Raw genomic sequence first — 44,395 nt, 5'->3', positions numbered from 1 at the left:
AAATGTGCGCGACCTCGCGGCGTCAATGAGGCATTCTTATGGCTGTTCATCCGAGGGTTCCCCGTGTGGCGATGGGTTGGTGTGAGAACCCTCATCTTCCACGGCCTCGGGTGAACAACCTCTTGGGAAACGACAGCTAGTGAACGAGTTCCTCATCAGCGGTCTCTCGTGTGCAGAGACATGCGGCCCGTCTGTGAGAATCCGCGCCTCGCCTACTCCCGTTCCCCTCCATGTGCGGCATCACCGGACTCTTCGACACCCGCGGCCAGCGCCTGCCTGAGCGCGAGCGCCTGCAGCGGATGAACGAGTCCCAGCACCACCGCGGCCCGGACGAGGGCGACCTGCACATCGAGCCCGGCGTGGGTTTTGGCCACCGGCGCCTGTCGGTCATCGACATCGCCACCGGCCAGCAGCCCATCTTCAACGACGACAAGTCGGTGGCCCTGGTCTTCAACGGCGAGGTCTACAACTACCTGGAGTTGATGGACGAGCTGCGCGGCCACGGCTATGTGTTCCGCACCAAGAGCGACTCGGAAGCCATCGTGCGTGCCTGGGAGCACTGGGGCGAGGACTGCGTGCACCACCTGCGCGGCATGTTCGCTTTCATGATCCACGACCGCCGCCGCGACTGCCTCTTCATGGCCCGCGACCGCCTGGGCGTCAAGCCGCTGCACTATGCGCTGACCGAGGACGGCTGGCTGCTGTTCGGGTCAGAGCTGAAGAGCCTGATGGCTCACGGCGGCCTGCGGCAGGAGATCGACCCGCGGGCGGTCGAGGCCTATTTCTCGCTCGGCTATGTGCCCGACCCGGCCACCATCTACAAGCACGCCAAGAAGCTGGCGCCCGGCCACCGCCTGCTCGTCAAGCGTGGCCAGGCGGTCGGCACGCCGCAGCGCTATTGGGACGTCAAGTTCACGCTGGACGCCAAGATCGGCGAGCAGGAGGCTGCCGAGGAGCTGCGCCGCCAGCTTTCCGAATCGGTCAAGCTGCGCCTGAAGGCCGAGGTGCCCCTGGGCGCCTTCCTGTCCGGCGGCGTCGATTCCAGCGCCGTGGTCGCCGCCATGGCACAGCTCGACGACCAGCCGGTCAATACCTGCTCCATCGGCTTCGACGATCCCAAGTTCAACGAGACCGAGTTCGCCCAGATGGTGGCGGACCGCTACCGCACCAACCATCGCGTGGAGTCCGTCAGCAGCGACGACTTCGGCCTGGTCGACCTGCTGGCCCATCTCTACGACGAGCCCTATGCCGACTCGTCGGCCATTCCCACCTACCGCGTCTGCGAACTGGCCCGCAAGCATGTGACGGTGGCGCTGTCCGGCGACGGTGGCGACGAAAGCCTGGGTGGCTACCGCCGCTACAAGATGCACATGATGGAAGAGCGCATGCGCAGCGCCTTCCCGCCGGCGCTGCGGCGCGGCATCTTCGGGCCGCTGGCCAAGCTCTATCCCAAGGCCGACTGGGCGCCGCGGGTGTTCCGTGCCAAGACCACCTTCCAGGCCATCGCCCGCAACTCGGTCGACGCCTACTTCAACACCATGGGCCTGGTGCGCGATCCGCTGCGCCAGGAGCTGTTCAGCGACGGCTTCAAGCGCGAACTGCAAGGCTGGCATGCGAGCGAGATCTTCCACGAGCACGCCCAGCGCGCCGGCACCGACGACCCGCTGGCGCTGGTGCAGTACCTCGACATCCATACCTACCTGCCTGGCGACATCAACACCAAGGTCGACCGCGCCAGCATGGCGCACAGCCTGGAAGTGCGCGAGCCGCTGATGGACCACAAGCTGGTCGAATGGGTGGCCACGCTGCCCTCGGCGCTGAAGCTGCGCGGCCAGGAAGGCAAGTACATCTTCAAGAAGGCGCTGGAGCCCATGCTGCCGCATGACGTGCTCTACCGGCCCAAGATGGGTTTTGCCGTGCCGCTGGCGCGCTGGCTGCGCGGCCCGCTGCGCGAGCAGACGCGCTCGGCCCTGCAGCAGGGCGCGCTGGCCCAGACCGGCTGGTTCAATGCCGGCGTCATTTCACGCCTGCTGGACCAGCATGAGCGCGGCGCCATGGACCATGCTCAGCCGCTGTGGGCGCTGCTGATGTTCGATGCCTTCCTGCGCAATGCAGGCCTGGGTAGCGCCGCCGCGCCCGCTCGCGCGGCCGCCTGACGAGTTTCACAAGGACAAAGATGAAGGTTTCCGTTTTCGGTCTCGGTTATGTCGGCGCGGTCTCCTGTGCCTGTCTGCCGGAGTTGGGCCACGAGGTCGTCGGTGTCGACATCAATCCGCTCAAGGTCGAGCTGATCGCTTCCGGTCAGTCGCCGGTCGTCGAAGAGGGCATCGAGGAGCTGATCGGTGCGGCCGTGAAGGCCGGCAAGCTGACGGCCACGCGCGACGTTGCCGCCGCGGTGCGCGATACCGAGATCTCGCTGATCTCGGTGGCCACGCCGTCCCTGCCCAACTACATGCCTGACCTGACGGCGCTGGATGCCGTCGTGGGCCAGATCGGCGCGGAGATCGCGCGCAAGGACAGTCAGCACACGCTGGTCATCCGCAGCACCGTGGCACCCGGCACCACGCGCGCGCGCATCGCGCCGCTGCTGGAGAAGGCCGCGGGCCGCAAGATCGGCGATCGCCTCAGCCTGGTGTTCAACCCCGAGTTCCTGCGTGAGGGCTCGTCGGTGTCGGACTTCCACAACCCGCCGCAGACCATCGTCGGCAGCCTCGACGAGGCCGGCGTCGAGGTCATGAAGCGCCTCTACAGCGGCGTGCCGGGCAACTTCGTCGCCGCGGATGTGGGCGTGGCGGAGTCGGTCAAATACCTCTGCAATGTCTTCCACGCACTCAAAATCGTGTTCGCCAACGAGGCCGGCGCGGTGCTCAAGGAGACCGGCCTGGACTCGCGCGATGTGCTCGAACTGTTTTGCCGCGACACCCAGCTGAATATCTCCAAGGCTTACCTCAGGCCCGGCTTCGCCTTCGGCGGCTCCTGCCTGCCCAAGGAGGTCAAGGGCTTCCTGACCATCGCCCGCGAACGCGGCGTCGACATTCCCGTGCTGGGCGCGCTGCTGGACAGCAATGACGCCCATATCGGCCGCGCCTACGAGCTCATTGCTTCGGCCGGCCGCAAGCCCGTCGCACTGTTTGGCCTGGCCTTCAAGCCCGGCACCGACGACCTGCGCGACTCGCCGCTGGTGGTGCTGGCCGAGAAGCTGCTTGGCAAGGGCTTTGAGCTGGCCATCTACGACAAGTTCGTCAAGATCGCGCGGCTGCTGGGCAAGAACAAGGAATACATCGACCGCGAGATTCCCCACCTCGACAAGCTGCTGCACGACACGCCCGAGGCGGTGCTGGCCAAGGCCGAGATCGTCGTCGTCGGCCATGCCGATGCCGAGACGCGTCAGCGCATCATTGCGTTCGCCAGGAACGCACGTGTTGTGGACCTGAACGGCTACGCCGACCTGCGCGATGCCGGTTTCGCGCAGTACGAGGGCATCTGCTGGTGATGAGCCTGGCCCCGACGCCTGAGGCAGTGACGGTGGATGCAGTGGCTCAGCGCCGCTCGCTGAAGGTTGCCTTCGTCTCCCCGGTCTTCCTGTTCCCGGCCGACGCCGGGGGCAAGATCCGCACGGGCAACATCCTGCGCGGGCTCAAGGAGAGCGGCCGGTTCGACATTACGTTGCTGTCGCCTGCCACGCCCGAGCAGCAGCGCGAATGGCAGGGCGAGATCGACCGGCTGTGCGAGCGCTTCATCGGCTGGCAGCCGAGCCCGCCGCAGCCACGCTGGAAGCGCGCGCCGGACCTGCTGTCTTCTCTGCCAATCAACGTGGTGAATGACCGTACGCCTGCAGCCGTTGCAGCAGTCGAGAAGGTGCTGGCTGCCGAGCGGTTCGACGTTGTCGTCTTTGATTTCGTCCATGCCGCCGTGCTGCGGCCGGATCAACTCCAGGGCGCGACGGTCTGCTTCACGCACAACGTCGAGACCGAGATCTTCGAGCGCCACGCCAAGACGGCTGCGAACGCGCCGCTGCGCTGGCTGTGGACCTCGCAGGCGGCCAAGATGCGTCGCTTCGAGCGCGAGGCGCTGGCGCGCTTCACCCGCGTGGTCGCGGTGTCGGAGCGCGACGCGAAGATGTTCGAGAAGAACGACGGGCTCAAGACAGCGCGCGCCATCCCGACCGGCGTGGATCTGGACTTCTTCTCATGGCAGCCGCCGGCCGACGGCAGCCCGATGGTGGTCTTCACCGGATCGATGGACTGGGAGGCCAATGTCGACGGCATCCGTTTCTACGTCGATGAGGTCTGGCCGCGCGTGCGCACCCAGCTGCCCAATGCGCAGCTGCGCGTCGTCGGCCGCCACCCGCCCGCGTCGCTGACGCAGCGCAATGTGCCCGGCGTCACCTTCACCGGCTTTGTCGACGATGTACGCGACCATGTGCGCGACGCCCAGGCCTTCGTCATCCCGCTGCGCGTCGGCGGCGGCACCCGCATCAAGGCCTTCGAGGCCATGGCCATGGGCCTGCCCGTGGTGTCGACGACCATTGGCATCGAGGGGCTGGATGTCGACCATGGCACGCATTTTCTGCGTGCCGATGGCGCCGAGGCGCTGGCCGACGCGACGCTCAGGCTGATCGCCGATGGCGCGCTGCGGCTGAAGCTGTCGCGCGCGGCGCGTGAGCTGGTCGAAGGGCGCTTCGGTCACCGCGTCGCCGCGGAGGTGTTCGGCCGCATCCTGGTGGAAGCCGTCGAGGCCTCCGCATGACGAGGCTGAAGGTGCTGACCTTCTCGACGCTGTTCCCGAGCAGCGTTCGCCCGGGCCATGGCATCTTTGTCGAGACACGGCTGCGTGAGCTGATGAAGAGCGGCGAGGTCGAATCCCGCGTCGTCGCACCGGTGCCATGGTTCCCTTCAATGGACCCGCGCTGGGGCGAATACGCCAGGTTTGCGGCCACGCCGTCGAGGGAGCAGCGCAACGGCCTGGATGTGCGTCATCCGCGCTATCTGCTGCTGCCCAAGGTCGGCATGAGTTCGGCGCCGCTGACCCTGGCGCTCGGCGCACGGGCGGCCGTGCAGCAGCTGATCGACGAGGGCTTTGACTTCGATGTCATCGACGCCCACTACTACTACCCCGATGGCGTCGCCGCCGCCCTGCTGGCCAGGTGGTTCGGCAAGCCGCTGGCCGTGACGGCGCGTGGCAGCGACCTCAACCTGATCGGCCGCCATGGCCTGCCGCGGCGCTGGATGCGCTGGGCGTCCCGGGTGGCCGGCGCCTCCATCGGTGTCAGCCAGGCCCTCGTCGACCGCATGCATGAACTAGGCTTCGCCAGCCCGCGACAGCTGATGCTGCGCAATGGTGTCGATGTGGAGCGCTTTCGCGCCGATGCAGATCGCGCCGCCCTGCGCGCTCGTCTGGGCGCCGAAGGCAGCCCGTTGTTGGTGTCGGTCGGCAACCTGGTCCCATTGAAGGGCCATGACCTCGTCATCGAGGCGCTGGCGCTCTTGCGCGGGCAAGGCCTTCAGGCCCGGCTTTGCATCATCGGCGCCGGGCCGTTGCGCCCCATGCTGGAAGCCCAGGCGGACCGCCTGGGTCTACGCTCGGAAGTACGTTTCCTCGGTGCGCTGCCCCAGCAGGATCTGGCCGACTGGTACGCCGCGGCCGACATGCTGCTGCTTGCCTCGGAACGGGAGGGTTGGCCCAATGTGTTGCTGGAAAGCATGGCCTGCGGAACGCCCGTCATTGCAACCGCGGTGGGCGGCATTCCGGAGATTGTCAAAGTGCCGTTGACCGGTCGCGTCGTCGAGGAGCGTTCCGCGCGCAGCCTGGCGGATGCCGCCAAAGCACTCTGGCAGTCGCCACCGTCGCGCGAGGCGTTGCGCAACTATGCGCAGGGTTTCGGCTGGCAGGCGACCACCGACGGGCAGCTTGCGTTGTTTGGGGACATGACCCGTACCTGGCGGACCCGCCATGCGTGACCTTGCCTTGCTGGTCATCATCGGTTGGATCTTTATCCACGCCCTTCGCCGGCCGTGGATCGGCATCCTGGGCTGGACGTGGATCAGCATCATGAATCCGCACCAGCTGAGCTGGTCGCTGAACACGATGCCGATCGCGGCCGCCATCGGCGGCGCGACGCTGCTCGGCCTCTTCATCACCAAGGACAGGCGCGACTACTCTCAAAGCCGCGAGGGGCTCGTTCTGATCCTGTTCATGGTGTGGATGTGCATCACGCTACCGTTCTCGATGCTCTTTGAGCCGTCGTTCGAACTGTGGAAGCGGGTCATGAAAATCGACCTGATGATCCTGGTGGCCATGGTGCTGCTGCACAGCAAGCGCCACATGATGCTGCTGGTCTGGGTGCTGGTCTTTTCCATCGGCTTTTTTGGCGTCAAGGGTGGGGCGTTCACACTGGCGACGGGTGGCAGCTACCGGGTGTGGGGACCGGTGAACACCTACATCGAGGGCAACAACGAGGTGGCGCTGGCTATCGTCATGGTCATCCCGCTGATGCGCTTCCTGCAGATGCAGATGCAGGCCAAATGGGCCAAGACGACGATGACCGTGTGCATGGTGTTGATGGCGATGTCAGCACTGGGAAGCCACTCACGCGGCGCGCTGCTGGCGGTCGCGGCGATGGGCTTGGTGCTGTGGTGGCGCGGCAGAAACAAGATGGTCGGGGCGGTCGTCATGGTCGTCGTTAGCATGGCCCTGCTGTCGGTCATGCCGGAGGAATGGTGGGATCGCATGAACACCATCAAGACCTACGACCAGGATGACTCCGCGCTTGGCCGGCTCAACGCCTGGGGCATGGCCTGGAACCTGGCCAAGGACCGCATTTTCGGTGGCGGTTTCATGGTCTGGACCGGCTCGATCTTCGCCATCTATGGCCCCGAGGCGGATCGCGTACACGCGGCGCACAGCATCTATTTCATGGTGCTCGGAGAACAGGGCTTCATCGGCCTATCGCTGTTCCTGACGCTGTTCATCATGGGATGGTTTACGGCGGGCAAGTTGCGCATTCAGGGGAGGGCGCAGCCGCAGACGCAGTGGCTGTCCGACCTGGGCGGCATGCTGCAGGTGAGCCTGGCAGGCTACGCGGTAGGCGGCGCCTTCCTGAGCTTGAGCTACTGGGACCTTCCGTACAACCTGATCATCCTCGCCGTCGTCGGCAAGCGTTGGCTGGATCGCAAGGAGTGGCTGCGCGAGATGGAGGAGCCGGTCATCCACTGGCCCGAATTCCTGAAGAAGCGCTTCCAGAAGAAGAAACCCGTGCCCATGCTGCCATGAAGCCCTTGTTCAGCCTGTTGTCTCCGGCGGGCGCGCGCGCGCGTCTGTCCGTGTTGATCTTCCACCGCGTGCTGCCCGCGCCGGACCCGCTGTTCCCCGATGAAGTCGATGCCGCGCGCTTCGATGCGTTGCTGGGCTGGGTCAAGTCCTGGTTCAACGTGCTGCCGTTGGACGCCGCGATCCGGCAACTCCATGAAGGCAGGCTTCCGGCGCGAGCGGCCGCGTTGAGCTTCGACGACGGCTATGCCGACAACCACGATGTCGCACTGCCGGTGCTGCAAAAGCATGGCCTGCCGTGCAGCTTTTTTGTGGCCACCGGCTTCCTCGATGGCGGTCGCATGTGGAACGACACGCTGATCGAGGCCGTGCGCCTGAGCACGCTGCCTTTGCTGGATCTGCGCGGCCTCAGTGACGGTCAAGGCGAGGATCTGGGCCAGCATGTGCTTGGTGGCGACGCCCATCGTCGCGCGTGCCTCGGACGCCTGATCCAGCGCGTCAAATACCTGGCTCCCGAGGCGCGCGTCGTCCTTGTCGACGCCATCGCCCGTCGGGCCGAGGTCAGCCCTCCCGATGACCTGATGATGACAAGCGAGCAGGTGCGCAGCCTGCGACGCGCCGGCATGCAGGTTGGCGCGCACACGGTCAGCCACCCTATCCTGGCCAAGATCCCTGCCAACTTGGCCGCCGACGAGATCGGCCGCAGCCGTGACGTGTTGCAGGGGCTGCTCAAAGAGAACGTCGGCCTGTTCGCGTACCCCAACGGCAAGCCGGGTCCCGACTACCTGCCCGACGTGCACCCCGGCATCGTCCGCGAACTTGGTTTCGATGCGGCCGTCTCCACACGTTGGGCGGCGGCGCGACGCGGTGAAGACATCTTCCAGATTCCGCGTTTCACGCCCTGGGACAGGGGGCGGTTGAAGTTCGGCTTGCGCCTGGCTCGCAATCTGTCGATTTAGGTAGATCGCACGCCTCGGAGCGCATCGCCGCGATGGCGTCGATGACGTCCTTGCGAGTGGGTGAGTAGGCTGACTGCTCGGGCCCCCATTGGGGGCCTCCGATCATGCTGCTGTCATACCGCAGCGACTGGGATGCCGATGGCCTTGCCCGATGCGATGCGCTGCTTCCACTCGGCCGGGCCGGTGATGTGGGCGCTGGTGCCGGTCGCGTCGACCGCCACGGTGACGGGCATGTCAACGACGTCGAACTCGTAGATCGCTTCCATGCCGAGGTCTTCGAAGCCGACGACCCGGGCGCCCTTGATCGCCTTGCTGACAAGGTAGGCCGAGCCGCCTACCGCCATCAGGTAGGCGCTCCTGTGGTTCTTGATGGATTCGATAGCGACCGGGCCGCGCTCGGCCTTGCCGACCATCGCGATGAGGCCGGTCTTGGCCAGCATCATGTCGGTGAATTTGTCCATGCGCGTGGCCGTCGTCGGGCCGGCGGGGCCGACGACCTCGTCGCGCACCGGGTCGACCGGGCCGACGTAATAGATGACGCGGTTGGTGAAATCCACGGGCAGGGTTTCCCCCTTGCTCAGCATGTCCTGGATACGCTTGTGAGCGGCATCACGCCCGGTCAGCATCTTGCCGTTCAACAGAAGCGTGTCGCCGGGCTTCCAGGTCGCCACTTCTGCGGGCGTCAGCGCGTTGAGGTCGATGCGTTTGCTCTTGTTGTAGTCCGGCGCCCAGTTCACGTCGGGCCAAAGGTCGAGGCTCGGCGGCTCCAGGTAGCTTGGGCCGTTGCCATCCAGCACGAAGTGGGCGTGGCGGGTAGCCGCGCAGTTCGGAATCATCGCGATGGGCTTGCTGGCGGCGTGGGTCGGGAAGGTCTTGATCTTGACGTCCAGCACGGTGGTGAGGCCGCCCAGGCCTTGCGCGCCAATGCCCAGGGCGTTGACCTTCTCGTAGAGCTCGATACGCATCTCTTCGAGCTTGTTCTGCGGGCCGCGCTGCAGCAGCTCGTACATGTCGATGTCTTCCATCAGCGCCTGCTTGGCCAGCAGCGCCGCCTTCTCTGCGGTGCCGCCGACGCCGATGCCCAGCATGCCGGGCGGACACCAGCCGGCGCCCATCGTCGGCACGGTCTTCAGCACCCACTCGACGATGTCGTCGCTGGGGTTGAGCATGTAGATCTTGCTCTTGTTCTCACTGCCGCCGCCCTTGGCCGCGACGATGACATCGATCGTGTTGCCGGGCACGACTTCCATCTGGACAACGGCGGGTGTGTTGTCCTTGGTGTTCTTGCGCGCAAAGATGGGGTCGTCCAGCACGCTCGCGCGCAGCTTGTTGTCCGGGTTGAGATAGCCCTGGCGCACGCCTTCGTTGATGGCGTCCTCGATGCTGCCGCTGAAGCCTTCCCAGCGCACGTCCATGCCGATCTTCAGGAAGACGTTGACGATGCCGGTGTCCTGGCAGATTGGACGCCGGCCTTCAGCACACATGCGACTGTTGGTGAGGATCTGTGCGATCGCATCCTTGGCGGCGGGCGAAGCCTCGGCCTCGTAGGCGCGGGCCAGGTGGGCGATGTAGTCGGCGGGGTGGTAGTAGCTGATGTACTGGAGGGCGGCGGCGACGCTCTCGACGAGGTCCAAGTACTTGATCGTGGTGCTCATGGAGTCCTGCAGGCGCAATGGGGATGTTCCAACAATTATCCGGCAGCCCCTCGCGCGGCAGGCGTATGTGCGGTTCCCAAAAGGAGTAGTCCTCGACAGCTTGCGCTGCCGAGGACTGCTTTCAACACTCGACTTGCCTCAGCGCATCAGCGCTGATCGCTGAAGCCTCTTCAGGCGCTCTTGCGGCGGCGTGCCAAGGCCACGCCACCGAGGGCCAGGCCGACCAGGGCCAGCGAAGCCGGCTCAGGCAGGTTGCCGACCGAACCGATCGCAACCGAGGCGAAGCGCAGCGTGCCGCCAGCGACCAGGAACTCGCCGAAGCCGTCGCCGAAGAAGGTCACCTTGCTGAAGGTGCCCGACGAGTCGATCGCGCCGATGAAATTGGTGTAGCTGCGAGCCGCGGGGTAGCCGGGGTGGTCATTGGCGCTCAGGGCGTTGGCCGGCAAGGTTGCCGCGCCGCCGTCGAAGGCGATCCACAGGCCCGATCCGGTCGCTGCCACGCCGTAGGCGCTTTGCACGGCAGCCGAGCGCGTGCCGCCCATGCAGCAAGTCGCCCAGTCGCCGATCTCAAAGCCGAAGGCGTTGACCGGCGAAGAGAACGTGAAGGTCAGGCCGCTGGTGTAGCCGTTGATGTCGGGCTTACCACCGGCAGCACCACCCAGGCCGGCGCTGGGATTGATGTTCCAAACGTTGCCGGACAGTGACTGGCCGTTGCTGCTGTAGCCGCCACTGGTGGTGGCCAGAGCGCCATTGGAGGTGCGCGTCACGGTGACCGTGGCCGGGTTGCCGCCGAGGTCGACGTAGTTGTACGAGCTGGCCGCAGTGACCTGGGCGGTCAAGACGGAGGCTCCGGTGCCGGTGATGACGCTGTCGAACGTCGAGATGTTCGGCAGCGACAGGTTGTAGACAACCGGCGCAGCGACTGCGGAAGTGGCGGTCAGAACCAGCAGCGACGCTGTGGCGAGGATCTTTTGAATCTGCATGTTTATCTCCACGGAAGTAAGTAACCAACCGGTTTTAGCAAGGAGGATGCCAAGCTGAAAATGTCAAGCAGATCAATGGCTTGTGAGGTGTCTGCAAAAGTTCTAGCTGGAGTGTGTAAATTTGCTCGACAGGGTGAAGATCGCCGTGCTGGACTGAGGGCCGCCATCAATGAGAGTCTCATGAACACCCGCATCGAACGCGACACCTTTGGCCCCATCGAAGTACCGGCCGACAAGTTATGGGGGGCGCAGACGCAGCGCTCGCTGCAGAACTTCGACATCTCGGGCGAGCGCCAGGCCCCGGAGCTGATCCGTGCGCTGGCCAAGGTGAAGCGCGCCGCGGCCGTGGTCAATTGCGCGCTGGGGTTGCAGGACACGAAGACGACGGACGCCATCGTTGCCGCTGCGGACGAAATCATTGCCGGCATGCACGTGGACGAGTTCCCGCTTGTCGTCTGGCAAACCGGCTCCGGCACCCAAACCAATATGAATGTCAACGAGGTGCTGGCCAACCGTGCCAGTGAACTGTTGGGTGGCGCGCGCGGCGAGGGCCGCCTGGTACATCCCAACGACGACGTGAACCGCAGCCAGAGCAGCAACGACGTCTTCCCGACTGCCATGCATGTGGCCGCGGTGCAGGCGCTGACGGAGCGCCTGCTGCCGCCACTCCGCGCGTTGCGGGAAACGTTGCAGCAGAAGGCCGAGGCCTTCGACGACATCGTCAAGATCGGTCGAACCCATCTGCAGGACGCGACGCCTTTGACGCTGGGACAGGAGATCTCCGGCTGGGTCGCTCAGCTGGCGCATGGCGAGCGCCACGTGCTGAACGCGCTGGCGCATCTGCATGAGCTGGCGCTGGGCGGCACTGCGGTCGGCACGGGCCTGAATGCACCCAAGGGCTATGCCGAAGCGGTGGCTGCCGAGCTCGCGCGGCTGACCGGCCAGCCCTTCGTGACCGCGCCAAACAAGTTCGAGGCGATGGCTTCATGCGACGCGCTGGTCCACGCCCATGGCGCGCTCAAGACACTTGCTGCCAGCATGACGAAGATCGCCAACGATGTGCGCTGGCTGGCCAGCGGCCCGCGCAGTGGCCTCGGTGAGATCAACATTCCGGAGAACGAACCGGGTTCGTCCATCATGCCGGGCAAGGTCAACCCGACGCAGAGCGAGGCGGTGACGATGCTGGCCGCTCAGGTGATGGGCAACGACGTGGCCATCAATATCGGCGGCGCGTCGGGCAACTTCGAGCTGAACGTGTTCCGCCCCATGGTGATCCACAACTTCCTGCAGAGCGTCAGACTACTGGCGGACGGCATGGCCAGCTTCGACAGGCATTGCGCCGTGGGCATCACGCCCAATGAGGTGCGCATCGCCGAGCTGGTCGAGCGCTCACTGATGCTGGTGACAGCGCTCAACACCCACATCGGCTACGACAAGGCCGCGCAGATCGCCAAGAAGGCGCACCACGACGGCTCCAGCTTGCGCGACGCGGCGCTGGCGCTGGGCCACGTGACGGCCGAGCAGTTCGATGCCTGGGTCGTTCCTGGGCAGATGGTGGGGCGCTGAACCGGGCGTTCAGTGCTTGCCGGTCGGCGTGGCCAACAACCGGTCGGTGTAGGCAATCGCCATGGCCGAAAACAGGAAAGCAATGTGGATCAGCGTCTGCCACATCAGCGTCTGCTGGGTGTAGTTGTCGGCGTTGATGAAGGTCTTGAGCAGGTGGATGGAACTGATGCCGATGATGGCCGTCGCCAGTTTCACCTTCAACACCGAGGCGTTGACGTGGCTCAGCCATTCGGGCTGGTCGGGATGGTTGCCCAGGTCCATGCGCGACACGAAAGTTTCGTAGCCACCCACGATGACCATGATCAGCAGGTTGGAGATCATGACCACGTCGATCAGTCCCAAGACCACCAGCATCAGAATGGTTTCGTTCAGCTTGACGATGGGCTCGTAGCCGATCACGTTGTCGGCTGCATCCTTGATGGCAATGGCTTTATAGCCAATGCTCTTGACCAGGGTGGCGAGCGCGTCCTGATTGCCGAACGCGGCCTCGATCAAATGCACCAACTCGGTCCAGAACTGGAATACATAGACGGCCTGGGCCAGGATCAGGCCAAGGTAGAGCGGCAGTTGCAGCCAGCGGCTGGCAAAGATCAGGCGGGGCAGCGGGCGTAATTGAGGATCGGAGCGCATTGAGGAGGACCAAGCAGAATGCAGGAAATTCTAGGCGGCGTGGATGACATCACGCCGTCAGGGCTTCGTCAGACGCCCGAAGCACAGTCCGCGCCAAGCAACAAAGGAGACAAGCCATGAGCACGCTCAACACCTATGCGCCCAGCCCCGATTGGGTGGCGAATGCCCATGTGAAGGGCGAAACCGGCTATGCAGCGCTGGTGGCCGAGGCCGAGAAGGACTACGCCGGCTACTGGGCCCGCCTGGCCCGTGAGCTGATCAGTTGGCAAACGCCGTTCACCAAGACGCTCAACGACAGCGATGCGCCTTTCTTCAAATGGTTCGAGGACGGCAAGCTCAATGTCTCCTACAACTGCCTGGACCGCCACGTCGAAGCCGGCAAGGGTGGCAAGACCGCGCTGATCTTCGAGGCCGACGACGGCACCGTGACCAACGTGACGTATGCCGAGCTGCTGGACAAGGTCAGCCGGCTTGCCAATGCGCTCAAGGGGCGCGGCATCAAGAAGGGTGATCGTGTCGTCATTTACATGCCCATGTCGGTGGAGGGTGTGGTCGCCATGCAGGCTTGTGCCCGCATCGGCGCGACGCATTCGGTGGTGTTCGGCGGCTTCTCGGCGCAGAGCCTGCGCGACCGCATCCAGGACGCCGGCGCCGTGGCGCTGATCTGCGCCGATGAGCAGCTGCGCGGCGGCAAGGCGCTGGCGCTGAAGGCCATCGTTGACGAGGCGCTGGAGGGCGGCGTCTGCCCGACGCTGGCGGACGTCATCGTCTACAAGCGCACCGGCGGCAAGATCGCCTGGGTCGAGGGCCGCGACCTGTGGCTGCACGAGCTGATGGCCGCCGAGTCCACCACCTGTGCGCCCGAGTGGGTCGAGGCCGAGCACCCGCTCTTCCTGCTCTACACCTCCGGCTCGACGGGCAAGCCCAAGGGCGTGCAGCACAGCACCGGCGGCTACCTGCTGCATGCGGCGCTGACCACCAAGTGGACCTTCGACCTGAAGGACGCCGACATCTTCTGGTGCACGGCCGACATCGGGTGGGTCACGGGCCACACCTACATCACCTACGGCCCGCTGGCGCTGGGCGGCACCGAGATCGTCTTCGAGGGCGTACCCACCTACCCGGACGCCGGCCGCTTCTGGCAAATGATCCAGAAGCACAAGGTCACCATCTTCTACACGGCGCCCACGGCCATCCGCTCGCTGATCAAGGCAGCCGAAAGCAACGAGGCCGTGCACCCGAAGCGCTATGACCTGACCAGCCTGCGCCTGCTCGGCTCGGTTGGCGAGCCCATCAACCCCGCCGCCTGGGAGTGGTACCACCAGCACGTGGGCGGCGGCCGCTGCCCCATCGTCGACACCTTCTGGCAGACCGAGACCGGCGGCCACATGATCACGCCGCTGCCTGGCGTGACGACGCTGGTGCCCGGCTCCTGCACGCTGCCCTTCCCGGGCATCACGGCGGCCATCGTTGACGAGACCGGCAACGACGTGCCCGACGGCCAGGGCGGCATCCTGGTCGTCAAGAAGCCGTGGCCGAGCATGATCCGCACCATCTACGGCGACCCCGAGCGTTTCAAGAAGAGCTACTACCCGCCTGAGCTCAGGGGCTACTACCTGGCTGGCGACGGCGCCATCCGCGATGCGGAGACCGGCTACTTCACCATCACCGGCCGTATCGACGACGTGCTGAATGTGTCCGGCCACCGCATGGGCACGATGGAGATCGAGTCGGCGCTGGTCAGTTGCACCGAGCTCGTGGCCGAGGCGGCCGTCGTCGGCCGCCCGGACGACACCACGGGTGAGGCCATCTGCGCCTTCGTCGTGCTGAAGCGCCCGCGCCCGAGCGGCGACGAGGCCAAGGCGATCGCCAAGCAGTTGCGCGACCACGTGGCCAGGGAGATCGGCCCCATCGCCAAGCCCAAAGACATCCGCTTCGGCGACAACCTGCCCAAGACCCGCTCGGGCAAGATCATGCGGCGCCTGCTGCGCTCGGTGGCCAAGGGCGAGACCGTGACGCAGGACACGTCCACCTTGGAGAATCCCGCGATCCTTGAGCAGTTGGGCCAGGCTTACTGACCCAGCTGCTCAGGCCGCACGAACTGCGGGGGAGGCGAAGCTGACAGCGGTTTTGGGGCTTGCTCTATCGCTTGCGATGTGAGCGAGCACCAGAACCCGTCCACCCCGGAGCAACTGGGTCAAGCCTACTGACGGATTTTTGCGGGGCGCGCGCAAGGCCTCCAAAAGCAAACAGGCCCCGCGGGGCCTGTTCGTCCAGGTGAATGGTCTCTTTTACTTGACCGTCATGACCCACTTGGCCAGGGTTTCGGCTTCGGCCGCACTGACCTGCGGATTGGCCGGCATCGGCACCGGTCCCCATACGCCGGCGCCGCCCTTGGAGATTTTCTCGGCCAGCTTCTTGTAAGCGTCCTTGTCCTTGGCGTATTTGGCAGCCACGTCCTTGTACGACGGGCCGACCAGCTTCTTGTCCATCGCATGGCAGGCCATGCAATTCTTTTTCTGGGCCATCTCCTGGTTGGCGAAGGCCGCGGCCGGGGCGAGCAGCGCAAGGCTGAGGATCAGTACATTCTTCATGCAAACCTTTCGAGGCGTTGGACTACAGTGAACGCAAAGATACCCGAAGGAGTTGACGCATGGTTTTCGTATTGATCGGCGTGCTGTGCGTTGTTTTGCGTCTCGGCGGCTGGGTGCAGTTCCACCAGGACGATCTCTGGGCCTGGGTCATCGTGCTGTCGCCCTTTGCGCTGGCCGCAGCCTGGTGGGCCTGGGCCGACGCTTCCGGCCTGACGCAGCGCAAGGCCATGCAATCGATGGACGAGCGCAAGGCTGCGCGCCGTGAGCAGCAGATGGAAGCGCTGGGGCAATTCAGGCCAGGGAAGAAGAAGCGCTGACTGCGCCCACCCAAAGCCCTGCGCTGCCGGCCTACTCGAAGAGGTCCAGCACCGCGCCGGTGCTTGCGCTGGATGCGTTTCTGGCGAATTTGGCCAACACGCCGCGCGTGTAACGCGGCGCGGGTTGAACCCACGCTGCGCGGCGCTTGGCAAGTTTCGCATCGCTGACGTTCAGGTTCAACAGCAATTGGTGGGCGTCGATGGTGATGGAGTCTCCCTCCTGCACCAGCGCGATGACACCCCCTTCGTAGGCTTCGGGCGCCACATGGCCCACGACCATGCCCCACGTGCCGCCCGAGAAGCGGCCGTCGGTGATCAGACCGACGCTTTCGCCCAGGCCCTGGCCGATCAGCGCGCCGGTGGGGGCCAGCATTTCCGGCATGCCGGGGCCGCCCTTGGGGCCGAGGTAGCGCAGCACCATGACGTCGCCGGCCACGATCTTGTTGGCCATGATGGCGGCCAGCGCCGACTGCTCGTCGTCGAAGACGCGCGCCGGGCCGGTGATGACGGGGTTCTTCAGGCCGGTGATCTTGGCCACGCAGCCTTCGGGGCTCAGGTTGCCTTTGAGGATCGCCAGGTGGCCTTCGGCATAGATGGGCTTGGCCACCGGCTGGATGACGTCCTGGTCGGCGCTCAGGGCCGGCACGTCGGCCAGGTTCTCGGCCACCGTCTTGCCGGTGATGGTGATGCAGTCGCCGTGCAGGAGGCCGGCGGCCAACAGCTCCTTCATGACGGCCGGCACGCCGCCGGCCTTGTGCAGGTCCACGGCCAGGTATTTGCCGCTGGGCTTGAGGTTGCAAAGCACCGGGATCCTCTTGCGCATGCGCTCGAAGTCGTCGATGGTCCAGTCCACTTCGGCCGCGTGGGCGATGGCCAGGAAGTGCAGCACCGCGTTCGTCGAGCCGCCCGTGGCCATGATGACGGCGACGGCGTTCTCGATCGCCTTCTTCGTGACGATGTCGCGCGGCTTCAGGTCGGCCTTGACGGCTTCAACGAGGTAGTCGGCCGCCTTCTTCACGTTGTCGACCACCTCATCCTCGACGTTGGACATGCTCGACGAATAGGGCAGGCTCATGCCCAGCGCCTCGAAGGCCGAGCTCATCGTGTTGGCCGTGTACATGCCGCCGCAGGAGCCGCTGCCCGGGATGGCGCGCTTCTCGATCTGGCAGAAGTCTTCCTCGCTCATCTTGCCGGCGCTGAACTGGCCGACGGCCTCGAAGACGCTGACGATGTTGAGGTCCTGGCCCTTGTAGTGGCCCGGCTTGATGGTGCCGCCGTAGATGTAGATGGCCGGCACGTTGGCGCGCAGCATGCCCATCATGCCGCCGGGCATGTTCTTGTCGCAGCCGCCGATGACCATCACGCCGTCCAGCCACTGGCCGCCAACGCAGGTTTCCACGCAGTCGGAGATGACCTCGCGCGACACCAGGCTGTACTTCATGCCCTCGGTGCCCATGGCCATGCCGTCGGAGATGGTCGGTGTGCCAAACAACTGGGCGTTGGCGCCGGCCGCCTTCAGGCCGATGACGGCGGCGTCGGCGAGCTTTTGCAGGCCGGAGTTGCAGGGCGTGATCGTCGAGTGACCGTTGGCGATGCCGATCATCGGCTTGCCGAAGTCGCCCTCCTCATAGCCCATGCCGTAGTACATGGAGCGGTTGGGCGCGCGGGCGACGCCCTCGGTGATGTTCTTGCTGCGGCGGTTGAAGCTCATGGCGGTTTCCTCTTGAAGCCGGCAGTGTGGCGCGTGCCGGTTCGCGTTTCAAATATATTGTTCAGTAGTGATTGATATGCAGAATGAATCAATGATCGAGCTACGCCCCTTGCAGCAATTCCTCGCCGTGGCCGAGCTGCTGCACTTCGGCCGGGCCGCCGAGCGCCTGCACATGAGCCAGCCGCCGCTGACCCAGGCGGTGCGCAAGCTGGAGGCCCAGCTCGGCGTCCAGCTGTTCGAGCGCAACAGCCGCAGCGTCCAGCTGACACCCGCGGGCGTTGCCTTGCAGGGCTCGGCACAGAAGCTGCTCGCTGAAGCGGCTGCGCTGCCGGCCGAGGTCAGGGCGGTGGCCGCTGGGCTGGCGGGGCGGCTGCGGCTGGCGTTCGTCTCCACCGTCGGTTTCGGCGGGCTGCCGCAGTGGCTGCGGTCTTTCCGCGATGCCTGCCCGCAGGTCGCGCTGGCTTTGCGCGAGGCGACGCTCGACGTGCAGTTGAACGAGTTCGCTGCCGGCAGCGTCGACGCTGGATTCGTCATCCACACGCCCGGCCAGGCGCCGGCCGGTTTCGAGCGCCTGTCCGTGGGCGTCGAGCCGCTGGTGCTGGCGCTGCCCAGCAGTGACGAGGGCCCCAGCGACGCGCAATGCCGGGCGGCCCCGCTCGTCATCTTTCCACGCGACGTCGCGCCCTCGCTCTATGACGCCATCCTGGCCCACCACGGCGGCGCGGGCCAAGGTGTGACGGTAGGGCAGGAAGCGATCCAGATGCAGACCATCATCAACCGGGTCTCGGCCGCTATCGGGGTGGCTTGGGTGCCGGCCAGCCTGCAGGGCCTGCAGCGTGCCGGCGTGGTCTACCGCGCCATGGCCGATGCGCCCGAGGTGGAGACAAGCCTGATCTGGCGCACCGATGCGCCGCCCGTTGTTGCTCGCTTCGTCGAGCACATGCGCCACCATGCCTGAAGTCATGCCGGGGAAACCCCGGCACCGCCGTCGCGGCTTGGCGCGTTCAATGCCAACCCTATTTGGAAACCCCCGCATGCACCTACGTCTGCTCCCCTTCGCTCTCTCGTTGCTGGCTGGCTCTAGCCACGCCGATCTGCTCAAGGACCCGCAATGGCAGGCCTGGCTGGACGCCGGCAAGACCGCCGAACTGAGTCGCGCCGCCCAAGCGCGCGTCAAGGTACAGCCGGATGACGACCAGGCCGCCGTTGCGCTGGCCATGACCGCCGTTGACGACAACGACGCTGCGCGCCTGGAAGCCAGCCTGCCCGCGCTGCTGGCCTGCGCCGACAAGCGTCCGCAGGCCATCTGCAGCTATGCGCTGGGCCGCGTCTATGGCCAGCAAGCGATGACGGCCAGCGTCTTCAAGATGCCTGGCTTGGCGAGCAAGACCAAGGAGCAGTTCCTCAGGGCGGTGGAGCAGGACCCGCAGCTGTTCGAGGCACGCAGCGGGCTGGCGCAGTTCTACCTGATGGCGCCGGGCTTCGCCGGCGGGAGCGCGGCCAAGGCCAAGGAGCTGGCTGCCGACGTGCAGCCGCGCCAACCCGAGCAGGCCCGGCTGCTGCGCGCCATGCTGGCCATGAACGACAAGGACTGGGCGGGCGCCGAGCGCGAGCTGGCCGGCGTCAAGCCGGGCGAGGACCGTGCCTTGGTGCGCGAGCTGCGCGGCCAGTGGACGCGACTGGGATTCGAGTTCATGGAGCAGAAGAACCTGCCCAAGTCGCGTGGCATCTTCGAGGCGCTGCTGCGTGACCATCCCGGCCACGCAGCCGGCCCCTACGGCCTGGGCCGCGTGCTGGTCGAGATGGGCCAGCCCGAGGAGGCGGTCAAGGCGCTGGAGCGGGCTCGCGTGCTGGACGGTGCCGAGCGCCTGCCCATCGACCACCGCCTCGGTCAGGCCCTGCTCGCCAAGGGTGACAAGGCTGGCGCCAGACTGGCGCTGGAGCGATTCGTGCAGAACAAGCGCGCCAACCCGCGCAATGTGGAGAGCGCCAGGAAGCAACTTGCCGAGCTGGGCTGAAGCCTGCGGAGTAGGGCGCTGGCTATGATGCGCGCCGCTTCCGCTAATCCCCCGGGCCATGCTGGTTCATCCGCAGTTCGATCCCGTCGCCCTCCAGCTCGGCCCCGTGGCCGTGCATTGGTATGGCATCACCTATCTGGTGGCCTTCGGCCTCTTCCTGTGGCTGGCCGGCCGGCGCGCGCGCATGCCCCAGCATGCAGCCGTGGGCTGGACAAAGCGCGACGTCGATGACGTGCTGTTCTATGGCGTGCTCGGTGTCGTGATCGGCGGGCGGCTGGGCTACTGCTTCTTCTACAAGCCCGACTACTACATCGACCACCTCGCCGAAGTGTTTGCGGTCTGGAAGGGCGGCATGTCCTTCCATGGCGGCCTGCTGGGGGTGCTGTTCGGCCTGTGGCTGTTCGGCCGCCAGCGCCAGCGCGGTTTCTTCGAGGTGTCCGACCTGATCGCCCCGTGCGTGCCGACCGGCATCATGGCCGTGCGACTTGGCAATTTCCTCAACGGTGAGCTGTGGGGCCGGCAGGCGCCCGCGGACCTGCCCTGGGCCATGGTGTTTCCACAGGCCCATGACGGCGGTATCGCCCGCCATCCGTCCCAGCTCTACCAGGCGGCCGGTGAGGGGCTGCTGCTCTTCATCATCCTGTGGCTGTACGCACGCAAGCCGCGCGCGACCGGCCAGATCTCTGGTGTCTTCATGATGGGCTACGGCGCCTTGCGTTTCGTGGCGGAATATTTCCGCGAACCCGACGACTTCCTCGGCCTGCGTGCGCTGAGCTGGAGCCAGGGCCAATGGCTGAGCCTGCCGATGATCCTGGCTGGCATCTGCATTTTTGTCTGGGCAACCAAACGCAACGCCAGACCGGCCGTGGCTTGATATGAGACAGATCTTCTTCGACACCGAAACCACCGGCCTGGACGCCGACAAGGGCGACCGCGTCATCGAGATCGGCTGCGTCGAGATGGTCAATCGGCAGTTGACCGGCAACAACCTTCACCTCTACATCAACCCTGAGCGCGCCAGCCATGAAGACGCGCTGCGGGTGCACGGCTTGACCGAGGCGTTTCTGGCGGACAAGCCCAAGTTCGCCGAGATCGTCGACCGGCTCCTGGAATTTCTGACCGGCGCCGAACTGGTCATCCACAACGCGCCCTTTGACATTGGCTTTATCAACGCCGAGCTCAAGCGCCTGAGACGCGGCGTGCTGACCGACCACGTCGGCGGCGTGCGTGACACGCTGCTGATGGCGCGTGATCTCTTCCCCGGCAAGGCCAACTCGCTGGACGCGCTGTGCCGCCGCCTGGAAGTCGACAACACCAAGCGCGTGCTGCACGGTGCGCTGCTGGACGCCGAACTGCTGGCCGACGTCTATATCCGCCTGACGCGTGGCCAGGACGCTCTGCTGATGGACGACCATGGCGACGCCGGCAACAGCGACATGCATGTCACGGTAGAGGCCGTCGACCTGAGCCGCTTCGAGCTGCCGGTGCTGCTTGCCAGCGAAGCCGAGGTGGCGGCCCATGCCAAGCTGCTGGCCGATTTGGACAAGGCCTCGGGCGGCGCCTGCCAGTGGCGAAAGCTCCAGCCCGCCCCACAAGCCGTGGCATAATCGCGGGCTTCCCGCAAGGCGGGCCACGCTTTCAGGGCGGTTAGCTCAGCGGTAGAGCACTGCCTTCACACGGCAGGGGTCGCAGGTTCGAACCCTGCACCGCCCACCAAGACTCGTTGCTCGAGTGATGGTGGATCCTGAAAGCAGACGGCCGGAGCGGTCCGGAAAGCGGTCCGGAGCAGTTTTTGATTGGGCGGTTAGCTCAGGGGTAGAGCACCACATTCACACTGTGGGGGTCGCAGGTTCGAAACCTGCACCGCCCACCAATCAAGACGTCGAAAAGCATCCGTACTGCGGCCCTGCGCCCAACGGCTCCGACTCCGACGCTGAGACGGAGGTCAGTCGGCTTGCAGCAGCTCGCCGCACAAGTGCGCAGAATAGGCAGCCAATGTCTGGCCGCTTGGCGCAGAACCTTCAGGCAAGCGGCCAGAGGGCGACAGGTTGCGCCAGAGCGCGCGCATGCGGGCGTGATCCTCTTCGTCATGAATGCCGGACGCCAGCGCCTCCAGCGCCTGCTGGTCCGTCGGAGTCGGGCTGTGCGCAACGATCTGCTCGCTGATCGCAAGCGCCCAGTCACGCGCCACCAGCCATCGACCGCTGACCGGGTTGAACAACCGCGCCTGGAGACCGTCACGACAAGCCAGGAAGCGGCTGACCTTGCCCTCGGTGACGTGACGACGCGGATTCGGCAGATCGAGCTTGCCGTCCAGCACCAGGCCTGCCAGCGCGCGCGTGAACGCTGCCAGATTGACGGCCTTCCTGACCCGCAACGGTGTGTCGAAAACCCGCACTTCGACGGTTCCGAATTCCGGCTTCGGCCTGACATCCCAGTAGATGTCTTTCAGCGAGTCCGCAATGCCCGTGTTGAAGAACTCTTGCACCAGGGACTCGAAGTGCGCCCAATCGACCAGGTAGGGCATCGGTCCGCCATTGGGGTACACCAGCGTCTCCAGTGGACGGGAGGCCGCGAAGCCAGAGTCGCCGTTCTGCAGGAACGGCGACGACGCCGCCATGGCGATGAACAGTGGCGCGTGGGCCTGGAGGACATTGGCCACGCGCAGCGCACTCTCCGGGTCGGGCATGCCGACGTGAACGTGCATCCCGTAGGTCGAGAAGCGTTTGGGCAGGAACCCGAAGCGGTCGTCGAGCTTGTAGGCGCGCTCCGATGGCGTCAGGACGCGTTCGTTCCAGAACTGGGCGACATGGGTGCCGCCCCCGCAGACTCCCAGGCCCTGTGATGCAGCAACATCCTGCAGCTGCCTCACTCGCGCATGCACTTCCTCGTGCATGGATACAGCATCGGTGTGGATGGAAGAGTTCAACTCGATGGTCGCCTGCGTGGCCTCGAGCGCGAACTGCTGACCATGCTCCGTCGCCTGCAGCTCTTCCCAGATGGACAGGCTGGACGGCGACAGCTGGCCCGTGCCAGCATCGATGACCTCAAGCTCCAGTTCAAGGCCGAATGTCAGACGTTCTGAAGTTGCAAATTGCATGTGCTGGCAACGCCCGACGGGCTCCGAAGTCGCATGCCCGCACCTTGCGCTACCGGGTCGCTCGACGGGTGTAGGACTTGACCGCCATTTCAGCTAAGGCGGGCAGGCGGCGGGCGCCCGTCCATGGGTCGCAACCGTTGCACGCTCTGAGCAAGACCGACGCCGCGCCAGCTGCCTTTACATCTTCACCGCCCATGTTTTGTCGAGCAAGGCAGCCATCCTTCGTCGTCCAGGAGACGGCGCTGTTGCCGTGACCCTCAACGGAGCGAAACATGAACTATGTCGACGGCTATGTGGTCCCGGTGCCCACCGCCAACCGGGACGCCTACATCGCGCTGGCGCGGGAGATGTCCGGCCTGTTCAAGCAGCATGGCGCGCTGCAGGTGGTTGAGTGCTGGGGCGACGACGTGCCGGAAGGCAAAGTCACTTCCTTCTCGATGGCGGTGCAACGCAAGGCCGACGAGACGGTTGTTTTTTCGTGGATCGTCTGGCCGTCGAAGCAGGCACGTGATGCAGGGATGAAGCAGGTGATGGCGCACCCGAGCATGCAGAAGGGGCCGGAGGGCATGCCTTTCGACGGGCAGCGGATGATCTTCGGCGGCTTCGCAGTGATCGTCGACGCCTGATCCGTCGCGGTCAGCCGGCCTGCACCGGCACCTGGGCCAGCAGGCGCTCGATCAGCTCGAGGCTGGGCGGGCTGGCGCCCGGACCCAGGCAGGCCGCCGCGCCGCCGGCCACTGCAAAGCGCAGATGCTCGGCCGGCGCCAAGCCCGCGCGCTGGCTGAGCGAATACAGCAGCGAAGCGATGCTGGCGTCGCCCGCGCCGACCGTATCGACCACCTCCACGGGCGGCACCCGGGCCTGCCAGCATTGTTCGCCGACATGCAGCGAGGCCCCCTCCGCGCCACGGGTATAGAGATAGGTGGCCCCCGGGTTGAAGGCTCGCAGCCGTGCAAAGGCCGCGGCGATGTCGTCGGTGCGGAACAGGCCCTGCAGGTCTTCGTCGGACACCTTCACCACCTCGGCCAGCGCCGCCATCCGCTGCAGCGTGGCGTCGTAGGCCTCGTCCATCAGCGCGCGGTAGTTGGGGTCGTAGCTGATGCGCACGCCGGCGCGCCTGAGGGCCGCGGCCAGTGCCAGCAGCTTGTCGCTGAGCGGCCGGCGCGCCAGGCTGATGCCGCCGAAATGCACCCAGACGGCCCGCGCCATCCAGCCATCGGGCAGCAGGCCGGCGTCGAAGTGGAGGTCGGCGCTGTCGTCACCGACAAAGAAGTATTGCGGCGGCCGGGTCTCGTGCACGATGGCCAGCAGCGGCGAGCGCCTGACGCGCTGCAGGAAGCGCAGGTCCAGGCCGGCGTTGCCGCTGGCGCGCCACAGCGCATCGCCGAACACGTCCTGGCTGATGGCGCCGGCGAAGGCGCTGGGCAGGCCTAACTTCGCCATGACGCGGGCCACGTTCCAGGTCGAGCCGCCGACGAGGGCCTGCCAACGCTGGTGCTGCGAGTCCTGCGCGATGAGGTCGGTCAGCGCCTCGCCGGCCGCGACGAAGACGGGGAAGTCAGCGCTCGTCATTCAGGCCTTCAGGACGTTGAGGACTTCGTAGCAGGCGCCCATCGTGTGGTAGTCGGTCTTGCCGGCGGGGCTCTTCTCGTCGGTGACCTTCTCGTTGGCCGCGCTCAGGATGCGGTACCAGGCACCGTGCTCGTGGTCGACGAAGTGCTGCCAGCTGTAGGCCCAGATACGGTCATACCAATCCCAGTAGCGAGCCTCGCCGGTGCGCTCGCCCAGCAGCGCGGCGGCGGCCAGGCTTTCGGCCTGGACCCAGAAGTATTTGTCGGCGTCGCAGATGGCAAAGCCGTCACTCGCCGGACCGAAGCCGTAGCAGATGCCGCCATGCTCGTGATCCCAGGCCTTCTCGAGCGCGACGTCGAAGAACTTCGCGGCGAGTGGTGCCAGCCAGTCGACCGGCCCGGCGAGTTGGTTGGCATGCCGCTCCAGGCTCAGCAGCAGCTTGGCCCATTCCGTCAGGTGGCCAGGCTGAAAACCCCAGGGGCGGAAGATGTTCGTCTTGTCGTCGCGGTTGTAGTCGGGGTCGACCGACCAGTCCTGGCGGTAGTGCTCCCACACCAGCCCGCCGTAGAGGCCCGCCTGGCGCTGCGCGATGTTGCGCGCCAGCGTTTCGGCGCGCAGCAGGTAGTCGCGCTCGCCGCTGGCCTCGAAGGCCGCGATCAGCGCTTCGCAGGTGTGCATGTTGGCGTTCTGGCCGCGGTAGGGCGCCAGCATCGACCAGTCCGCGCTCGCCTCGTCGGCATACAGGCCGTGGGCGGGCTCCCAGAAGCGCCGCTCCATCAGCTCGAAGGTTTCACGCAGATAGGCGCGCGCCTCGGCCACGCCGGCCTGCAGCGCATGGGCATTGGCCAGCAGCACGAAGGCCAGGCCGTAGCAGTGGTTGGTGCCGTCCTGCACCGATTTCACGCCGTCGCGCCAGTCGAGCTGCCAGGCGTAGCCGCCGGTGGCGGGGTTGCGGTGCACGTCACGGATGAAGGCCAGGCCATGGCGCACTCGGGCCAGGTCGTCGGCGTTGCCGAACTGGCGCCAGGCCATCGCATGGTTGAAGACAAAGCGCGTGCTGCTAACGAGGTGGCGGGTGTGGCGGTCGTAGACGCTGCCGTCGTCCTTGTAGAAATGGAAAAACCCGCCGCTGTCGTCCACCGAGCGTGGCGCATAGAAGGCCAGCGTGTGCTGGATGTGGGCGAGCAGCGTGGCGCGCTGGCGGAAGTCGGGCAGGGGCTGGGTCATGTTGCTTGGGGTCAGGGCTTGATAGCGGCTTGCCGAAATATCCAGTCGGTGCGCTGGCGACTCTGTTCGGCCGTGCTGCTGTGGGCGGCGTCTGGTGCGATCAGCAGGCGCTTGGGCGCGGTGATGGCGTTGTAGGCGGCGTGCAGCGAGGTGGGCGGCGTGACCATGTCGTTGTAGCCCCAGCTGTAGTGGCCTGGCACCTTGAGGCGGCGCGCGAAGTTCACGCTGTCGTAGTAGCGGCTGGTGGCCAGCTTGGGCTCGGCCGGGGTGTCGGTCATTTGGCCGTCGGCCGCCGTGCGGAACAGGCCGGGCCAGCCGCCGGTGCCGCCATGCCAGTAGCCCGAGACATCGCTGTAGGCGGGGTAGTCGGCCGCCACCGCGGTGACCTTGGGATTGAGCGCGGCGGCCACGATGGACAGCTGCCCGCCCTGGCTGCCGCCAGCGGCGATCAGCGTCTTGCCATCCCATTTTTCGTGGCTGGCCAGCACCTCGCTGGCGCGCAGCACGCCGAGGTAGACGCGGCGGTAGTAGTAGCCGTTGCGGTCGTCCAGCCCATAGCGCGCATAGTCGGCCAGCGCGCCGCGGCTGAGCTGTTCATAGACCTCCGGGCCCAGGTTGACGGGGATGCCGTGGATGCCCATCTGCAGCGTGATGAGGCCCTGCTCGGCCATGCCGATGTTGCCCCGGTAGGGCCGCACGCCGGCGCCGGGCACATTCAGCAGCGCAGGGAACTTGCCGGCCGCGCGCGGCACCGCCAGCACACCGTGGAAGCGGCTCGGGCCGGCCCAGTTGCCGACGTTCTGGAAGCTCAGGTAGAAGGCCTCGACCTTGAGCGTCGACAACTCCGGCGCGGGCCGCAGTTGCAGGTCCACGGGTACCTGCGCCAGGACCTCCTTCTGGCGGCGCCAGAAGTCGTCGAAGTCGGCCGGGTCGGCCTGCGTGGCCTGGATGCGATCGGGCGCGAAGCCGACGGTGGCGATGCTCGTCAGCGCCTTGCCGTCCAGCCGCGCATTGACGATGCAGCGCACGAAGCCGGGCGTCGCCTGCGCCGGCACCGGCAGGGTCAGGCCTTGCGCCGGCACGACCGCATCGACTTCGCGGCCCTCGCGCATGTCCGGGCCGAGGCGGTACTTGATGGCCACGCCGCCGACCGGGTAGGGCTTGAGGTCCACGGCAATGTGAAAGCTGGCCGGTGCGCCGAGCGGGTAGGTCCAGTCGGCGCGGTTGGGCCTGACGGTCAGCACGGCGTCGGCAGGCTGCACGACCGGCAGCAGGGTGGCCGGCGCCGGCTGGGCGTTCAGGCCGGTGTGCGACAGCGCCAGCGGCAGCAGCGCCAGCCGGGCGAACTTGAGCAGGGTTGCCAACTTCATCTGGGATAGGGAACAGGGGTTGGAACTGGCGCGTGCACGCCGCGAATCAGTGGTTGTGGCGCGGCAGCTTGTCGGCGAGGTTGCGGTAGGGCACGGCCAGCTCCATGCAGGCGCCCGTCTCCAGCTGGCCGACGGTGCTGCGGTAGATCTCCTGCCAAGGCGTCTGGCTGGCCGGCACGGGCGGCCGCGGCCCGGCCTTGCGGCGGGCGAGTTCGTCGTCGCTGACCAGCACGTCGCAGCGGCCGGCGTTCAAATCCACGCGGATGCGGTCGCCGGTGCGCAGCCAAGCCAGTCCGCCGCCCACCGCGCTCTCGGGCGAGGCGTTCAGGATGGAGGGGCTGTCCGACGTGCCCGACTGGCGGCCGTCGCCCAGCGTCGGCAGGCTCTTGATGCCGCGCCTGATCAGGGCGTCGGGCGGCTGCATGTTGACCACCTCGGCCGAGCCCGGCCAGCCCACCGGGCCGGCGCCGCGGATGACGAGCATGCAGCCCTCGTCGATGTCGAGCGCCGGGTCGTTGATACGGGCGTGGTAGTCGCCGCTGCCGTCGAAGACGATGGCGCGGCTTTCGAAGACGTTCTCGCGGCCCGGCTCACTGAGGTAGCGGGCGCGGAACTCGGGCGAGATCACGCTCGTCTTCATGATCGCGAAGTCGAACAGGTTGCCCGACAGCACGAAGAAGCCCGCGTTCTCCTTCAGCGGTGCGGCGAAGGGGTAGATGACCTCGCGGTCCGCGGTCTCGCGACCTGCCAGGTTGGCCGCCATCGTCCGGCCCGTCACCGTGGGCCGCCCGGCGCGCAGCAGGCCGGCCTGCTGCAGCTCCCACATCACCGCCGGCACGCCGCCGGCACGGTGGAAGCGCTCGCCGAGGAAACGCCCGGCCGGCTGCATGTTCAGCAGCAGCGGCACGCGGTGGCCGTACTCCATCCAGTCGCTGGACTTGAGCTCCACGCCGGCATGCCGCGCCATCGCGACGATGTGCGGCTGGGCGTTGGTGGAGCCGCCGATGGCCGCGTTGACGACGATGGCGTCGAGGAAGGCGTCGCGCGTTAGCACTTGCGAAGGGCGCAGGTCCTCGTGCGCCATCTCGACGATGCGCTTGCCGGTCAGGTAGGCCATCTGGCCACGCTCGCGGTAGGGCGCGGGGATGGCCGAGCAGCCCGTCAGCGACATGCCCAGGGCCTCGGCGATGGCGTTCATTGTCGAGGCCGTGCCCATGGTGTTGCAGTGGCCGGCCGAGGGCGCCGATGCAGCGGCGATCTGCAGGAATCTCTCCTCGTCGATCTCGCCCGCGGCCAGCTGGCGGCGGCCCTTCCAGATCGCGGCACCCGAGCCGGCCAGTTCACCCTCGAACCAGCCGTCCAGCATCGGCCCACCCGACAGCACGATGGCCGGGATGTCCACCGCGGCGGCGGCCATCAGCTGGGCGGGCGTGGTCTTGTCGCAGCCGGTGGTCAGCACGACGGCGTCGATCGGATAGCCGTGCAGGATCTCCACCAGACCGAGGTAGGCCAGGTTGCGGTCCAGCGCGGCGGTGGGGCGGCGGCAGTTCTCGAACACGGGGTGCAGCGGGAACTCCATCGGGATGCCGCCGCCGTCGCGGATGCCGTCGCGCACCCGTTTGGCCAGCTCCAGGTGGATGCGGTTGCAAGGGCTGATGTCGCTGCCGCTCTGGGCGATGCCGATGACCGGGCGGCCGCTGCGCAGCTCCTCGGCCGTGATGCCGTAATTCATGAAGCGCTCCAGGTAGAGCGCCGTCATGTCGATGTGGTCGGGGTTGTCGAACCAGTCCTGCGAGCGCAGGCGGCGGGAGGTCAGTTTTTCTTGAGTCATCAAAAATATTGGGTGACGGCCTGCTGGGGCAATCCTGGCACGTTTGTCCTGCACGTGAGCAGGCCGCCGGCCAGCGCTTGCGTCGATGCCGGTGCCCCTGCGGGTGGCGCGCACGTGCTTTTGTTCATGCGCGGCCGCCGATCAGGCCACGGCGGGCCAGGTTGGCATACAGGGCCCGCACGCCGAAGGTCCACGGCGCGACCTCGGTGCTCAGCTGCACCTCGTTGACGAGGGCGCCCAGGGCGGGGCTGGCGATGGTGACGCGGTCGCCCAGGTGGTGGGTGAAGCCGCCGCCGGCGCTGTCACGGTCCTTGATGGGCGAGAACATCGTGCCCAGGAAGAGCATGAAGCCGTCCGGGTATTGGTGGTGCGCGCCGGCGGTCTGGGCGACGAGGTCCAGCGGGTCGCGGCTGATCTCGCGCATGCGGCTGACACCGTCCAGGCGGAAATCGTCGTCCGCCCCCTCGATCAGCAGCCGCACCTCGGCCTGACGCACGGTATCGAGGGTGAAGTGCTTGCCGTCGAACAGGCGAATGAAGGGGCCGATGGCGCAGGAGGCGTTGTTGTCCTTGGCCTTGCCCAGCAGCAGGGCGCTGCGGCCTTCGATGTCACGCAGGTTGACGTCGTTGCCGAGAGCGGCGCCGACCACTTCGCGCCGCGCGTTGACGGCCAGCACGATCTCGGGCTCGGGGTTGTTCCACTTCGATTCGGGGTGCAGGCCGACCTGGGCGCCCAGACCCACCGCCGACATCGGCTGGGACTTGCTGAACACCTCGGCATAGGGGCCGATGCCGACCTCCATGTACTGCGACCAGGCACCGCGGCGGATCAGGTCTTGCTTGAGCTTCAAGGCCGCCGGCGAGCCGGGCGTGATGCTGGCCAGGTTGCTGCCGATGTCGGCCAGGATCTCCTGGCGCAGCGCATCGGCGCGCTGGGCGTCGCCGCCGGCCTGCTCCTCGATGACACGCTCCAGCAGGCTGACCGCAAAGGTCACGCCGCAGGCCTTGATCGCCTGCACGTCGTTGGGCGCGAGCAGGCGCGGGCCGTCGGGCTCGACCGGTGCTCCCAGGGCTGCGGCGATCAGCGCGTCGACCGCCCCGAGGGATTCGCCGGGCGCTTCCCGGGCCATGCGCAGCGCGTCGGGCGCATCAAGCAGGTCGGCCATGGTTGGCGCATGGACGCTGATGTCGAACACCTGGCCGGCGCGCACGGCGATGACCGCGGGGCCGTTGACGGGCGCGGTGCGCCAGGCACGGCCCACCAGCACGGCCTGGTGTGCGTCTTGCGGAAGAACGAAAGCGAAAGAACTGGATGTCAAGGCTGGCTCCTGCGCCAATGTGCTGGGGTCGACGGGACCGGTGGCATGGATGGCAAGCGGTGCATCGCCACTGCAGGATTCTGGAAGCTGGCCGGCCTGACGGCAATTGCGGTTGGCGACAAGCGGGCTTGCTTAATTTGCGATGCCTCCATGAACTACGTGCGCACGACGTGACGGTCGGACCCCGGCACCAACTCGTGAGGGCTTGCGCTTTGCTGGCTGGCTTGCCGGGTTGCATGTGACTCGCTATAGCCAGCGCCTTGCGTTCTGTGCGTCCGCCAGTTGCCGGGGACAACTTGTCAAGCAGGCCGACGCCTGGCCGCAAATTGCCGCTGTTGCGCAGCGCTCGCGTCCCACAATTGCGTCCGCATCGGCGCTGAGGCAGTATGGCTGGCACCCTGGGTCCAAACCACATCGTGTCCGAACTCGTCAACCCAACCCGACTCGCACTGTTGCAGACGCTGGATCTGCTGCGCCCGCACCACGACGCGTCGTTCGACCGGGTCACCGCGACGGCCGCGCTGGCCACCGGGCGGCCGACGGCGCTGATCACCTTCATCACGCCCGACGGCCAATGGGTCGCCTCGCGCGTCGGCTGGGACCGCCTCTTCCATCCCTTGTCGGAGTCGTTTTGCGTGCACACCCTGGACAGCGACGCGTTGCTGGAAGTCTGCGACGTGACGGCTGATCCGCGCTTTCAGGGCAACGCGCTGGTCACCGAGGGGCCGATGGTCAGGTTCTACGCCGGCCAGCCGATCTGTTTCGACGGTCACTCGCTGGGTGCCGTCTGCGTGCTCGATGCCGTGCCGGGCGCGCTCACACCTGACGAGGTCACCATCCTCAGGCACCTGGCGGATCTCGTCACCGACCTGTTGCGCGTTCGGCTGGAGCGCTCTCAAGCCGAGCAGCAGCGGGCCAAGAGTGAGGCGCTGATGGCGGCGCTGGAGCGCTCCGAGATGACGCTGCGCGAAAGCGAGGAGCGCTACCGGCTGCTGTGGCAGACCACCACCGATGCGGTGCTGATCATCGACGACGCCTCCGTCATCCGGTTCGCCAACCCGGCGCTGCAGACCCTCTTCGGCCGCCTGCCCGAGGACGTCATCGGCCAGCCGCTGGCGATGCTGCAGCCGGCACGGCTGCGCAGCGCGCACGACCGTGGCCTTGCCGCCTACCTGCGCACCGGCGAGAGGCGCCTGGACTGGCGGGCGACAGAAACGGTCGGCCTGCGGGCCGACGGCAGCGAGGTGCCGATCGAGGTGGCTTTCAGCGAGCTGGAGGTTGGCGGCCGACGCCATTTCGCGGCCTTCATCCGCGACCTCTCGGAGCGCAACCGCGCCCAGCAGGCGCTGCGCCGCAACGAGGCCGCGCGCAGCGAGCTCGAAGACCACCTGCGCCAGGCCCAGAAGCTCGAAGCCATCGGCGTGCTGGCCGGCGGCATTGCCCACGACTTCAACAACATCGTTGCCGGCATCCTGGGCAATACCCAGCTCGCGCTGGACGACCTCGAACCGCAGCACGCCGCCGTGCAAAGCCTGCAGCAGATTCGCAAGGCCGGGTTGCGCGGTCGCGAGATGGTCCAGCAGATCCTCACGTTCGCGCGCCGCCGGCCCAAGCGCGCGGCCCATTGCGAGCTGCAGGAGCTGGTCGACGAGACCATGAGCCTGCTGCGGCCGACCATCCCGACCTCGGTGAAGGTCCAGACGCAGCTGCCCGGGCGGCCGCTGCGTGTGTTTGCCGATGCGACCCAGGTCGAGCAGGCCCTCATCAACCTGTGTGCCAACGCCTGGCAGGCCATGGCCGGCCGGCCCGGGCGCATCGTGATCGGCGCCGAAGAGACGGCGCTCGACCGCGAAGCCGCCGAGCGCCTGGGCGGGCTGGCGCCAGGGCGCCATGTGCACCTGTTCGTGCGCGACGACGGGCCGGGTATGGACGAGGCCACCGTCAAGCGCGTGTTCGAGCCCTTCTTCACCACCAAGCCCGAAGGCGAAGGCACGGGCCTGGGCCTGTCGGTCGTCCACGGCATCGTGAGCGGGCATGGCGGCGCGATCACGGTGGACAGCGCCCTCGGCAAGGGCACCACCTTCCACATCTGGTTGCCGGCCGGCGACAACGTGGCCGTCACCGAGCCCGTCCCAATGCAGCCGCAGCCGGTGCACGGCGCCGGTCGGCATGTCATGTACGTGGACGACGATGAGGTCATGACGCTGATGGTGTCGCGCCTGCTGGAGCGCTCGGGCTACCGCGTGAGCGCGTTCGGCCATGCGGCAGACGCGCTGCTGAGTTTCGAGAACGCGCCCTGGGACGTCGACGTCGTCGTGACCGACCTGAACATGCCCGGCCTGTCGGGGCTGGACGTGCTGCGCGAGATCAATGCCATTCGGCCCGGCCTGCCCGTCATCATCGGGTCGGGCAACCTGCCGCCCGAGCTGCTGGTGGATGCCGAGCGTGCGGGCGTGCGCGCCACCTTCCACAAGCAGAACACGCTGGAGGAACTGCCCGCACTGCTGGCCGAGGTGCTCGGCCTGTAGCGGCGCGGTTCGCGGGAACAGGGCTTGCCGTTTGTCGGCGCCGCCCCCGGAGCCCGCATGCAGACCGACGCCGTTCCACCCCGTGCCCCCCTGGGCCCTGCCGAGGCCAACCTGCCCCGCACGGGCGATGCGTCGCGCTGGTCACCGGCCAACTGGTGGGCCCTGATCAAGGCGGCCCTGTCGGCCTGGATTGACGACTACGCGCCCAGCATGGGGGCGGCGCTGTCCTACTACACGGTGTTTTCGCTGGCGCCGCTGCTGGTCATCGTCGTGTCGGTGGCGGGGCTGTTGTTCGGCGACGAGGCCGTGCGTGGCGAGTTGTTCGCGCAGATCGCCGGCCTGATGGGGCCGGAGGCGGCCAAGGCCATCCAGGACATGCTGGCCGCGGTCAGCAAGCCCGGCGCCGGCGCGCTGGGCACGATCGTCGGCGCGGTCGTGCTGCTGGTCGGCGCCACCACCGTGTTTGCCGAACTGCAGGACGCCCTGGACCGCATCTGGCGCGCGCCCGCCAGGACCGGGTCCAGCGGCCTGTGGGGGTTGCTGCGGGCGCGGCTGCTGTCGTTCGGCCTGATCCTGGGCGTGGCCTTCCTGCTGGTCGTATCGCTCGTCACCAGCGCCCTCATCGCCGCTCTGGGCAAGTGGTGGGGCGGCTGGTTCGAGGGCTGGGAGGTGCTCGCCCAGGGCCTCAACACGTTCGTCGGCTTCGGCCTCACGACGGCGGTGTTCGCGCTGATCTACAAGGTCATGCCGCGCGTCAAGGTCGGCTGGGGTGACGTCTGGGTGGGCGCGGCGGTCACGGCGCTGCTCTTCACGCTGGGGCGGTTGCTCATCGGGCTGTACATCGGCAAGAGCGGCATCGCCAGCGGCTTCGGCGCGGCCGGCTCGATCGCCATCGTGTTTGTCTGGGTCTATTACTCGGCGCAGATCTTCCTGGTCGGGGCCGAGTTCACCTGGGTCTATGCCCACCGCATGGGCTCGCTGCGCCATGTGCCGATGCGCGAGCGCGCGGGGTAGCCGGCAGAAATTGCAGGGCATGTGGATTGCCTGATGCCGCCATCCGAAGCGCCCTTGCCTAAAGGCGCCATCCCCTTTCGTCACCCTGGAGAACCCATGCCCACGCCTCGCAAGACTGCCCGCGGCTCATCGGCCGCTGCCAAAGCTGCCGCTCGCAATACCGACAGCGGGCCCGCCAACCCCTTGGCGGCCAGCGACGGCGACTTCGCCGCCCGCAAGATGGCAGAGACGGGCGAGATGGCCGCATCCATGCCGGCCAACCCGAACAAGGCCGCCGAGCATGGCGCTGCGAACGGGCTGAACCCGCCGGTCGGCGCCAGCGTCGCGCCGCCCTCGCGCTTGCCGGCGTCCAGCACGCTCACCGAGGTCAACCTGTCGCCCAAGACCGGCGAAGCCCCGGCCGAGGGCGCCAACCCCAACAGCGGGCCGCTGACACGCGTGCGTGTCGACAGCAGCGGCCAGCGGCTCACGACCAATCAGGGCGTGGCCATTGCCGACAACCAGAACTCGTTGAAAGCCGGCACGCGCGGCCCGGTGCTGCTCGAAGACTTCATCCTGCGCGAGAAGCTCACGCACTTCGACCACGAGCGCATCCCCGAGCGCATCGTGCACGCGCGCGGCTCGGCGGCGCATGGCTACTTCGAGTGCTACGACGCCATTCCCCACCTGACCAAGGCCGCGCCCTTCAAGGAGGCCGGCAAGATCACGCCGGTCTTCGTGCGCTTTTCCACGGTGCAGGGTGAGCGCGGCTCCAAGGACACGGCGCGCGACGTGCGCGGCTTCGCGGTCAAGTTCTACACCGACGAAGGCAACTGGGACCTGGTCGGCAACAACATGCCGGTCTTTTTCATCCAGGACGCCATGAAGTTCCCCGACCTCGTGCACGCCGTCAAGCCCGAGCCGCATCACCAGATGCCGCAGGCCGCCAGCGCCCACGACACCTTCTGGGACTTCGTCTCGCTGATGCCGGAGTCCACCCACATGCTGATGTGGGTCATGAGTGACCGCGCCATTCCGCGCTCCTACGCCACGATGCAGGGCTTTGGCGTGCATACCTTCCGCCTCGTCAACGAGGCTGGCGAGTCGTCCTTCGTCAAGTTCCACTGGACGCCGAAATACGGCACGCATTCCCTGGTCTGGGACGAGGCGGTCAAGATTTCGGGGGCCGACCCCGACTACCACCGCCGCGACCTCTGGGAGCGCATCGAGGCCGGTGCCTTCCCCGAGTACGAACTGGGCCTGCAGGTCTTCACCGAAGAGCAGGCCGACAAGTTCTCGTTCGACATCCTCGACGCCACCAAGATCGTGCCCGAGGAGCTGGTGCCCATCCAGCCCGTCGGCCGCATGGTGCTCAACCGCAACCCCGACAACTTCTTCGCCGAGACCGAGCAGGTCGCCTTCTGCACCGCGCACATCATCCCCGGCCTGGACTTCACCAACGACCCGCTGCTGGCCGGCCGCATCCACTCCTACGTCGACACGCAGATCAGCCGCCTGGGCGGCCCCAACTTCCACGAGATCCCGATCAACGCGCCCATCGCGCCGGTGCACAACAACCAGCGCGACGGCATGCACCGGCAGGCTATTCCCCGCGGCCGGGTGTCCTATGAGCCCAACTCCCTGGCCGGCGGCTGCCCCTTCCAGGCCGGCGCGGCGCAGGGCTTCACGTCGGTCGCCGCACGCTTGAAGGCGCGCGAGGACCAGGCCAAGGTGCGCGCCAAGCCCGAGCTGTTCGCCGAGCACTACAACCAGGCCGCGCTGTTCTTCAACAGCCAGACGCCGGTCGAGCAGGCCCACATCGCCGCGGCCTTCCGCTTCGAGCTGAGCAAGGTCACCGTGCCGGCCATCCGCCAGCGCGTCGTGTCGATGCTGCGCAACGCCTCGGAGACGCTGGCGGCGCAAGTCGCGCAAGGGCTCAACATGAACCCGCTGCCCGAGCCCATGCCGCGTGCGCTGATGCGCAAGCTCAAGCCCGAGATCACCACCTCGCCGCCGCTGTCGCTGATGGCACGGCCCGGTGACGGCTCGGTCAAGGGCCGCAAGGTGGCCATCTTCGTCGCCGACGGCTGCGTGGGTCAGAGCGTGGCCGACGTGCATGCCGCGCTGCTGGACGCCGGCGCCGTGCCGCGCTTCGTCGCGCCGCGCATCGGGCCGGTCGCCACGGTCGACGGCATGGCGATCGAGGCCGATGCCTCGCTGGAGAACGAACCCGCCTTCCTGTTTGATGCCTTGGCGCTGCCCGACGGCGATGCCGCGGTCATCGCACTGCAGGCCGACGGCCATTCTTTGGAGGGCATCCGCGACCAGTACCGGCACGGCAAGACCATCCTGGCGCTGGGCACGGGGGCCGACCTGCTCGACCTCGTCGGCCTGCCGCGCAGCCTGCCCGGCGGCGAGGCCGACCCGGGCCTGATCGTCACCGACGATGCGGCCCTGGGCGCACAAGCACTGATCAGTGGCCTGGCGCGGCACCGCCATCCCGAGCGCGAGACCGATCCGCCCGTCGTGTAAGCCTGCTGCGGCGCGTTGCGCTGCCCGGCGGTGCGGTTCGTACCGCCGGGCGGTGCCTCCCGCGCAGGAGGAGCGTGCCGGTCAGGGGTTGGTCATGCGCTTGAAGGTGCTGAGCGCCTGGGCCACGACCTGGTCCATGTTGTAGTACTTGTAGCTGGCCAAGCGGCCGATGAAGGTGACGTCGGACAGCGCTTCCGCGTCGGTCTCATAGCGCCGGAATAGCGCCGTGTTCTCGGCGCGCGGTACCGGGTAGTAGGGCTCGCCCTGGGAGCGCGGGTATTCATAGACCAGCGAGCTGGCCTCGTGGCGCTGGCCGGTCAGGTGCTTGAATTCGGTGACGCGCGTGTAGAGGTGGTCGTTGGGATGGTTGATGGTGCCGACCGCCTGCACATGCGCCTGGCCGCCGGGCGGCTGCACGGTGACATGCTCGAACTGCAGGCTGCGATAGGGCAGCTGGCCGTGGCGGTGGCCGAAGAAGCTGTCGATGGGGCCGGTGTAGACCATGTGCTTCCAGGGCACGACATGCACGATGTCGCGGTAGTCGGTGCCCGTCATCACGTGGATGTTGGGGTGGGCCAGCATGCGCTCGAACATGCGGGTGTAGCCGTGCAGCGGCATGGCCTGGTAGGTGTCGGTGAAGTAGCGGTCGTCGCGGCTGGTGCGTGTGGGCACGCGCGCGGTGACGCTGGCATCCAGCTCAGACGGGTCCAGCCCCCATTGCTTGCGGGTGTAGCCGCGGAAGAACTTCTCGTACAGGTCGCGCCCGACACGCGACACGACGACATCCTCCGACGTGCGCACCCTGTCGACCTTCTCGGCCACGCCGGCCAGGAAGTCGTCCACCTCGAAGGCGCTCAGGCGCAGGCCGTAGAGCCGGTTGATGGTGTCCAGGTTGATCGGCATGGGCAGCAGCTGGCCGTCGACGCTGCACAGCACGCGGTGCTGGTAGGGCCGCCATTGGGTGAACTGCGACAGGTAGGCGAACACATCCGCCGAGTTGGTGTGGAAGATGTGCGGGCCATAGGGGTGGATGAGCAGGCCGTTCTCGTCATAGCGGTCATGCGCATTGCCGCCGATGTGGGGCCGCTTGTCGACCACCAGCACGCGCTGGCCGTCCTGCGACGCCAGGCGTTCGGCCATGACGCTGCCGGCAAAGCCGGCGCCGACGACGAGGGTGTCATAGCCGGCCGAGGCGTTCGGGGCGGCGGGGAACTGGCTCTTGAAAGTGTGCATGTTGATGCTTGGCTAGGAAGTAGTCGGCGCTGCCGCTGGCATCCAGGTCCAGCCAGCGGCGTGGCTTCGGTGTGGAGAGGCGGTGGCTTCGATCGGCGGCGCGCCCCGGGCTAGCTGCGCTGGCCGCCGGCAGCGGCCAGCGGAGTGGCGCGGGTTTCCGCGGCAAGCTGCCCGACCACCGCCACGGGGCGCGACAGGCGCAGGACCTGCGACAACAGCGAGTGCACGGTGTCGGCGGCGAAGTCCCAGGAGAAGCGCGTCACGCTCAGCGCCATCGCCGCGCGACGTTCGGCCCGCTCAGCGGCGGTCTCGGTCAGCAGCCTCTCGCAGGCCCGCACGAATTCCTGCGGTCCGTCGGTCACTTCGACCGCGTCGCCGTACAGGGAGATCACGTCCGCGATCGGGCTGGTGACGACAGGCTTGCCACCGGCCATGTACTCCAGCGTCTTGGTCGGGCTGATGAAGCGCGTGGACTCGTTGAGGGCGAACGGCATCAGCGCGACATCCCAGCCCGCCAGCAGATAGGGCAGGCGCTCATAGGCCTGCATGCCCAGCCAGTGCAGATTGGGGCGCCGCGGCAGCGTGGCCGGATCGATCTTGGCGACCGGGCCGGCCATCACGATCGCCCACTCGGGGTGGGCATCGGCGACGGCGGCGACCAGGCCGGTGTCAAGGCGTTCGTCGATGACGCCGAAGAAGCCCAGGCGGGGCCGCGGCAGGTTGCCCTGCAGGCGGTCGACCGCGGCGGCATGCGGGCTGCCGGCCTGCAGCCGAGTGGCGTCGAAGTGGGCGGCGTCCACGGCGCTTGGCAGGCAGACCACATGCGGATGCAGGCGGCGCTTGGCCTCGTACAGCGACGGCCCGCCGGTAAACACGATGGCCGCGCGCTTGAGCAGCGCCGACTCGCGCTGGCGCAGCTGGCGCGGCGCGTCCTTGAAGGCGCTCAGCTCGTCCATGCAGTCATAGACCACGGCGTCGGGCCGCACGGCATTGACCAGCGGCAGGGCCATGGGCGTGTACAGCCAGGCCACATCGACATGCAGTTTCGCGGCGGTGAAGTGGGCCTCCAGCAGGGTCTGCAGGGCGGCCAGCTGGTCGTCGTGGAAGCCGCTCACGGCGATGGGCGTGTGCGGCACCAGCACTTGCAGATGCGGCGCGATGTCGCGCACCTCCACGTGGGCAGGGCCTTCGCAGCGCATCGGTTCCTCGACGAAGATGACGCGCCAGCGGCCGGCCAGGCGCGACATCAGATGCTGGGGGCGCTGATAGACAAAGCTCCAGCGGAGGTGGCAGAAAACGACCAATACGGGTGGAGGCATGGTGGGCAGGCGGTAGACGGTGGATGGGTAGTGGGTGCGCGGGACAGCGCGGTCTTGCGAGGTGAACGAGGTTCGCTGGGCTTATTTCTCCAGGATGAAGGAGCCGATGACCAGGGCGTCGAGCGAGGTGCTGAAGAGGGCCTCGAGGGCGGCCTTGGGCGTGGCGACGATGGGTTCGCCGCGCACGTTGAACGAGGTGTTGACCAGCACCGGCACGCCGGTGCAGCGGCCCACGGCTTCGAGCAGTTCGTGGAAAAGCGGGTTGGTCTCCTTGTGCACCGTCTGCACGCGGGCGGTGTGGTCGCTGTGCAGGGCCGCTGGAATGCGGTCGCCGCAGTCGGGCTTGACGCGGTAGACGAACAGCATGAAAGACGACGCGCCGTCGTTGGCGCCGGCGGGCTCGAACCAGTCGGCCAAGTCCTCGGCATTGACAGCCGGCGCCAGCGGGCGGAAGTCTTCGCGGTCCTTGAGCTCGTTGAGGCGGGCGCGCATTTCCGGGTCGACCGGCGAGGCCAGGATGGAGCGTGCACCCAGGGCCCGCGGGCCGAATTCCATCGCTCCCTGGAACCAGCCGATGATCTTGTTTTGTGCCAGCAGTTGCGCCGTTTGGCCGGCGACGTCGTCGACCCGCCGATAGCGCAACTTGGCCCATTGCAACAGCGCCTCGACCTCGTCGTCCTCGTAGGACGGGCCGAGATAGGGGTGGTCCATCTGCCAGCGCCGCGGCGCCAGTGTGAACACGGCGCCCGATTTCGCATCCGACGCCTCGGCCGAGCCCTGGGGAACGCTGTCTTCCTCCAGGCCGCGGCGCTCACGAGCGTCGGTCCACAGCGCCGCCCCCAGTGCCGTGCCGGCGTCGCCCGCGGCGGGCTGTACCCAGACGCGCCTGAAAATTCCGGCATCGCGCAGCCGCGAGTTCATCAGGCAGTTCAGCGCCACGCCGCCGGCCATGGCCAGGTCCTGCTCGCCGGTGTGCTCGCGCAGCCAGGTCGCGAGCTGCAGGGCGGTTTCCTCCAGCACGCGCTGCAGCGAGGCGGCCAGGTCCAGATGCTGCTGGCTCATCGCCGAGTCCGGCGCACGCGCGGGCCCGAAGGCCGCGACGAAATCCAGCGGCTCCCAGCGGTACTGTCCCTCGGCACCGACGACGAGGTGGTCGCGCAATAGCGTGACATGGGCCGGGTTGCCCAGGGCCGCCAGCGCCATCACCTTGTATTCATCGCTGGAATGCTGGAAGCCCAGGTGCTGGGTGACCTGCTCGTACAGCAGACCCAGGGAGTGCGGTACGCGCACTTCGCCGAGGGACTCGTAGCGGCTGTCGAGATAGCGGCCATAGGTGGTGCTGGCATGCTCCCCGCGGCCGTCCAGGGTCATGACGGCGCAGCGAGCGAACGGTGCCGCAAGGAAGGCACTGGCCTGGTGGCAGAGATGGTGGGCGACGAAATGCCAGCGATAGGGCGGCTCGGCGTTGGCGGGCAGGGCGAACCGCTTCTTCAGGTGATGGGGCGCGCCTTCGCGCAACTGGCGCGGAGCCTGCAACAGGTAGGCGGCAAACAGCGGGTCCCAGGGGCTTTCCCAAACGTTCTGGTCTTCGTCCGTCTCGAACCCGGCCGGCTGCACCGGCAGCATGAAGCGATCGTCCGGTGCGCGGTCGCCGATGAAGAGCTGCGGGTCGTAGCTGTAGGCGACATGCGAGACGTCACCCAGCGTCGCGCCGGCCTCCTTCAGGCAGAAGTCGATGGCGTTGTAGGGCAGCTCCCAGGCCGTGAAGGGCAGGGGGCGCTTGCCATGCTTGATGCGCGTGAAGCGCTCTTCCTCGGCGGCGGCCAGCACCTGGCCGTCCAGCACCAGCGCGGCCGCCGAGTCGTGGGAGCATGCGTTGATGCCCAGCGTGAACAGGCGCGGGGCACGCGATCCGGGCTCGGCCGGTGCTGGGGCGGGTTGCATGGCGGTCTTTCCTCGGCGGTTTGCCTGGGACGGCAAAGCGCGTGCCTTCGTGCGTCCTTCAAGTTAGGTGGCGCGCAGGCTCTGCGGGCAGTGGCGAAAGACGCCCTTTCAGGCCTGCACGCGCGACAGCTGACGCAAGGCACGCACCAGCTGGTCGGGCGCCACCGGCTTGGCGAGGTGACGCTGGAAACCCGCCGCCAGCGCACGGATCCTGTCCTCCGGCTGCGCCAGGCCGGTCAGCGCGATGGCCGGCAGGCGCTGGCTCACCGGCACCTCGCGGCGCGCCTCCATCGCTCGGACGCTGCGAAGCACCGCATGGCCGTCCTCCGCGCCCAGCGCGATGTCGCAAAGCAGCACGTCCGGCCAGTCGTCCAGGGGGCGGCCTGCCAGCAGCGACAGTACCGCCTGCCCCGAGGTCGCGCGCTCGGTGTGGGCGCCGTCCAGCTCCAGCAGATTGCCCAGCGAGGCCAGGGCATCCTCGTCGTCGTCCACGCACAGCACCGTCAGGCCGGCCAGCGGGCGCGGGTCGGTGATGAGGGGCTCGTCGTCGTCGTCAAGCGGCATGGTGCCGCTCTCCGGCCAGGCCGGCTGGCTGGGAACGACGGCGGGCAGCGGGAACACGAGCAGGTAATGCTGCTCACCGGCCGCCAGGTCGCGCCGGATGGAGAGCTCGGCACCGGCCTCGCCCGCCAGCGTCCTGAGTTCCAGCGTGTCCGGCGGCCCGCCCGCCTTGCTGTCGATCTCGCCCTGCAAGCCGACGCTGAGCTGGCTGCCGTTGCCTCTGCGCTCCAGCCTGACCGCCATGCGGCCACGCGTGGCGCCCTGCAGGGCCAGCTCGCAGACCAGCTGCACGATGCGCGCGATGCGGCTGGCGTCGCCGATGACATTGGCCACGCCCGTGTCGATGTTGATGTCGGGCTCGGTACGCTTTACCGCAAGCTCGCCGTGCAGGCTGTCGATGTTGTTGACAAGCAGCGCGGCAAGGTTGACCGGATGCAGGGCCAGGCGGCGTTCCAGCGTCTTGGCCTGCTGCTGCTGGCGCTGCAGCTCCCAAAGCTGGGCATACAAGCCCTGCTGGGCCAGCAGCATCTCGTGACGGCCGCGCTCGACGATGCGCCCGCCATCCATGACGATGATCTCGTCGGCGCCGACAACGGCCGAAAGCCGGTGCGCAATGATCAGCGAGGTGCGGTCGCGTGAGACGCGCTCCAGCGCACTCTGGATGGCGCGCTCGGCGCGCGGGTCCAGCGCCGCCGTGGCCTCGTCCAGCACCATGACTGGCGGGTTCTTCAAGAAGGTGCGGGCGATGACGATGCGCTGCTTCTCGCCGTCCGACAGGCATGCGCCGCGCGTGCCCACCACGGTCTCGTAGCCATCGGGCAGCAGGCGGATGAAGTCGTCGGCCTGGGCAGCGCGCGCGGCCGCGGTGATTTCCTCGCGCACGGCGCCCGGCCGGCCATAGCCGATGTTGTACGCGATGGTGTCGTTGAACAGGATCGGGTCCTGCGGCACCACGCCGATGGTGTCGCGCAGCGCCTGCTGGGTCAGCGCCTGCAGCGGCTGGCCACCGATCAGCACGCGGCCGGCGTCAGGCTCGTACATGCGCATCAACAGCCGCGCCAGCGTCGACTTGCCCGAGCCGCTGCTGCCGACGACGGCGCAGGTGCGGCCGTGCGGAATTTCCAGCGTGAAGTCGTGCAGCACGCGCCGCTGCGGTTCATAGCCGAAGTCGACGTGCTCGAAGCGCACGCAGGTGTCGCTGCCTCGCCTGGCCGCGGCGCCCGGTGCATCCTGGATATCGGGCCGCTGGCGCAGCAGCCCGAACAGCATCTCGCTGTTCCGCAGTGCGTCGCGGGTTTCGCGCAAGACGGCCCCCAGCGCGTTCATCGGCAGGAAGACCTGCATCAGATAGGCGTTGAGCATCACCAGCTCGCCGATGCTCATGCGCCCGGCCGCGGTGTCGCTGCCGGCCATCAGCATGACCGCGGCCACGCCGACGGCGATGATGCAGGCCTGCCCCAGGCGCAGGGCCGACAGCGTCTTCTGGCCGTTGACGCTGCCGTCCATCCCGCGCGCCAGCAACTCCCGATAACGCGCCTGTTCACTGGAAGCGCGGCCGTGGGCGCGCACCGCCTCGTAGTTCTGCAGCGTGTCCACCAGCAGGCCGTGAGCGCGGGTGTCATGCGCATCCATCACGCGCTGGCTCTCCACCAGCGCGGGGCTTTTCCAGCCACTCCAGAGGGCATGGGCCAGCATGGTCGCCGCGATGACGATGGCGTAGCTGGGGCCGCAGGCAAAGAACACGATGACCAGCACGAGCAGGAGCTCCACCGCCGTCGGCAGCAAGGTGAACCCGCCGGCGCCCAGCAGGGAGCCGACGCCGCCGATGCCGCCCTCGACCTCGCGCGCCAGCGCGCCGCTGTCGCGCCTGGCGTGGAAGCGCGGGCTCATGGCCAGCAGGTGGGCGAAGGCGCGTTCCGAGAAGCCGCTGACGACCCGCCTGCCGACCCGCGAGAAAACCAGGTCGCGCAGTCCGGTGAACAGCTCTGCAGCAAAGCGCAGCAGCGCATAGCCCGCCAACAGAGCGAAGGGCACGCCCAGCACGGTTGTCGACGGAGCTGGCGCCAGGTGGTCGACGATGGCCTTGAGCATGCCGGGCACCGCAACGGCTGCCAGTTTGGCCAGCACCAGCAGCGCCAGCGCCAGCAGCACCGGCCTGTGCCATGGGCGCAGCGCCTCCCAGAGGTTGAACAGAACCTGCCTGCGCGTTGTTGGTGCCCGGCCTGTATCCATGGTTTAGGAACACGCAAGCGGCATGCCTGCGGCCCGCCGTAGGCTGCGGTGCCAAGGGGGAGGAGCCTGCAAGAAGTGCTGCACAAACCAGTGTTGGCAAACGGCGTGCGAGCAGCGCGACAGCATTCGGCGGGCCCGCCGCATGGCAAGCCGCGGCGGCCCCGGCACACTGGTTATCCTGCCGCCCCATGTACGCGACCTTCTTCGGCTTGAAACAGGCGCCGTTCTCGATCGCACCGGACCCGCATTACCTGTTCATGAGCGAGCGCCACCGCGAGGCGCTGGCGCATTTGCTGTACGGGCTGGACGGCGGCGGCGGCTTCGTGCTGCTGACCGGCGAGATCGGGGCCGGCAAGACCACCGTCTGCCGCTGCTTCCTGGAGCAGATCCCGGCGAACTGCAACGTCGCCTACATCTTCAACCCCAAGCTCACCGTGGCTGAGCTGCTGCAGGCCGTCTGCGACGAGTTCCATGCCCCGGTGCCGCCCGGTGCGCAGACGGTAAAGGACTTTGTCGACCCGCTGAACGCCTTCCTGCTGGCCCAGCACGCGGCCGGGCGCAACAACGTGCTGATCATCGACGAGGCGCAGAACCTCTCGGCCGATGTACTGGAGCAGCTGCGCCTGCTGACCAACCTGGAGACGAGCGAGCGCAAGCTGCTGCAGGTGGTGCTGATCGGCCAGCCCGAGCTGCGCGGCATGCTGGCCCGGCCCGAACTGGAGCAGCTGGCCCAGCGGGTCATCGCGCGCTTCCACCTGGGCGCGCTGTCCGAGCCGGAGACGGCGCAGTACATCCGCCACCGCCTGGCCGTGGCGGGACTCACGGGCGCGTTGCCGTTCGACGCCAAGGCGCTGCGCCTGATCCATGGGCTGACGCGCGGGGTGCCGCGCCGCATCAACCTGCTCTGCGACCGCGCGCTGCTGGGCGCTTACG

The 44,395-nt window shown here is 67.3% G+C and carries 33 protein-coding genes and 2 tRNA genes; 20 read left to right on the top strand and 15 right to left on the bottom strand.

The genetic code is table 11. The features are described 5' to 3' along the window. Positions 1-230 precede the first annotated feature (230 nt). Genes ACT6S0_RS09840 through ACT6S0_RS09815 form a run of 6 tightly spaced genes read left to right on the top strand, consistent with a single transcriptional unit; the run spans position 231 to position 8,228 of the window. A complete protein-coding gene (locus ACT6S0_RS09840) occupies positions 231-2,156 on the top strand; it encodes an XrtA/PEP-CTERM system amidotransferase (RefSeq protein ID WP_444763723.1) in 1,926 nt (641 codons plus the stop codon). 20 nt (positions 2,157-2,176) lie between these two features. Further along, complete coding sequence (locus tag ACT6S0_RS09835; RefSeq protein WP_444763722.1) at positions 2,177-3,493, top strand: nucleotide sugar dehydrogenase; 1,317 nt, start codon at positions 2,177-2,179, stop codon at positions 3,491-3,493. Further along, on the top strand, positions 3,493-4,749 hold the full coding sequence (locus tag ACT6S0_RS09830) for a glycosyltransferase family 4 protein (RefSeq protein ID WP_444763721.1): 1,257 nt from the start codon (positions 3,493-3,495) through the stop codon (positions 4,747-4,749). Before ACT6S0_RS09835 ends, ACT6S0_RS09830 begins: the two co-directional genes overlap by 1 nt. Further along, the gene (locus ACT6S0_RS09825; protein ID WP_444763720.1) at positions 4,746-5,960 is read left to right on the top strand and encodes a glycosyltransferase family 4 protein; all 1,215 of its coding nucleotides are present in this window, start codon (positions 4,746-4,748) and stop codon (positions 5,958-5,960) included. Before ACT6S0_RS09830 ends, ACT6S0_RS09825 begins: the two co-directional genes overlap by 4 nt. After that, positions 5,953-7,272, top strand: coding sequence for a putative O-glycosylation ligase, exosortase A system-associated (locus tag ACT6S0_RS09820; protein WP_444763719.1), 1,320 nt, complete (start codon positions 5,953-5,955; stop codon positions 7,270-7,272). The genes ACT6S0_RS09825 and ACT6S0_RS09820 overlap by 8 nt, the downstream gene beginning before the upstream one ends. Beyond that, the gene (locus ACT6S0_RS09815) at positions 7,269-8,228 is read left to right on the top strand and encodes a polysaccharide deacetylase family protein (RefSeq protein WP_444763718.1); all 960 of its coding nucleotides are present in this window, start codon (positions 7,269-7,271) and stop codon (positions 8,226-8,228) included. Before ACT6S0_RS09820 ends, ACT6S0_RS09815 begins: the two co-directional genes overlap by 4 nt. A gap of 113 nt (positions 8,229-8,341) precedes the next feature. On the opposite strand, the gene ACT6S0_RS09810 is transcribed toward ACT6S0_RS09815, so the two are convergent. Together ACT6S0_RS09810 and ACT6S0_RS09805 are read right to left on the bottom strand one after the other, a co-directional pair. Continuing rightward, on the bottom strand, positions 8,342-9,883 hold the full coding sequence (locus tag ACT6S0_RS09810; protein WP_444763717.1) for a fumarate hydratase: 1,542 nt from the start codon (positions 9,881-9,883) through the stop codon (positions 8,342-8,344). Between the two features lie 170 nt (positions 9,884-10,053). Continuing rightward, positions 10,054-10,866 (bottom strand): PEP-CTERM sorting domain-containing protein, encoded by an 813-nt coding sequence (locus ACT6S0_RS09805; protein WP_444763716.1) that lies wholly within the window; start codon positions 10,864-10,866, stop codon positions 10,054-10,056. A gap of 180 nt (positions 10,867-11,046) precedes the next feature. Between ACT6S0_RS09805 and fumC the strand changes: the two genes are divergently transcribed. Further along, the gene (gene fumC / locus ACT6S0_RS09800) at positions 11,047-12,432 is read left to right on the top strand and encodes a class II fumarate hydratase (RefSeq protein WP_444763715.1); all 1,386 of its coding nucleotides are present in this window, start codon (positions 11,047-11,049) and stop codon (positions 12,430-12,432) included. A gap of 9 nt (positions 12,433-12,441) precedes the next feature. Here fumC and ACT6S0_RS09795 read toward each other — a convergent pair whose 3' ends face one another. Next, positions 12,442-13,062, bottom strand: a complete 621-nt coding sequence (locus ACT6S0_RS09795; protein ID WP_444763714.1) for a TIGR00645 family protein — start codon at positions 13,060-13,062, stop codon at positions 12,442-12,444. A 116-nt stretch (positions 13,063-13,178) separates the two neighbouring features. On the opposite strand from ACT6S0_RS09795, the gene acs reads away from it, so the two are divergent. After that, on the top strand, positions 13,179-15,140 hold the full coding sequence (acs, locus tag ACT6S0_RS09790; RefSeq protein ID WP_444763713.1) for an acetate--CoA ligase: 1,962 nt from the start codon (positions 13,179-13,181) through the stop codon (positions 15,138-15,140). Positions 15,141-15,353: 213 nt separating this feature from the next. Here acs and ACT6S0_RS09785 read toward each other — a convergent pair whose 3' ends face one another. Next, a complete protein-coding gene (locus ACT6S0_RS09785; RefSeq protein ID WP_444763712.1) occupies positions 15,354-15,656 on the bottom strand; it encodes a c-type cytochrome in 303 nt (100 codons plus the stop codon). Positions 15,657-15,715: 59 nt separating this feature from the next. Between ACT6S0_RS09785 and ACT6S0_RS09780 the strand changes: the two genes are divergently transcribed. Further along, the gene (locus ACT6S0_RS09780; protein WP_444763711.1) at positions 15,716-15,973 is read left to right on the top strand and encodes a TIGR04438 family Trp-rich protein; all 258 of its coding nucleotides are present in this window, start codon (positions 15,716-15,718) and stop codon (positions 15,971-15,973) included. 31 nt (positions 15,974-16,004) lie between these two features. On the opposite strand, the gene ilvD is transcribed toward ACT6S0_RS09780, so the two are convergent. Beyond that, complete coding sequence (gene ilvD / locus ACT6S0_RS09775) at positions 16,005-17,684, bottom strand: dihydroxy-acid dehydratase (RefSeq protein ID WP_444763710.1); 1,680 nt, start codon at positions 17,682-17,684, stop codon at positions 16,005-16,007. Positions 17,685-17,775: 91 nt separating this feature from the next. On the opposite strand from ilvD, the gene ACT6S0_RS09770 reads away from it, so the two are divergent. The 6 genes from ACT6S0_RS09770 to ACT6S0_RS09745 all read left to right on the top strand — a co-directional run bounded on the left by ACT6S0_RS09770 (position 17,776) and on the right by ACT6S0_RS09745 (position 21,575). Next, positions 17,776-18,642, top strand: coding sequence for a LysR family transcriptional regulator (locus ACT6S0_RS09770; protein WP_444763709.1), 867 nt, complete (start codon positions 17,776-17,778; stop codon positions 18,640-18,642). Positions 18,643-18,718: 76 nt separating this feature from the next. Next, positions 18,719-19,702 (top strand): tetratricopeptide repeat protein, encoded by a 984-nt coding sequence (locus ACT6S0_RS09765; RefSeq protein WP_444763708.1) that lies wholly within the window; start codon positions 18,719-18,721, stop codon positions 19,700-19,702. A gap of 58 nt (positions 19,703-19,760) precedes the next feature. Then, positions 19,761-20,576, top strand: coding sequence for a prolipoprotein diacylglyceryl transferase (gene lgt, locus ACT6S0_RS09760; RefSeq protein WP_444763707.1), 816 nt, complete (start codon positions 19,761-19,763; stop codon positions 20,574-20,576). Position 20,577: 1 nt separating this feature from the next. Then, positions 20,578-21,309 (top strand): DNA polymerase III subunit epsilon, encoded by a 732-nt coding sequence (dnaQ, locus tag ACT6S0_RS09755; protein ID WP_444763706.1) that lies wholly within the window; start codon positions 20,578-20,580, stop codon positions 21,307-21,309. 34 nt (positions 21,310-21,343) lie between these two features. Next, positions 21,344-21,418: transfer RNA gene (locus tag ACT6S0_RS09750), tRNA-Val, on the top strand. A gap of 82 nt (positions 21,419-21,500) precedes the next feature. Beyond that, a tRNA-Val gene (locus tag ACT6S0_RS09745) sits at positions 21,501-21,575 on the top strand. A 72-nt stretch (positions 21,576-21,647) separates the two neighbouring features. Here ACT6S0_RS09745 and ACT6S0_RS09740 read toward each other — a convergent pair. Continuing rightward, positions 21,648-22,802, bottom strand: a complete 1,155-nt coding sequence (locus ACT6S0_RS09740; protein WP_444763705.1) for a YbdK family carboxylate-amine ligase — start codon at positions 22,800-22,802, stop codon at positions 21,648-21,650. Positions 22,803-23,074: 272 nt separating this feature from the next. Between ACT6S0_RS09740 and ACT6S0_RS09735 the strand changes: the two genes are divergently transcribed. Continuing rightward, the gene (locus ACT6S0_RS09735) at positions 23,075-23,428 is read left to right on the top strand and encodes a DUF1428 domain-containing protein (RefSeq protein WP_444763704.1); all 354 of its coding nucleotides are present in this window, start codon (positions 23,075-23,077) and stop codon (positions 23,426-23,428) included. A gap of 10 nt (positions 23,429-23,438) precedes the next feature. Here ACT6S0_RS09735 and ACT6S0_RS09730 read toward each other — a convergent pair whose 3' ends face one another. The 5 genes from ACT6S0_RS09730 to ACT6S0_RS09710 all read right to left on the bottom strand — a co-directional run bounded on the left by ACT6S0_RS09730 (position 23,439) and on the right by ACT6S0_RS09710 (position 30,120). After that, on the bottom strand, positions 23,439-24,374 hold the full coding sequence (locus ACT6S0_RS09730; RefSeq protein ID WP_444763703.1) for a carbohydrate kinase family protein: 936 nt from the start codon (positions 24,372-24,374) through the stop codon (positions 23,439-23,441). Continuing rightward, positions 24,375-25,601: an AGE family epimerase/isomerase gene (locus ACT6S0_RS09725; RefSeq protein ID WP_444763702.1), complete on the bottom strand. Its 1,227-nt coding sequence runs from the start codon at positions 25,599-25,601 to the stop codon at positions 24,375-24,377. Positions 25,602-25,612: 11 nt separating this feature from the next. After that, positions 25,613-26,971, bottom strand: a complete 1,359-nt coding sequence (locus ACT6S0_RS09720; protein WP_444763701.1) for an acetylxylan esterase — start codon at positions 26,969-26,971, stop codon at positions 25,613-25,615. A gap of 46 nt (positions 26,972-27,017) precedes the next feature. Continuing rightward, positions 27,018-28,802, bottom strand: a complete 1,785-nt coding sequence (locus tag ACT6S0_RS09715) for an IlvD/Edd family dehydratase (RefSeq protein WP_444763700.1) — start codon at positions 28,800-28,802, stop codon at positions 27,018-27,020. A gap of 124 nt (positions 28,803-28,926) precedes the next feature. Further along, the gene (locus ACT6S0_RS09710; protein ID WP_444763699.1) at positions 28,927-30,120 is read right to left on the bottom strand and encodes a fumarylacetoacetate hydrolase family protein; all 1,194 of its coding nucleotides are present in this window, start codon (positions 30,118-30,120) and stop codon (positions 28,927-28,929) included. A gap of 386 nt (positions 30,121-30,506) precedes the next feature. On the opposite strand from ACT6S0_RS09710, the gene ACT6S0_RS09705 reads away from it, so the two are divergent. The 3 genes from ACT6S0_RS09705 to ACT6S0_RS09695 all read left to right on the top strand — a co-directional run bounded on the left by ACT6S0_RS09705 (position 30,507) and on the right by ACT6S0_RS09695 (position 36,173). Then, positions 30,507-32,648 (top strand): hybrid sensor histidine kinase/response regulator, encoded by a 2,142-nt coding sequence (locus ACT6S0_RS09705; RefSeq protein ID WP_444763698.1) that lies wholly within the window; start codon positions 30,507-30,509, stop codon positions 32,646-32,648. Between the two features lie 57 nt (positions 32,649-32,705). After that, on the top strand, positions 32,706-33,662 hold the full coding sequence (locus tag ACT6S0_RS09700; RefSeq protein WP_444763697.1) for a YihY/virulence factor BrkB family protein: 957 nt from the start codon (positions 32,706-32,708) through the stop codon (positions 33,660-33,662). A 96-nt stretch (positions 33,663-33,758) separates the two neighbouring features. Then, on the top strand, positions 33,759-36,173 hold the full coding sequence (locus tag ACT6S0_RS09695; protein ID WP_444763696.1) for a catalase: 2,415 nt from the start codon (positions 33,759-33,761) through the stop codon (positions 36,171-36,173). Between the two features lie 81 nt (positions 36,174-36,254). On the opposite strand, the gene glf is transcribed toward ACT6S0_RS09695, so the two are convergent. From glf to ACT6S0_RS09675, 4 genes are all read right to left on the bottom strand, one after another. Continuing rightward, positions 36,255-37,406: a UDP-galactopyranose mutase gene (gene glf, locus ACT6S0_RS09690; RefSeq protein ID WP_444763695.1), complete on the bottom strand. Its 1,152-nt coding sequence runs from the start codon at positions 37,404-37,406 to the stop codon at positions 36,255-36,257. A gap of 110 nt (positions 37,407-37,516) precedes the next feature. Next, a complete protein-coding gene (locus tag ACT6S0_RS09685; RefSeq protein ID WP_444763694.1) occupies positions 37,517-38,725 on the bottom strand; it encodes a glycosyltransferase in 1,209 nt (402 codons plus the stop codon). 81 nt (positions 38,726-38,806) lie between these two features. Further along, on the bottom strand, positions 38,807-40,669 hold the full coding sequence (locus ACT6S0_RS09680) for a carbamoyltransferase family protein (RefSeq protein WP_444763693.1): 1,863 nt from the start codon (positions 40,667-40,669) through the stop codon (positions 38,807-38,809). Between the two features lie 108 nt (positions 40,670-40,777). After that, positions 40,778-43,462 (bottom strand): ATP-binding cassette domain-containing protein, encoded by a 2,685-nt coding sequence (locus ACT6S0_RS09675; RefSeq protein ID WP_444763692.1) that lies wholly within the window; start codon positions 43,460-43,462, stop codon positions 40,778-40,780. Between the two features lie 188 nt (positions 43,463-43,650). Between ACT6S0_RS09675 and ACT6S0_RS09670 the strand changes: the two genes are divergently transcribed. Beyond that, the coding region (locus tag ACT6S0_RS09670; protein ID WP_444763691.1) for an ExeA family protein at positions 43,651-44,395 on the top strand (745 nt) is incomplete at its 3' end.

Origin of the sequence: Roseateles sp. (assembly GCF_052436255.1) — a bacterium.
In the GTDB taxonomy this organism is placed as follows: Bacteria; Pseudomonadota; Gammaproteobacteria; order Burkholderiales; family Burkholderiaceae_C; genus Pelomonas.
The sequence above is the reverse complement of the archived record's forward strand: the minus strand, read 5'-3'. Positions and strand labels throughout refer to the sequence as shown.

Coding starts and splice junctions, on each gene's coding strand:
- ACT6S0_RS09840 (WP_444763723.1), top strand. CDS start 231: ATGTGCGGCATCACCGGACTCTTCGACACCCGCGGCCAGCGCCTGCCT.
- ACT6S0_RS09835 (WP_444763722.1), top strand. CDS start 2,177: ATGAAGGTTTCCGTTTTCGGTCTCGGTTATGTCGGCGCGGTCTCCTGT.
- ACT6S0_RS09830 (WP_444763721.1), top strand. CDS start 3,493: ATGAGCCTGGCCCCGACGCCTGAGGCAGTGACGGTGGATGCAGTGGCT.
- ACT6S0_RS09825 (WP_444763720.1), top strand. CDS start 4,746: ATGACGAGGCTGAAGGTGCTGACCTTCTCGACGCTGTTCCCGAGCAGC.
- ACT6S0_RS09820 (WP_444763719.1), top strand. CDS start 5,953: ATGCGTGACCTTGCCTTGCTGGTCATCATCGGTTGGATCTTTATCCAC.
- ACT6S0_RS09815 (WP_444763718.1), top strand. CDS start 7,269: ATGAAGCCCTTGTTCAGCCTGTTGTCTCCGGCGGGCGCGCGCGCGCGT.
- ACT6S0_RS09810 (WP_444763717.1), bottom strand. CDS start 9,883: ATGAGCACCACGATCAAGTACTTGGACCTCGTCGAGAGCGTCGCCGCC.
- ACT6S0_RS09805 (WP_444763716.1), bottom strand. CDS start 10,866: ATGCAGATTCAAAAGATCCTCGCCACAGCGTCGCTGCTGGTTCTGACC.
- fumC (WP_444763715.1), top strand. CDS start 11,047: ATGAACACCCGCATCGAACGCGACACCTTTGGCCCCATCGAAGTACCG.
- ACT6S0_RS09795 (WP_444763714.1), bottom strand. CDS start 13,062: ATGCGCTCCGATCCTCAATTACGCCCGCTGCCCCGCCTGATCTTTGCC.
- acs (WP_444763713.1), top strand. CDS start 13,179: ATGAGCACGCTCAACACCTATGCGCCCAGCCCCGATTGGGTGGCGAAT.
- ACT6S0_RS09785 (WP_444763712.1), bottom strand. CDS start 15,656: ATGAAGAATGTACTGATCCTCAGCCTTGCGCTGCTCGCCCCGGCCGCG.
- ACT6S0_RS09780 (WP_444763711.1), top strand. CDS start 15,716: ATGGTTTTCGTATTGATCGGCGTGCTGTGCGTTGTTTTGCGTCTCGGC.
- ilvD (WP_444763710.1), bottom strand. CDS start 17,684: ATGAGCTTCAACCGCCGCAGCAAGAACATCACCGAGGGCGTCGCCCGC.
- ACT6S0_RS09770 (WP_444763709.1), top strand. CDS start 17,776: ATGATCGAGCTACGCCCCTTGCAGCAATTCCTCGCCGTGGCCGAGCTG.
- ACT6S0_RS09765 (WP_444763708.1), top strand. CDS start 18,719: ATGCACCTACGTCTGCTCCCCTTCGCTCTCTCGTTGCTGGCTGGCTCT.
- lgt (WP_444763707.1), top strand. CDS start 19,761: ATGCTGGTTCATCCGCAGTTCGATCCCGTCGCCCTCCAGCTCGGCCCC.
- dnaQ (WP_444763706.1), top strand. CDS start 20,578: ATGAGACAGATCTTCTTCGACACCGAAACCACCGGCCTGGACGCCGAC.
- ACT6S0_RS09740 (WP_444763705.1), bottom strand. CDS start 22,802: ATGCAATTTGCAACTTCAGAACGTCTGACATTCGGCCTTGAACTGGAG.
- ACT6S0_RS09735 (WP_444763704.1), top strand. CDS start 23,075: ATGAACTATGTCGACGGCTATGTGGTCCCGGTGCCCACCGCCAACCGG.
- ACT6S0_RS09730 (WP_444763703.1), bottom strand. CDS start 24,374: ATGACGAGCGCTGACTTCCCCGTCTTCGTCGCGGCCGGCGAGGCGCTG.
- ACT6S0_RS09725 (WP_444763702.1), bottom strand. CDS start 25,601: ATGACCCAGCCCCTGCCCGACTTCCGCCAGCGCGCCACGCTGCTCGCC.
- ACT6S0_RS09720 (WP_444763701.1), bottom strand. CDS start 26,971: ATGAAGTTGGCAACCCTGCTCAAGTTCGCCCGGCTGGCGCTGCTGCCG.
- ACT6S0_RS09715 (WP_444763700.1), bottom strand. CDS start 28,802: ATGACTCAAGAAAAACTGACCTCCCGCCGCCTGCGCTCGCAGGACTGG.
- ACT6S0_RS09705 (WP_444763698.1), top strand. CDS start 30,507: ATGGCTGGCACCCTGGGTCCAAACCACATCGTGTCCGAACTCGTCAAC.
- ACT6S0_RS09700 (WP_444763697.1), top strand. CDS start 32,706: ATGCAGACCGACGCCGTTCCACCCCGTGCCCCCCTGGGCCCTGCCGAG.
- ACT6S0_RS09695 (WP_444763696.1), top strand. CDS start 33,759: ATGCCCACGCCTCGCAAGACTGCCCGCGGCTCATCGGCCGCTGCCAAA.
- glf (WP_444763695.1), bottom strand. CDS start 37,406: ATGCACACTTTCAAGAGCCAGTTCCCCGCCGCCCCGAACGCCTCGGCC.
- ACT6S0_RS09685 (WP_444763694.1), bottom strand. CDS start 38,725: ATGCCTCCACCCGTATTGGTCGTTTTCTGCCACCTCCGCTGGAGCTTT.
- ACT6S0_RS09680 (WP_444763693.1), bottom strand. CDS start 40,669: ATGCAACCCGCCCCAGCACCGGCCGAGCCCGGATCGCGTGCCCCGCGC.
- ACT6S0_RS09675 (WP_444763692.1), bottom strand. CDS start 43,462: ATGGATACAGGCCGGGCACCAACAACGCGCAGGCAGGTTCTGTTCAAC.